We start from the raw sequence: 57,671 nt of genomic DNA on the forward strand, positions 1-57,671 counted from the left end.
CCCCAGGCCGCCTGACCTCCACCCCTGTCGGCGCCCGTCTTCGCTCTTCCCGCGCCGCCTCGCGCTCCCCCGCGCCGCTCACGCTCCTCCCGAGCCGCACCGCGCTCCTCCCGAGCCGCACCGCGCTCCTCCCGAGCCGCACCGCGCTCCTCCTGAGCCCGTCGTTCCCGCGCCGGGCCATTCCTGCGCCGCTACGCCTCCCTGTACCGCACACCTTCCGCGCCGCGCCCCTTCTGCCCTCTTGCCGCCGCGCCGCGCTTGTCTGCGCCCTGTCCGCGCCTCTTCACGCCACCACGCCGCGCGCGGCCGCCCCTTCCAGCCCCGCCACGCCCGACAGCCCAACCGTCCGCCGCTCGTGATCAAGGAGTTGGTGTCTCCCGCGGTCGTCCAGGCGGACACAAACTCCTTGATCACCGCCCGGTGACCGGGAGGTGGTGGTGCTCCCGGATCCAGCGCCGGTGATCAAGGGGTTTGTGTCACCGACGGTGCGCGAAATCGCCCCAAACTCCTTGATCAACGGAGCAGGGCGGGCGCCGGGAGCGGATCGGACTGCGGTTTCCGTCGACCGGGCCACGGCGCGCGGCAAGTCAGGCGGTGATCATGAGGTTGGCGGGGACGAAAAGGACCGCCGGTGCCGTCAACTTCATGATCGACGCAGGAAGCGTGCAGGGGGCGGCGCGCGGGGACGGCGCGCGGGGCACGGCGCGCGGGGCAGCCGGGAGGGGGAAAGCGGCAGGCCCGCTACCCCGGGAGGGGGTGCGGGCCTGCGACGGTGCTTCGGGTCAGTGCTCGGCGGTGCGGCGGGTGCCCGAGTAGTACTCGAACAGCAGCCCGCAGGTGGCGAGGACGACCGCCACCAGGCCCAGTCCCAGCAGCCAGAACTGCCAGAACACCAGGCCGAGACCGGCGATCGCGGCGGCCAGCGCCAGCCCGAACGGCCAGTAGCTACCCGGGCTGAAGAAGCCGACCTCACCGGCGCCGTCGGCGATCTCGCCGTCCGGCCGATCCTCGGGGCGCAGGTCGATACGGCGGGAGACGAACCAGAAGAAGCCGCCGCACATGGCGCAGAGCAGGAACGACAGCAGCAGCGCCACCGTGCCGATCCACTCGACGTGGCCGCCGCTGTCGGCATACGTCCAGGCGCCGTAGAGGATCGTCGCGCCGAGGAGGAACGTGGCGATGGTCAGGAAGATCTTCCACTCGGTCTTCATGCCGAACCCCTCAGCTTCCCGCGCCGGCCGACGCGTCGGACGGGTTGAAGTTGTTCACGTCGCGCCGGGTGTCGAACGGCTTCGTCTCGGTGGCGTACTCTTCCTCACCGATCGCGCCGAGCGCCTCCTGGGTCGACTTGCCGGCCTTCTTGGCCGCCAGGAACTGGTCGTACTTCTCCGGCGAGACGACCCGCAGCTCGAAGTTCATGAAGGCGTGGTAGCTGCCGCACAGCTCGGCGCAGCGGCCGACGAACGCGCCCTCCTGGTCGATGCTGGAGACCTCGAACGTGTTGCGCACGTTGCCCGGCATGACGTCCCGCTTGAACAGCAGCTCCGGCACCCAGAACGAGTGGATGACGTCGCGGCTGGTCTCCTCGAAGCGGATCGAGCGGCCGCTGGGCAGCACCAGGATCGGGATGACCTCGCTGGTGCCGAGCACCGAGGCGACGGTGTTGGCCTCGGGGCCCTGGCCGTCGCGGTAGTTGAACTGCCAGTTCCACTTGAACGCGACGACCTCGACGGTGACGTCCGGGTTCTTCGACTGCTTGTTCACGTCGGTCTGCACGACCGCCGTGTAGTAGAAGAGCACGGAGACCACGAGGATCGGCGCGATGGTGTAGAGGAACTCCATCGGCAGGTTGTAGCGGGTCTGCACCGGCAGCTCGTTGCCGCGCTTGCGGTAGCGGACCACGCACCAGAAGATCAGGCCCCACACGAACACGCCGACGGCGAGCGCCGCGATGCAGGACGCGATCCACAGGTCGTACATACGGTGCGACTCGGGCGTGATGCCGCCCTGCGGCCAGCCGAACCCGCCGAACGTCTTGCCGACGTCACAGCCGGTGAGCGAGACCAGCAGCGCCGCCGCGCCGAGACCGAGCCCGGCGATTCGACCAGCACCACGCCGCCGGCGTCCACCGGCCCCCGGGGAAGCGCTGTGCCGTACGGCCGAGCGCCGTACCTCCGAACTCCTTGCGACCACCTGGTCCTGCCTCCCTAGCGCGCCGCGGCGGTTGTTCTCCTTGACACCGACGGCAAAGGCGTCACCGACGGTCGCAGATTACTCGACCATGACCGGCCAGGCCGTCTTGGGGTCGCTGTCCACCCCCATCGGGGGGATCTTGGGCGTAACCGGGCGATAGCGTGGAACCCCATGAGCGCCTCCCCGGTCTACCTGGACGCCGCGACCGCGGCGCCGCTGCATCCGGTCGCGCGGCAGGCGATGCTGGCCGCCCTGGACGACGGCTGGGCCGACCCGGCCCGGCTCTACTCGGCGGCCCGCCGGGCCCGCCGGCTCCTCGACGCCGCGCGGGAGGCCACCGCGCAGACGCTCGGCGTCCGCGCCGACGAGCTGTCCTTCACCCCCAGCGGTACGACGGCAGCGCACGCCGCCGTACTCGGAGGCCTGGCCGGGCGGCGGCGGGCCGGGGCGACGCTTGTGCACTCGGCGATCGAACACTCGGCGGTGCTGCACGCCGCCCAGCGGCACACCGCGGCCGGCGGCGCGGCGGTGTCCGTACCCGTGGACCGGTCGGGCCGGCTGGACCTGGACGCGTGGGCGGCGGCGGTGGCCGCGCCCGGCGTGGCCCTCGCCGCGCTGATCGGGGCCAGTCACGAGGTGGGCACGGTGCAGCCGGTGCCCGCGGCGGCGGAGTCGTGCGCCGAGGCGGGCGTGCCGCTGTACGTGGACGCGGCGCAGCTGGCCGGCCGGGCGCCGCTGCCGGCGGGCTGGTCGGTGCTGAGCGCCAGCGCGCACAAGTGGGGCGGGCCGCCCGGCGTCGGGCTGCTCGTGGTGCGCAAGGGCACCCGGTGGGAGTCGCCCTACCCGGCCGACGAGCGGGAGTCGGGGCGTACCCCCGGGGTGGTGAACCTGCCGGCGGTGGTGGCGGCGGCGGCGAGCCTGCGCGCGGCGGCGGCCGACGCGGCGGCCGAGGCGGCCCGGCTGGGTCCGCTTGTCGACCGGATCCGGGCGCGGGTGGCGGCCGAGGTGCCGGACGTGGAGGTGGTCGGCGACCCGGTGGACCGGTTGCCGCACCTGGTGACGTTCTCCTGCCTGTACGTGGACGGCGAGGCGTTGCTGCACGCGCTGGACCGGCGCGGGTTCGCGGTTTCCTCCGGCTCGTCGTGCACGTCGTCGACGGTGCGCCCGTCACATGTGCTGGAGGCGATGGGGGTGCTGTCGCACGGCAACGTGCGGGTGTCGCTGCACCGGGGGACGACCGAGGCGGACGTGGAGCGGTTCCTGGCCGAGCTGCCCGGGATCGTGGCGGACCTGCGGGCGGAGGCGGGGGTGACGGACCTGTGAGCGCGAGGAGTGAGCCGGACGAGGTGCTGGACTGCCGGGGGCAGCGCTGCCCGCTACCAGTGATCAATCTCGCCCGGCTGGTGCCCGGCCTGCCGGCCGGCGCGGTGGTGCGGGTGCTGGCCGACGACCCGGCGGCGGCCGTCGACATCCCGGCGTGGTGCCGGATGCGCGGCCACGAGTTCCTCGCCGCGCACGAGGGCCCCGCCTACGACGTCCGGGTGTAAGGAAGGGCCCCTTCTTAACGCCTCAGGTAGAGGAAGGGGCCCTTGTTAACGCCCGACGACCGGCAGTCAGCGCAGGTACGCGAGGATGCCCGGCAGCGGGTCGGCGGCCACGGCGGTGTCGACCACCAGGCGCGGGCCGATCAGCGGCTCGTACTCGGCCCGGCGGCGCAGCGTCTGCTCCCAGGTGCCGTGCTCCTCGGGCGGGCGGGCCTCGACGCGGCGGCGGTGCTCCTCCTCGTCGCCGCAGTGCACCTCGATCACCCACAGTGGCACACCGGCCCGTTCGGCCACGTCGTGCCAGAGCCCCCGGGCGCTGGCGACCGGGTTCACCGCGTCGACCACCACGCTGAGCCCCAGGCCGAGCTGCACCTCGGCCAGCCCGGCGACCGCGCCGTAGGCGGCCATCCCGGATACGTCGCCGGTGAGGCCGTACCGGTGCAGGGCCCGCTCGACCGGGTCGACCGGCAGGACCGGGGCGCGCAGGGCGGTGCCGACCCGGGCGGCCAGGGTGGTCTTGCCCACACCCGGCAGCCCGGCGAACGCGACGAGGACCGGGCCGCCCGTGCCGGGGCGGACCTCCGGGTCCACCCCGCCGGCCGGGCCGGTCACAGCAGGTGCGGCCGGACGTCCTCGGCGGCCGCGTCACCGTACGACTCGGCGAGTCGCTTCACGAACAGGTCGCGGCGGACCTCGTACTCCTGGCCGCCGAAGTTCTCCAGCACGAGCGTGGCCAGCAGGCAGCCGACCTGGGCCGCGCGCTCCAGGCCGACGCCCCAGTCGAGCGCGGCGAAGAAACCGGCCCGGAAGCCGTCGCCGACACCGGTCGGGTCGACCGCCTGGATCTCCCGCGCGATCGGCACCCGGATCGTGCCGATCTCCCGGCCGGCGATCTCCACGCCCTGCTTGCCCAGCGTGGTGACCCGCACCTTGACCCGGTCCAGCAGCTGCTCGTCGGTCAGGCCGGCCTTGCTCTGCAGCAGCGACTTCTCGTACTCGTTCGTCATCAGGTAGTCGGCGCCCTCGACCAGGCCGAGCACGTCCGCGCCGTCCATCCGGGCGAGCTGCTGCGACGGGTCGGCGACGAAGGCGTAGCCGCGCTCCCGGCACTCGCCGGAGTGCCGGATCATCGCGGCCGGGTCGTTGGCGCTGACCAGCACCAGGTCCAGCCCGCCGAGGCGCTGCGCCACCGGGGCCAGCTCGATGTTGCGGGCCTCGCTCATCGCCCCGGCGTAGAAGGAGGCGATCTGGCACATGTCGGTGTCGGTGGTGCAGACGAAGCGTGCCGTGTGCGCGATCTCGCTGACGTGCACCGAGTCGCAGTCGACGCCGTGGCGCTCCAGCCAGGAGCGGTAGTCGGCGAAGTCGGCGCCGACCGCGCCGAGCAGCACCGGGCGCAGACCGAGCTGGGCCATGCCGAAGGCGATGTTCGCCGCGGTGCCGCCACGCCGGAGCACCAGTTCGTCGACGAGGAAGGACAGCGAGACCTTGTCGAGCTGGTCGGCGATGAGCTGGTCGGCGAAGCGGCCGGGGAAGCTCATCAGGTGGTCGGTCGCGATCGAGCCGGTCACGGCGATCTTCATGTCAACCCTCGGGGTCGGGAGCACGGCGCGGTCAGCCTACCGGCCCCCGGACCGGACGGACGGCGGTCGGTCACCAACCGGTCGATCAGCGCACATCCGGACGTCACGGCGAAGGGGTACGACGAAGCGGCGGGCCGCCCAGAGTGGGGTGGCCCGCCGCTTCCGGTCGGTCCGTCGGCTCAGCTGAAGGAGTCGCCGCAGGCGCAGGAGCTGCCCGCGTTCGGGTTGTCGATGGTGAAGCCCTGGGCGTCGATCCGGTCGGCGAAGTCGATGGTGGCGCCGGCCAGGTAGGGGGCGCTCATCCGGTCGACGACGACCTCGACACCGTCGAAGTCGGTGACGACGTCACCGTCGAGCGAGCGCTCGTCGAAGAACAGCTGGTACCGCAGGCCGGAGCAGCCACCCGGCTGCACGGCGACCCGGAGCCGCAGGTCGTCGCGGCCCTCCTGCTCGATCAGGGCCTTGACCTTCTGCGCCGCGACGTCGGTGAGGACGACGGTGCTGGGGGCCTTGGCCTCGGTCGACTCGGTCTGCGCTGGCGTGGTCACGTGGAAGTCTCCCTGCGCGGTATGAGGTCCGGACGTCCTGGCCAACGCCGCACGTCCGCCAGTGATTCCCGGTGTGGTCCGTCTTTCGATCGTACGCCGCCTCCGGCGCCGCCACCCGGCGGCGTGACCAGCGGAACCGGTCAGCGGCTCCACTGCCGGGCAAGGCGGGCGCCGAGCGCGCGCAGCCCTTCGGCCGGGCGGGTCATCGCCGCGTCCACTCCCCCGTGCTCCTCGCCGCCGAAGTGCTCGACCAGGCTGTACGCCTCGGTCACGCCGGCCGCCGCGGCCTCCCGTCGTCCGGTGCTCACCCGTCCCGCCAGCACCACGCAGGGCACGCCCCGGTCCCGGGCGGCCCCGGCCACCCCGGCGACCACCTTGCCGCGCAGCGACTGGTGGTCGAACGAGCCCTCACCGGTGATCACCAGGTCGGCGTCGTCGAGCGCGGCGTCCAGCCCCACCGCGCGGGTGACCAGGCCGATGCCCGATTCGCACCGGCCGCCGAGCGCCAGCACCGCCGCGCCGAGGCCGCCCGCGGCGCCGCCGCCGGGCAGCGCGCCCAGCCCGGACGGGCAGCCGGGCAGCCGTTCGGTCAGCACCTCCGCCCAGCGGGTCAGCGCGGCGTCGAGCAGCAGCACGTCGGCCCGGTCGGCGCCCTTCTGCGGGCCGAAGACGCTGCTCGCGCCGTGCAGCCCGAGCAGCGGGTTGTCGACGTCGGTGGCGGCGACGAGCGTGGCGCCGCGCAGCCGGGGCTCCCCGTCGAGCGCGGCCACCTCGGCCAGCGCCGCGCCGCCGTACGGCAGGGCCCGGCCGGCGCCGTCCAGCGGTGTGACGCCCAGCGGGACGAGCATCCCGGCGCCGCCGTCGTTCGTGGCCGAGCCGCCCAGCCCCACCACCACCGTGCGCGCGCCCGCCTCGACCGCGGCGGCGACGAGCAGCCCCAGCCCGTACGAGGTGGTGGCCTTGGGGTCGCGTTCGGCGGCGGTGAGCAGGTGCAGTCCGCAGGCCTGCGCGCTCTCCAGGTACGCCGTGCCGTCGCCGGTGAGCAGGATCTCACCCGCGGCCGGGCGGCCCAGCGGGTCGACGGTGGGCACCGGCACCCGGCGCCCGCCGAGCGCTCCGGCGAGCACGTCGACGAACCCCGGCCCGCCGTCGGCGAGTGGCCGGGCCAGCAGGTCGTCGCCGGGGGCGACGTCACGCCAGCCGTCGGCCACGGCGGCGGCCACGTCGGGGGCCGGCAGCGTGCCGGCGAACTTGTCCGGGCAGAGCAGCACGCGCATGCGCAGCAGTGTGGCAGGCCACATCCGAGGCGGCTGCGTCGCGGGCTCGCTGTGGGACCATGGGGTCGTGACTTCGACCTGGGTTGAGCCGTCCAACACCGCCACGGCGCTGCTGCTCCTCGGCCGCGGCAGCGACCCCGCCACCGAACGTGGCGTGGAGTGTCCGGGTGATCTCCCCGCGCCGAGCGACCCCGACCTGGTGGCCCGCGCCGCCGCCGCGAAGGCCGCGCTCGGCACGAAGGTGTTCGTCCTGGGCCACCACTACCAGCGCGACGAGGTGATCCAGTTCGCCGACGTGACGGGCGACTCGTTCAAGCTGGCCCGGGAGGCCGCCGCCCGCCCGGACGCGGAGTACATCGTCTTCTGCGGCGTGCACTTCATGGCCGAGAGCGCGGACATCCTCACCTCGGACGCGCAGAAGGTGATCCTGCCCGACCTCGCCGCCGGCTGCTCGATGGCCGACATGGCGGTGCTGTCGCAGGTCGAGGCCGCGTGGGACACGCTCACCGACCTGGGCATCGCGGCTGAGACCGTGCCGGTGACGTACATGAACTCCTCGGCGGACATCAAGGGCTTCGTCGGCCGCAACGGCGGCGTGGTCTGCACCTCGTCGAACGCCAAGCGGGCCCTGGACTGGGCCTTCGAGCAGGGCCGCAAGGTGCTGTTCCTGCCTGACCAGCACCTCGGCCGCAACACCGCGGTGCTGGAGATGGGCTTCTCGCTCGACGACTGCGTGCTCTACGACCCGCACAAGCGCAACGGCGGGCTGACCCCGGAGCAGCTGCGGGACGCGAAGATGATCCTGTGGCGCGGCCACTGCTCGGTGCACGGCCGGTTCACGCTCGACAGCGTCAACGACGTCCGCGAGCGGGTGCCGGGCGTGAACGTGCTGGTGCACCCGGAGTGCCGCCACGAGGTGGTGAACGCCGCCGATCTGGTCGGCTCGACCGAGTTCATCATCAGGACCATCGAGGCGGCCCCGGCCGGCTCGGCGTGGGCGGTCGGCACCGAGCTGAACCTGGTGCGCCGGCTCGCGCTGGCCCACCCGGACAAGCAGATCATGTTCCTCGACCGGGCGGTCTGCTACTGCTCGACGATGAACCGGATCGACCTGCCGCACCTGGTCTGGGCGCTGGAGGAGCTGGTCGCCGGGCGTGTGGTCAACCAGATCACGGTGGACCCGGAGACCGCCCGACACGCCCGGTCGGCGCTGGACCAGATGCTCGCCCTTCCGGGAGCCTGATCACCGTCGGTGACACCGCTGGCACGGAAACGCACCGGACACCCCGGTTCGTGCCCTCGCTGGCGATGTGACCGATTCCATTCCCGTCACGGAGGGCTATGCTGCCGGGGCGACGACACACGCGGCCCGTTTTCCCATGACCGCGTTCCGGGTAGCGATGAACTTCGTGCACCCATCACTAGACACGGCAGCACCCAACGCGCTGGAGGTTGCGTTGACCGACGACGTCCTGGTCGTACACGGAGGCACTCCGCTTGAAGGGCGGATCCGCGTGCGCGGCGCGAAGAACCTGGTGTCCAAGGCGATGGTGGCCGCCCTGCTGGGCGACACACCCAGCCGGCTGTTCGACGTGCCGCGTATCCGTGACGTCGAGGTGGTCCGCGGTCTGCTCGGCCTGCACGGCGTCAAGGTCAGCGACGGCGTGGAGGAGGGCGAACTCGTCTTCGACCCCTCGAACGTCGAGAGCGCCAGCACCGACCAGATCAACGTGCACGCCGGGTCCAGCCGGATCCCGATCCTGTTCTGCGGCCCGCTGCTGCACCGGCTCGGCCACGCCTTCATCCCCGACCTGGGCGGCTGCCACATCGGCCCGCGCCCGATCGACTTCCACCTCCAGGCGCTGCGCGAGTTCGGCGCCACGGTCGAGAAGACGCCGGAGGGCCTGCACCTGTCCGCGCCCAACGGGCTGCACGGCACGAAGTTCGCCCTGCCGTACCCGAGCGTGGGCGCCACCGAGCAGGTGCTGCTCACCGCGGTGATGGCCGAGGGCGTCACCGAGCTGCGCAACGCGGCGGTCGAGCCGGAGATCATCGACCTCATCTGCGTGCTGCAGAAGATGGGCGCGATCATCAAGGTCCACACCGACCGGGTGATCGAGATCCAGGGCGTCAAGAAGCTGCACGGCTACACGCACCGGCCGATCCCGGACCGGATCGAGGCGGCCAGCTGGGCGGCGGCGGCACTCGCCACCCGCGGTCACGTCGAGGTGCTGGGCGCCCAGCAGGCCGACATGATGACCTTCCTGAACATCTTCCGGTCGGTCGGCGGCGAGTACGAGGTCACCGACCTGCGCCCGCCGCGCGGCGGCAGCCCGGGCCAGGAGGGCGGCATCCGGTTCTGGCACCCGGGCGGCGAGCTGAACGCGGTGGCGCTGGAGACCGACGTGCACCCCGGTTTCATGACCGACTGGCAGCAGCCGCTGGTGGTCGCGCTCACCCAGGCCCGGGGCCTGTCGATCGTCCACGAGACGGTCTACGAGCAGCGGCTCGGCTACACCGAGGCACTGAACACGATGGGCGCCAACATCCAGGTCTACCGGGACTGCCTCGGCGGCACCCCGTGCCGTTTCGGCCGGCGCAACTTCAAGCACTCCGCGGTCATCGCCGGGCCGAGCAAGCTGCACGCCGCCGACCTGGTCATCCCGGACCTGCGTGCCGGGTTCAGCCACCTGATCGCGGCGCTGGCCGCCGAGGGCACCTCCCGGGTGTACGGCGTGGACCTGATCAACCGCGGCTACGAGGACTTCGAGGCCAAGCTGGCCGACCTCGGCGCACACGTCGAGCGTCCCTGACCGTCCCGTTCACTCGTCCGGCCGCGCCCGGTGCACCCGTGATGTGCACCGGGCGCGGCCGGTTGGCTACCCTTGCCGCGTGCCGTCGCTGTTTCGCCGCAAGCCCGCCGACCTCGTCGAGGAGTCCGTCACCACGGTGACGACCGACGAGGAGTCCGCCGCCCGCCCCCGGGGCTACACGCCCAGCAAGAAGGAACTCGGGCAGGTCACGCCGAAGCGCCCGGTCGCCGGTCGCCGGCCGACCGCGCCGGCGAAGCCGCTGACCAAGGAGGAGGCCCGCGCGCAGCGCCGCGCCGCCCGCGCCGAGGCCGCCGCCGAGTTCCGCCGCGAGGGCGGGCCGCGTGACCGGGGTCCGGAGCGGCTGCTGGCCCGCAACGTGGTCGACTCCCGCCGTACGATCGGCACCTGGTTCTTCGGCGGCGCGCTGATCGTGCTGTTCGGCTCCAACCAGGCCATGCCGCCGATCGTGCGGCTGCTGTCGAACGTGCTGTGGGGCGCGCTGGCGCTCGGTGTGCTGATCGACTCGGTGCTGATCTCCCGGAAGATCAAGCGGCTGGTCCGCGAGCGCTTCCCGAAGAGCACCGAGAAGCTCGGCTCGCTCTACTTCTACGCGATCATGCGGTCGATCACGTTCCGCCGGATGCGCGCGCCCGCGCCCCGGGTGAACATCGGCGACAAGGTCTGACCCGGCGTCAGGCCACGCCGAGCAGGCGCAGCACCGCTGTGGTGGCCGCCGCCGCGACCACGACCAGCACGAACGGCGCCCGGCGCCAGGCGAGCAGCAGGCCGACGAGCACCCCGGCGGGCCGGGCGAAGCCGGCGAAGCCGCCGGCCTCGGTGAGCGCCGCGGTGGCGGCGAGCGCGGCGAGCAGCGTGGCGGCGCCGACCGGCAGCAGGTGACGGGACCACTCCGGCAGGTCGAGCCGGTCCCGCAGCAGCACCCCGGCGACCCGGAACCCGTAGGTGCCGGCGGCCAGCGCGAGGATCACGGCGATCAGCACGAGACCTCCCCGGCCCGTACGCTCCGGCCATCAGCCGCTTCGTCAGCGGTCGCGTCCGGCGCGGCGTCCGGGTCGGGCGACGCGGCGGTCACATCGGACGGCGCGGCGGGTAGCCGGCGGCGGGCCAGCAGCGGCAGGGCCAGCGCGGCGAGCGCGAGCAGCACCGGCAGCCCGGCCGGCAGCAGCGGGGTGGCCAGCACGGCGAGGCCGGCGCCGAGGAGCGCCACCCGGCGGGTCTCCCGGTCGCGCAGGCTGGGCAGCAGCAGCGCGGCCAGTCCCGCGGGGAACGCGGCGTCGAGTCCCAGCGTTGCCGGGTCACCTGCCGCACCGCCGGCGAGCACGCCGAGCGCGGTGCCGGCGTTCCAGGCCAGGAACAGCAGCACCCCGGCGAGCCAGAACGCCCGGCGCCGCTGCGGCCCGGCCGGGCGGGCCAGCGCGAACGCCGTCGCCTCGTCGGTCATCAGGTGGCTGCCGAGCAGCCGCTGCGCGCGGCGGGTGCCGAGCGCACCACCGAGGGCCAGGCCGAACGGCAGGTGCCGGGCGTTGAGGAGCAGGCCGGCGAGGACCGCCGCGAGCGGGCTGCCGGCTGCGACGAGGCCCACTGCCATGAACTGGGCGCCACCGGCGTAGACGACCGCGGACATGGCGAGCGTGGCCCACACGGGCAGGCCGGCGGCCACCGCCACGGCACCGAACGAGGCGCCCACGGCGAGCATCGCCGCGCCGATCGCGGCGACGTCGCGCAGCACCCGGGCATCGCCCGTTCGGTTTGCCGTACGCACGTCCATTATCCTGAACGGGAGCACGCTGGTTCGTCAAACCGAACAGACCGACCGATGGAGCGAACATATGGCGATCGACCCCGCTCCCCCGCTCGCCACCATCGCCGCCGCGCTGCGCCGCGAGCGCGAACGGGCGGGCCTGTCGCTCACCGAGCTGGCCCGCCGCGCCGGGATCGCCAAGTCCACCCTGTCCCAGCTGGAGTCCGGGTCCGGCAATCCCAGCGTGGAGACGCTCTGGGCGCTCGGCGTGGCGCTGGACGTACCGTTCAGCCGCCTGGTCGAACCGCCCACCGCCGCCGTCCGGGTGGTCCGGGCCGGGCAGGGGCCCCGGATCCGGTCCGAGCACGCCGACTTCTCGGCCACCCTGCTCGCCGCCGGGGCGCCGCACGCCCGGCGCGACGTCTACGTGATGGAGCTGGAACCCGGCGCGGTCCGGATCGCCGAGGCGCACACCCCGCGCAGCGTCGAACACGTCGTGGTGGCCGCCGGACGGATGCGCGTCGGCCCCGAGACCGACCTGGTCGAGCTGGAGCCGGGCGACTACGCCACCTTCCCCGGTGACACCCCGCACCGGTACGAGGCGCTGGCCCCCGGCACCTTCGCCGTACTCGTCATGGAGCACCCGTGACCGCGGACGGCGCCCGGTAGAGCCGGGTCACCACCTCCTCGATGTCCGGCTCCACGATCGAGATGTCCCGCAGCGTGGTCAGGCCGGCCAGCCCGGCCACCACCTCGGCGACGCTCGCCCGTTCCAGCGCGAAGACCAGCCGCCGCCCGTCCGCCTCCACCCGCTGCACCGGCGCGCCGGGCAGCACCGGCGGCTCGGGCAGCGCCGTGTCCAGCTCGGCGATTACCATCCGGCGCGAGCCGTACCGGCGGTGCAGCTCCGCGATCGACCCGTCGTGCACCACCCGCCCGTGGTCGATCACCACGAGCCGCCGGCACAGCCGCTCGATGTCGGCCAGGTCGTGCGTGGTCAGCACGAGCGTGGTGTCCCCGGCCCGGCCCAGCTCGGCCAGGAAGCCGCGTACCGCCTGCTTGCTGACCACGTCCAGGCCGATCGTCGGCTCGTCCAGGAACAGCACCTCCGGGCCGTGCAGCAGCGCCGCGGTCAGCTCGCCGCGCATCCGCTGACCCAGCGAGAGCTGCCGGACCGGGATGTCCAGGAACCCGTCCAGGTCGAGCAGCTCCCGGCAGCGGGCCAGCCGGGCCGCGTGCTCGCCGGCCGGCACCCGGTAGACGTGCCGCAGCAGGTCGAACGAGTCCCGCAGCGGTAGATCCCACCAGAGCTGCGAGCGCTGCCCGAACACCACCCCGATGCGCAGCGCCAGCCGGGTCCGGTCGGCCACCGGGCGCAGCCCGCACACCCGGGCCCGCCCGGACGACGGCGTCAGCACACCGGTGAGCATCTTCAGCGTGGTCGACTTCCCGGCACCGTTCGGGCCGATGTAGCCGAGCATCTCGCCGCGCTCCACCCGCAGGTCGACCCCGTCGACGGCGGTCACCGTCCGCTTCTCGCGCCGCAGCGGACCGGCCTTCACCCGGACCGTGAACTCCTTGCGCAGACCGTCCATCTCGATGACGCTCATGACCCCGTACTCCGGTAGTGACGGACCCCGACGCGCCAGGCCAGGGCGGCCAGCGCCGCGGCGACCACCGCGACGCCCGGCGCGGCCCAGCCCGTCCAGCGCGGCAGGCCGAGCGGGTCGGCGCGGCCCAGCAGCGCCAGCGCCGGGTGGTAACTGACGAAGGCGAACCCCATTCCGTACGCGAACAGCGCGCGGAACCACCCGCCGTACACGGTGATCGGGTACGAGGTGAAGTCGCGTCCGCCGTAGGTGACCGCGTTCGCCAGCTCGCCCGAGTCGACCCAGTAGAACGACACGGTCGCGGTCAGCACGAAGACCGAGCCGAAGAAGACCACCGCGGCCGGCGGCGCGACCACCGCCAGCGCGACCCGGCCGGGCGTCCAGTCGATGCCGGCCGAGACGAGCGCGAACAGCAGCACGGCGAGCCCGAACACGGCCCGGGACAGCTTGCGCAGCGGCAGGTCCATCAGCAGCAGTTGCGGCAGCGCCCCGAGCGGGCGGACCAGCACGGCGTCGAAGAGGCCGGTGCGCACGTACCGGGGAAGCCGTTCGATGTTGCCGACCAGCAGGTCGGCGGTGGCGAAGCCGCACGACGACAGGCCGACCACGACGAGCGTCTCACGCAGCGTGAAGCCGCCCAGCTCCCGCGTCACGCCGAAGATCACCAGGACGGTGACCACGTCGAACACGGTGGCGCCCACGTTGCCGACCAGGTCCACCACGAACGACGTGCGGTACGCGGCCTGCGAGCGCGCCTGCGCACCGAGCAGCGCCCGGTACGCGCGCAGCTCAGCCAGGTCAGCCACCCTGGGCGCGCTGCCGCGCTCAGCCACCCTGGGCGCGCTGCCGCGCTCAGCCACCCTGGACCACCAGGCGGCGCTCGGCGCGGCGCTGCACCAGCCGGCACAGCGCCAGCAGCAGCACCGCCCAGCCGGCCTGCACGCCGACCAGGGTGAGACCGGTGGCCATCGGCTCCCGCTCGACGAGCACGTCCAGCGGCACCTGGAGGATGCTGGGGAACGGGGTGGCGTACCGCAGGACCGCCTCCAGCGGGCCGGGCAGGAACCCGAGTGGGAAGTAGAGCCCCGCCAGCACGCCCGAACCGAGCGTCCACAGGATCATCGGACCCCGGACGTCCTGCAGCCAGTACGCGGTCGCGTTGACCAGGTAGCGGCAGCCGAAGCAGACCACCACCGCGAGCAGCGCGGAGAGCAGGAACAGCGGCACCGTGGCCCAGTGCCGGGGCACGTACACCGCGAAGAAGAGCGGGCCGACCACCAGCGGCGGCACCAGCCGGGCCAGCGACGCGAACCCGGCCCGGCCCAGGTCGGTGGCGAGATAGCTGGTCACCGGATGCACCGGCCGCAGCAGGTCGGCGGCGACCTCGCCGGTACGGATCCGGTCGGCCAGATCGGTCCAGCCCCAGACGGCGATCACCGCCAGCAGCCCCTGGCCGGCCCAGACGAACGTGGCGAGTTGCGCCCTGTCGTAGCCGGCCACGGTGCCCGCCGCACCCGTCGCCGCGAGGAAGATGTAGCACCGCAGGAAGCCGAACACGGTGTTGGTGCACAACCCCGCCACGGCGGCCTGACGGTAGGTCGCGTGCCGCCGGAACCCGGCCGCCGCGATCGCGCCGAATGTCCGAAACCATGGGGTAACGTGTGCGCCGGTGGGTGGTGCCACAGTGGCGGTGACCGAGCCCACGCCGTTACCCTCCTTCCGCAGCCACGACGTGCTGGACCGGGCGACTGTACCGGCACGTCCGGCGCCCCAGCGCGAGATTTTCCGATGAGGTGACACCGCCGTGAGCGAGCGACGCGAGCCGGCCCCGGGGCCGTCCCGCGCGAGCGGCCGGAGGGGTTGCCGATGAGCGGCTGGGGTAGCTGGCGCGAGCCGGCCGAACCGGCCTGGGCCGCCGAGCCCACCCACGAGTGGCAGCCGCAGTTCCCCGGGCAGCGCTACCCGGGTGACATCGGCATCGAGAACCTGACGCCGCGTCCGCGCGCCGTGGTCGGCCGGGCCGAGGTACGCCCGGTCAGTCCCGCGCCGGACGAGGACACGTACCCGGTGAGCCCCGCCGGTCCCCGGCCCGCGGGGCACGAGGGCGGGCGCCCGGTGAGTCCGGCCGGTGGTCATCCGGTCAGCCCGGCCGGCCCGCGCGGCGCATACCCCGTCGGTGCCGGTCCGCGCGATGCGTCTCCGACCGGTTCCGCTCGTCCACGGTGGGCGGACCCGGTCAGCCCGGCCGGCCCGCGCGACGCGCACCGCGCGGTCCCGGACGCCTACCCGGTCAGCCCGGCCGGTCCGCACGGCGCGTACCCGACCAGCCCGGCGGCGCCGCGCGAGGCGTACCCGATCAGTCCCGCGGTCCCGCCCGGCGTGCACCCGACCAGCCCCGCCGGTCCACGCGGCGCGCACCCGGACGGACCGGCAGGACCACGCGGCGGGCGCCCGGACAGTCCGGTAGAGCCGCGCGGCGGGCACTCGGACGGGGCGGCGAGACCACGTGGCACGTACCTGGACGGGCCGGGTGCCTCGCGCGGGGCGTACCCGATGGGTTCCGGCGGTCCCGGCGGACAGCGCCCCGCCGGGCCGGACGAGCGGCGCGGGTATCCGGACGGCCCCGGCGCGGACGGCCGCCGGCCCCACCGGCCCGGTCCGCCGCCGGAGCGGCTCGACCAACGCTGGGTACACCCCGACGGCCCACCCCGTCGGGCCGCCCAGCCGGGCTGGATGCCGGAGCCGAACGAGGCTCCGCACCGGGCCGATCGCCCGGCGGACGGCAGGCGCGCCCCGGCCGACGGCCGTCCGGCGGCTTCCGGCGAACGATGGGGCGAGGCACCCGACGCCCGTCGTGACCACTCCCCCGCCGCGCGTGGCGGTCCCCTGCCCGACGGACGTCGCGGCCCCTTCCCGGAGCCGTCCCAGATCGACCCCGCCCGTGGTCGGCGCGGTCCCGGCGTCGACGGGCGCGACGAGGCCGCGCCGCAGTCGGAGCGGAGTGCGGCCGGTCGGGTCGAGCCGGGCCGGCGTGAGCCAGGCTGGGCCGATCCGGCTCGCGACGGCCGGCGCGAAGCAGGCTGGAGCGAGCCGGGCCACGGCGGCCCCGGCTGGGGCGGTTCGGGCCACGAGGGCCGGCGTGAGCCCGTTCGTGACGGCTGGCGCGAGCCCGGCCCACGTCCCCCGGCGGACCGGCGCGACCCGGCCGATGGCCGGTGGGACGATCGTGCGCCGGGCCGCGAGGCCGCCGCGTACCCCGAGACCCAGCGCCGGGCACCCGAGAACGGGCGGCCCGCGCCGCAGAGTGAGCCCGACCGGTACGGCGCGCAGGGACACCGTCCGGCTGACCCGCAAGCGTCCGCCCCGGCGCGGCCGGGCGCCGACCAGCGTTGGCAGCGCCCGCCAGCCGATCGCCCCCGCCCGCACCAGGGCGAGTGGCCCGTCATCGAGCCCCGCCCCCGGCCGGAGCCCGACGCGTACCGGCCGGACGAGCGGCACCGCCCACCCGCGGATCGGCCGGTACCGCCCCGGCACCCAATGCCGCCCGCCGACGGTCCACGCCCCGACGCGCGCCGTCCCGAGCAGGACGGTCCCGTCCGTCCGGACCCCCGCGACGCTCGGCCTGCCGGCACGGGCGGGCAGCCCGACGGCAGCGGTCCGCGCACCCACGCCCCCCGGACGCCCACCGCCCCGATGCGCCCCGAGACCGGCCGGCCGCAGCCGGAGCAGGACCGTCGCCGGCCGGACGAGGTCGCCGCGCGTCCCGAGTCCCGGCCGCAGCAGTGGCCGGTACGGCCCGACGAGCGCCGTCCGGACACCCCGGACCAGGCGGCCGCGCGCCCCGACGACCGTGCCCGCCCTGCCTCGGCGGTGCCGGATCCGCTGTCGGCACCGCGCACACCCACGCGCCCCGGCGACGGCTCGCCGTCGACCGGCCAGGCCCGGCTGCGGCCCGTGCCACCAGCCGGTACGGACGAGCAGCACCGGACGCCGGCGCCGGGCCGGTACGAGGCGACCCGTCCGCCGGTCTCCGAGCCCGACCGGCGCGTGGCCGACGGCGGTTCCGCACCGGCCGTTCCTGTCCGCGACGAGCCCTCGCCCGCCGCGCCCTCGGGCCCCAGGTCGGACGCGCCCTCAGCCCCGGCGTCGGAGAGGCCTTCCGGTCCCGCGCCCCGCGTGCCGGCTAGCCCCACACCCGGCGCGCCCGCTTCTGCGGATCCGGGGTCGAGCGCACCGGTATCCGGCGGGGTCGCTCCCGCCGCGCCGGTTGTCGGCACGCCCAGCGGAGATGCGCAGGCACCTACCGGTACCGGACGAGCGGAGGCAGCCCGCCCCGCGCCGACGCCGGGCCGGACCGAGGAACGTCAGAGTCCTCCTCCGGCTGGCCCCGTCCAGCCGACCCGGGCCGCGCCGGCTCGTCCCGCACCGCCCACCTATCCGGGCCCTGCCCCGGCCCGGCCGACCGCGCCACCACCGGTCGTCCCGGCGACGCGCCCCGCCGACCCGGCGCCGCGCCCCGCCGAACCGGAGGCACAGGCGGCTCGGCCCACTGCAGGCACGAGCGCGGTCCCCGACATGGGGGCCGATCGCCCGGTAGCCGACCCGCGTACCCGAACCACGCCCGGCACCCCGACAACGCCTGGCACAGATACCGGCAGTCGAGCGGTCGACGTGGACGTCGAGACGACGCCGCCCCGGACGGTCACCCCGGCCACGCCGACCGCCGGCACCGGTCGGCCCGAGACCGATGTGCACGTCCCCGTCGAGGACGGCAACCGGGGAGCCGGCGCCGGCACGCGGCCCGAGTCCCGCTCGGACGGAGGCCGGCCCGATGCCGAAATGGACGTGAAAGCCACGTCCACTACGGACACCGTCTCTTCGGAAGCCGACGCGGACACCCGGCCCCCACAGGGCGCGGACCACCTGGGAGCCGACGCGTCCTCCGACCGGAACGACAAGCCGTCGGAGAACGGCCGACCGCCGGAGCCGTCCCCCGGCGCCGAGGCATGGTTCCGCCCGAACCAGGCCGCCGAAGCCCCGAAACCGCCGGAGATCTTGGACGATTTCGACCCCTCTGAGGGCCCTTTCGTACCAAGATCTCTACCCGGCCAGGACTCGATCGCGCCGTCGGGTGGCGAGCGCGGTGGGGGGCCGTCCGTCGGGACGCCGGCGGCATCGCTCGGCGCGCCCACGCCGGCCACGCACCCGAACGGCGACGACGGGCCTCCAGCGGTGGTGGAGGCCTCGCAAGCGGCGGCGAAGGGGCCGGAAGCCGCACCCGCACCCGCACCCGCACCCGCACCCGCACCCGCACCGATCGTCACGGCTTCCGCCGTGGACGCGTCGACCGTCGGCGCATCGGTCGATGCCGCAACGACCACCGGCTCACCGGCCGTACCCGTGCACGCGTCGATCACCCCGCCTCCGGCCGAGCCGACGACGGCGGACACCAGCGTTCCCGTACCCGACGGTCCGCGCGCGGAGCCCGAGCCGCACGGCGCGATGGCTGCCGCACCCGAGCGGCTCAGCCCTGCGCCGGAGCGCACTCCGAACGATGTCGCCGCCTCCGGCACCATCGAGAACCGGCAGGACGACGCGGCACCGGAGAGCACTGCCGACGAGACGACGCGCGAGACCATCGCCGACGGCACAGCCCAGGAACCAGCGGCGGCCGACGGCACCGGCCACTCCGCACCCACACCGTCCACCCCGGAGCCGGTCGGCACGGCCGCTGATGCGGACGCCACCGCTGCCGCGCCCGAGCAACAGGCGCAAGCACAGGCCGAAGACACCGAACCGACCCCGGCCGGCACGGAGCACGACGCCGAACACGCCGGCAGCGCCGACCACACCAACAGCACCGACGACACCGACGACGAAGACGACGCGCAGGATCGGCGTACCCCCGAAGCCGGAACCGACGACGGCGCCGAGCCGGCGACGGACATCGAACCTGCGGCGGACGCCGAACCGCCGCCTCCCGTCGACCCGGAGCAGGCCCTCGCCGCAGTCGGCTGGGAACTGGATCCGCTGACGCTGCGCGAGCGGGCCCCCGACCCGGCGCAGCTGCGGGTGATCCGGGACGGGCTGACCGGCAAGCTGGACACCACGCTCGACAACCGCAGCCGGGCCCGGCTGCTGAGCCTGCGGGCGGTGGCGTCGCGGATCCTCGGTGACCTGGACGACGCGCTCGGGGACGCGCGGCTGGCCGTCACGTACGCGGAGGCCACCGGCGAGTTCCGGCGGACCGCGCTGGCCCGCGCGCGCCTGGCGGAGGCGCTGCGGTGGCGGGGTGACCACGCGGAGGCGGACCGGCTCTTCGCCGAGGCGAACTCGCCGGAGCTGCCGGACCGGCTGCGCGCGCTGCTGCACGAGCACGCCGGGCGGTGCTGCTTCGACCAGGGCCGGCTGACCGAGGCGTGCCTGCACTTCGAGCGGGCGCTGGACCTGCGTCACGGCGAGGACGCGCAGCTCAACGCCCGGGTCGAGGTCGCGCTGGACGCGGTCGCGGAGCGGGCCGCCGCCGACGGCTTCGGGCCCGCGCCGCGCCGGCCCGAGGAGGTGCTCGGCACGCCGTGTCCGCCGGTGGCGACGTTCGACGAGGAGCAGCAGCTCTGGGGGTACGCGGACGCCGGCGGCGAGATGGTCATCGCGCACCGGTACGCCGAGGCGCAGCCGTTCCACGAGGGACTGGCCTGGGTACGGCGGCCGGAGGCGTCCCGGTGGGCGCTGATCGACACGTCCGGCGCGGCGCTGATCGAGGCGAACAACGGCTACCGGGCGGTGGTGCCCTTCTCGGACGGGCTGTCCTGGGTGTCGATGGACGGCAAGAGCCGGTGGATGGCCGTCGACCGGATGAACATCGTGAAGATCCCGCCCGGGTACGAGGAGGCCAGGCCGTTCCGCAACGGCCTGGCGGCGGTACGGCAGAACGGCGGCTGGGGCGCGGTGGACCTCACCGGCGAGGTGGTGGTGCCGACCCGGTACCACCGTCTCGGCACGCCGCTCGCGGACGGGCGTGAGGTCGACGGGTTCACCGCCGACGGGCTGGCGGTGGTCGAGCTGGCGGGCCGCCGGGGCGTGGTGGACCGGGCCGGCCGGGTGGTGGTGCCGCCGGCGTACCCGACTGTGGTGGTGCACCCGGTGGCGTTCCTGGTCGCCGCCGAGTCGGGCCGGTGGGGCGCGCTGGACCGGCGCGGCGAGCCGCTCATCGACCCGGTGCACCCGGGCCGGGCGGCGGTGGTCGCGGAGATCGACCGGCTGCTCGCCGACGCCAGCCCGGTGCTCTGACCCGCGCCCGGCACGCCACCCGGAGCGGCGGCGACCCGGCCCGCCGGAACCGGCACTCCTCGGGCCGGCCGCTCACGCCGTCGTCGGGGGGCCGAGCAGCTCGATGCCGTTACGGGCGGCGGCGTGCCCGAGCGCGGCCGGGTCGACCGGCGCCGGGTCGGGCAGCCGGCGGTGCGGCGCGGGCACGCCTGCTTCCGCGGCGAACCGCTCGAACCCGGCCGGGGTGGTGATCTGGAGCGCGCGCAACGGCTCGTCCGGGCCGACCACGAAGGTGTGCGCCAGGCCCACCGGCAGCAGGACGAAGTCACCGGGACCGGCGGTGAGCGTATCGCCGTCGCAGTGGAACCGGGCGGTGCCGGAGAGCAGGTAGAACATCTCGTCCTCGACCTGGTGGCGGTGCAGTGGCGGGGCGAAGCCGGGCGGGTTCACGAACTCGGCGACGGTGAGGCGGTCCCGGGTGTGCCGGCCGCCGGCCTTGAGCGTGCACAGGTTGCCGAGGAACCAGTACGCCTCGCCGTCGTCGGGGCCGAGCAGGTAGGGGCGGACGGACATGGGGCGGCCTCCGATTTCAGTGAATGCGAGAATATTCGATAGCCCGCAGTCTAGTGAATAGATTGTTAGTATCGCGAGGTCATGGCTGGAGTCAAGGACGGCAAGCCGACGCGCCCCTACCGCTCGGCGGTGCGCGAGGAGAGCGCCCGGCGTACCCGGCAGGCGGTGGTGCGGGCGGCGACCGACCTGTTCGTCACGCGCGGCTACGCGGCGACGTCGCTGGCCGACGTGGCCGTCGAGGCGGGCGTCGCCCGGCCCACCGTGTTCGCCGTGTTCGGCTCCAAGGGCGCCCTGCTGCGCCAGGTGCTCGACGAGGCGCTCGCCGGTGACGACGAGCCGGTGCCGGTGGCGCGCCGCCCCTGGTTCCAGCCGGTCTGGGAGGCGACCGACCAGGGCGCGGTGCTCGACGCGTACGCCGGGGTCTGCACGCTGATCGGCCACCGCGCGGCCGGCGCCTTCGAGACGGTGCGCCGCGCCGCGGACGATGCGCCCGAGGTGGCCGAGCTGTGGGAGACGCTGCTGCGCAACCGCCGCGCGGGGGCCGCCATGGTGGTCGACCGGCTGCTCACCCTGGACGGCCCGCTCCGGCCGGACGCGGGCACCGGACGCGCGGTCGACGCGCTGTGGTTCTACAACGACCCGGCGCACTACGCGGCACTGGTGCAGCGGTGCGGGTGGACGGAGGAGGGTTTCCGGCAGTGGCTCGCCGCCCGGATGCGCGACGCGCTGCTGGGGGCGTGAGCGCCGGACGGCGTCCGGGACCGGGCAGGTCTAGGGTCGGGAGCATGGAATTCCGTCACCTGGGCCGTTCCGGCCTGATGGTCAGCGAGATCTCGTACGGCAACTGGATCACCCACGGCTCGCAGGTCGAGGAGGACGCGGCGGTCGCGTGCGTCCGCGCCGCGATCGACAGCGGCATCACCACCTTCGACACCGCCGACGTGTACGCGGGCACCCGCGCCGAGTCGGTGCTCGGCCGCGCGCTCAAGGGCGAGCGTCGCGAAGGGCTGGAGATCTTCACCAAGGTCTACTGGCCGACCGGTCCCGGCCGCAACGACAGGGGTCTGTCCCGCAAGCACATCATGGAGTCGATCGACGGCTCGCTGCGCCGCCTCCAGACCGACCACGTGGACCTCTACCAGGCTCACCGCTACGACTACAGCGCCCCGCTGGAGGAGACGATGGAGGCCTTCGCCGACGTCGTACGCTCCGGCAAGGCGCACTACATCGGCGTCTCCGAGTGGAAGGCGTCCCAGCTGCGTGAGGCGCACGCGCTGGCCCGCGAGCTGCGCATCCCGCTGATCTCGAACCAGCCGCAGTACTCGATGCTGTGGCGGGTCATCGAGACCGAGGTGGTCCCCACCAGTGAGGAGCTGGGCATCGGCCAGATCGTCTGGTCGCCGATGGCCCAGGGCGTGCTGTCCGGCAAGTACCTGCCGGGCCGGCCGCCGCCCGCCGGCTCCCGCGCCACCGACGAGAAGTCCGGCGCCGGGTTCATCGCCCGGTTCATGACCGACGACGTGCTCACCCGCGTGCAGCGGCTCAAGCCGCTGGCCGAGCAGGCCGGGCTGACCATGCCGCAGCTCGCCGTCGCCTGGGTGCTGCAGAACCCGAACGTCTCCTCGGCGATCATCGGCGCGTCCCGGCCGGAACAGGTGCACGACAACGTGAAGGCGGCGGGCGTGAAGCTCGACGCCGACCTGCTCAAGGCGATCGACGAGATCGTCGAGCCGGTCACCGAGCGGGACCCGGCGAAGACCGAGAGCCCGGCTCAGCGCCCGTGACCTCGCGTCGTTCCCGGGCCGGCTCGCACCGGCCCGGGAACGACCGGGCCGGCTACTCCCAGAAGCGGATCAGGGCGTAACCGATCTGGTACAGCTCGCGCGGCAGGCCGAGCGCGTCGCCGACGGCGAAGACCGCGCCGAAGAACACCCGGTTGATCTGCGGGCTCCACAGCAGCGCGAACAGCAGAATGAAGCCGTACGGGGCGAACAGGTCGTACATCCGCCGGTAGGCGGGACTGAGCCAGGGCTGGAGCATGTTGCCGCCGTCCAGACCGGGCACCGGCAGCAGGTTGAGCACGCTGGCGGTGAGCTGGAGGAACGCGAGCAGCCCGACGCCGGCCCAGAACTCCAGCGGCCCGCCCAGTTCCGGCCCCCACGCCACCGCCGCGACCAGCACCAGCGTGAACAGCACGTTGGTGGCCGGACCGGCCAGGCTGACCAGCGTGTGCCGCAGCCGGCCGGGGATCGCGTGCCGGTCCACCCAGACCGCGCCGCCGGGCAGCCCGATGCCGCCGAGCAGCACCACGACCACCGGCAGCACGATCGACAGCAGCGGGCTGGTGTACTTCAGCGGGTTGAGCGTGAGGTAGCCGCGGTGCGCGATGTCCCGGTCACCGGACCGGTACGCGACCACGGCGTGCGCGTACTCGTGCAGGCACAGCGAGACCAGCCAGCCGGACACCACGAAGAGGAACACGTCGAAGCCGACGTTGCCGTACCGGTTCCAGGTCATCACCCCGGAGGCGACGAACAGCGCCACCAGGGCCAGGAAGATCGGGCTGGGCCGGAACGCCGCCCGGGGCACGCCGAGGATCAGCGGCTCGCCCGGGCGGTCGTAGCCCGTCATTCGGCCGGGGGTTGCAGGCTCATCCGGTAGTCCACCCGGTCGTCCTCGACCAGCACGACCGTGGTGACGCCGGATGCCGCGAGCTCCCGCCAGGTCTGGCCGATCCACGACTCGGCGTCCGCCTGGCTCGTGAACGACTCGGCCGGCCCGTCGGCCGCGTCGCCGTTCGTGCCCTCGTACCGCCAGCTCCACGCCATGCCGCGTCTCCCCTCGCCGCCGTCGTCCCGTGGGACGCCAAACCTCCGCAAGCCTAGTCGGCCCCGCCGACGACGGCCCGCCACCACATCGATCATGCCGACCGGCCCCGCCCACCGCACCGTCGATCTTGCGGTTGATGCCCCGACAGAGCGGTCATTCCCGGCATCCCGGGGGCCGCACGTGCAAGATCGGCGGCGGGGAGAGGGTGGGGCACGGGCGGGACGGGGGTGGGGAGGGGCGAGCTGCCCGGAACGCGGGCGGGCGAACTAAGGTACGGGCATGTCCGTTGACGGGTGGCACACCCTCCTGGTGCTCGGCGGTATCCGCTCCGGCAAGTCCGAGTTCGCCGAGTCACTGGTCGCCGACGCGCCCACGGTCCGCTACGTGGCCACCGCCCCGGCCGGCGATCCGGAGGACATTGAGTGGGCGACCCGCCTCGCGGCGCACCGCGCCCGCCGCCCGGGGAGCTGGAGCACCGAGGAGACCGCTGCGGACCCGGGCCGGCTGGTCGAGGTGATCGCCGCCGCCGGACCGAACGAGACGCTGCTCGTGGACGACCTGGGCGGCTGGGTGACGGTGCTGCTCGACCCGGCCCACCAGCCCGCTGACGACACCGCGACGATCGCCGAGCTGGCCGCGGCGGTGCGGTCCAGCACGGCCCGGCTGGTGCTGGTCAGCCCCGAGGTGGGACTGTCACTGGTGCCCACCACGCCGCTCGGCCGGGCGTTCACCGACGCGCTCGGCGCCACGAACCGCGCGGTCGCCGACGCCTGCGACGCGGTCGCGCTCGTCGTCGCCGGTCAGGCCGCCTGGCTGAAGCCGGCCACCCCGGCCCTCGCGCACGCCGTGCCGCCCGCCGCCACGTCGCCCGAGGCCGAGCCCGGCCGCGCCGCAGCGCCGCAGCACGCGGCGGCCCCGACCGCGGCACCCCGGACCGCGCCGGCCCAGGCCGTACCGGCCGATCTCGGCATCGGGGACGTGATGCTGCCCGAGGTGCTCACCCCGGCCGCCGCCCCGGTGCCCGCCCCGGCCACGTCCGACGAGCCCGGTACGGGCGACTGGGCCGCACCCACGATGGCGCTGCCGATGATCGCCACCGGCCTGGTCATCCAGCCGGGCATGGAACTGCCGATGCCCGACGACTACACCGGGCCGCAGGCGGTCGACCGGCTCGCCACCCTCGACCTCCCCGGCGCCGGTCTCGGCGTACTGGAACAGGTGGTCGGCTTCGCCGCCGCCACCCAGGGCACCTCGACGCCGCGTCCGTGGGACTCGGTGCGCGTCCTGCTGATCCAGGGCGACCACGAGGGCGGCGCGTCGGCCGGCGCGACGCCCGGCGAGTCGGCCCGCCGCGCCCGGCAGGCCCGGGCCGGCCGGGGCGCGCTGGCCCGGCTCGCCGCCGAGACCCGGGCCGGTCTGCAGATCGTCGAGGCGCCCGTCTCGGCGCCGATGGAGGACGGTCCGGCCCTGCCCGCCGACGAGGTCGAGGCGGCGCTGCGCTACGGCTGGCGGCTCGCCGAGCAGGCCGCCGACGCCGGGGTGCAGCTGCTGGTGCTCGCCGCGTGCGGCGCGGGCGCCGAGGCCGCCGCCGCGGCGGTGCTCGCGGCCACCGCCGGTGCGGAGCCGCCGACGGTGCTCGGCCGGGTGATCACCGAGCAGGGCGAGATCGACGACACCGCCTGGATGGTCCGCTGCGCGGCGGTGCGGGACGCGCTGCACCGCACCCGTCGCTCCGCCCGGGAGGCCAAGGACGTGCTGGCCGAGCTGGGCGGCGGCGACATCGCGCTGGCCACCGGCGTGCTGCTGGGCGCCACCGCCCGCAAGGTGCCGGTGCTGCTGGACGGGCCGGTCGGCACCGCCGCCGCCATGGTCAGCCGCGACCTGGCCGGGCAGGCCCGGCACTGGTGCCTGCTGCCCGACCACGGCGGCCGTCCGGGCGTGCGGCTCGCCGCCGACGTGCTCGGCCTGACGCCGCTGGTGGACCTGCGGCTCGACCTGGGCGAGGGGGCGACCGCGCTGGCCGCGCTGCCGCTGCTGCGCTCCGCGCTGACGCTCGCCGCCACGCTGCCGGTGCACCCGTCACTGGGCGGCCCCGACGACGACCGCGACACCGGCGACGGCACCGGCGACGACGGCAGCGACGCCGGCCGGACCGACGACGAGCCGGACTTCACCGAGCCGGAGCCGGCCGGTCCGGGACCGACCACGGTCGGTGCCGACGAGCCGGTCTCCCCCGGCCGACGTGCCGACTGAGGCACGGCTCGCCGACGGCATCCGGCTGGCGCTCACCACGTTCACCACCCTCCCGGTACGCGCCGGGCGGGTCGACCGGGCCGCCGCCGGTACCGCGATGGCCCTCGCGCCGCTGGTCGGCGCGCTGCTCGGCGCCGTACTCGGCGGGGTGCTGCTGCTCACCGGCGCGCTCGCGCCACCGCTCGTCGCCGCGGTGGTCACCGTGGGGCTGGGTGCGCTGCTCACCCGGGGTCTGCACCTGGACGGGCTGGCCGACACCGTGGACGCGCTCGGCTCGTACCGGCGTGGTCCGGCCGCGCTGGAGATCATGAAGCAGCCGGACGTCGGCCCGTTCGGGGTGGTCGCGCTCGTGGTCGTACTCCTGCTTCAGAGCGCGGTGCTCGCGGAGCTGGCCGGCCGGGACGCGCTCGCCGCGTTCGCCGCGGTGGTCGCGGTGGTCGCGGCCGGGCGGCTCGCCGTCGGCCTGGCCTGCCGGCGGGGCGTGCCGGCGGCCCGGCCGGAGGGCCTGGGCGCGCTCGTCGCCGGCACCGTCGGGTGGGGCGCGCCGGCGCTCGGCGCGGTCGCCGTCGCGCTGGCGGCGGTGCCCGCGGTGCCGGACCGTCCGTGGCAGGGGCCGCTCGCCGTGCTCGGCGCGCTCGCCGTCGCGGCCGGGCTGCTGCGGCACCTGGTACGCCGCTTCGGCGGCATCACCGGCGACGTGCTCGGGGCGCTCGTGGAGATCGTCACCACGCTGTCCTACCTGGGACTGGTGCTGACCGGCTGAGCGCCACCGGTCCGGGCGGGTAGCGTTCGGGGCGAGTGCACCGGCGCGGTCGAGGGGGACGGCATGCTCATCACGGACGACTTCCTGCCGGTACCGGTGCCCGAGTCGCTCGACGCGACGTACCTGGTACCGATCACCGGGCTGCCCAAGGTGAGCCCGAAGAAAGCAGTGGAGGGGCTGGCCGGCCGGCTCGCCGAACCGCTCCACGGGCTGGCCCGGCAGATGCTCGACAGCCCGCTGATGACGGTGGACACCCGCACCGTCGACGAGTTCCCCGAGCTGCCGCCGGACCTGCTCACCGCGTTCGGCGCCACCGAGGAGCAGCTGGCCCGGCTGGCCGCCGCCACCCACCTCGTGGTGGTGCAGGCCGAGTACCGGCCGGGCTGGCCGCCCGCGCACGAGTGGGCCGCCCGCGCGGTGGCCGCCGCGGTCGCCGAGACGGTCGGCGGGGACGTGGTGGACGTCTTCGGGCTCCAGTTCCTCGACCCGGCGGCGGCGCTGCGCTCGCTGCCCGACGAGCAGGGCCGGATCCGGCTCGTCGACTGGGTGCTGGTCCCCTACTCCTCGGACTCCGACGGGCTCTGGTTCACCACGAAGGGGCTGCGCCGGTTCGGGCTGCTGGAGTTGCAGGCCCAGGGCGTACCGGACCACCTGACCCGGGCGTGGGGCGCGGTGATGACCGGCGCGGCCCGGCGGCTGCTGCGGGACTGGACCGACGGGCTCGCCGGCGAGGAGGTGCCGGCGTTCGTGCAGCTGCCGGTGCTGGCCACGGTGACCGGGCACGACATCGCCGTGGCGTACGGCAATCCGGAGCAGCACGGCGCGACCGCGCCGGTGCTGCTGCGGCTGGAGCTGGACCCGGCCACCGACCCGGACGCCGACTCGTTCCTGAGTCTCAACCCGCCGCCCGGGCATCCGGGTCCGCCCGGCCGCTACTTCGCCGCCGCCTGCGCCACGCTGTTCAACGGCATCCAGCCGGACGTGCGCTACACCCGCACCGGGGACGCGATGAGCCGCGCGGTGGAGACCGCCCGGGAGGCGCTCGGCGACATCCGGGCCCGGTTCCTGGCCGGGCGGCTGCCCGAGGAGAGCCAGCTCGTGGTCAAGTACGGCCTGCCCGGCGACGACGGCCCCGAGTACGTCTGGGCCGGGGTGACCTCGTGGGACACCCCGGAACGGATCGTCGGCGCCAGCGCCAGCGACGCCAACACCGACCCGAGCGTGCGGATCGGCTCACCGGTGGTGGTGGAGGCGTCGGACGTCGTCGACTGGGCCGTCCTGGACGGCACCGGCGTGCTGGAGGGCGGCTGGACGCAGGCAGTCCTCGACGCCGGGGAGCGCGGCGAGGACTGACCCGCGCGGCTCAGCGCACCGAGGGCGGGTCCGCCTCCGGGCTCAGCGCACCGAGGGCTCGACGAACGGCGGCCGGGTCAGGCGCATCCGGGCGCGGCGGCCCCGGATGTCCACCTCCAGCTCGTCGCCGTCGGCCGGCTTCGGGTCGGTGTCGACCAGCGCCAGCGCGATGCCGTGCTTGAGCGTCGGGCTGAACGTGCCGCTGGTGACGGTGCCGACCCGGCGGTCGCCCGCGTACACGGCCATGCCGGGGCGCGGGATGGCCCGGTCGACGGCGGTGAGGCCGCGCAGCGTACGGGCCGGGCCGGCGGCCTTCTCGGCGCGCAGCGCGTCGCGGCCCCAGAACGCCGGCTTGTCCCAGCCCACCGCCCAGCCGGAGCGGCCCTGCACCGGGGTGATCTCCGGGGACAGGTCCTGCCCGTGCAGCGGGTAGCCCATCTCGGTGCGCAGCGTGTCCCGGGCCGCCAGGCCGCAGGCGCGTACGTCGTCGTCGGCGGCGAAGAGCGCGTCCCAGACGGCGACCGCATGCTCGGCCGGGACGACCAGCTCGTAGCCCAGCTCGCCGGTGTACCCGGTGCGGCACACGGTCAGCTCCACCCCGTCGAGCGTGGCGGTGGAGAAGCTCATGTAGTCGTGCCCGGTGGGCAGGCCGAGCGCGCCCAGCAGGTCCGCCGAGCGCGGTCCCTGGACGGCGAGCACCGCGTACGCCTCGTGCTCGTCGGTGACGGTGACGCCGGCGGGCGCGGCGGCGCGCAGCCGGCGGGCCACCTCGGCGCTGTTCGCGGCGTTCGGGATCAGGAAGACGTGGTCGTCGGCGTGCAGGTAGGCGATGATGTCGTCCACCACGCCGCCGGTGGCCTCGTCGCAGCAGAGCGTGTACTGCGCCTGGCCGGGGGCGATCCGGCCGAGGTCGTTGGTGAGGCAGGCGTTGACGAAGCCCGCCGCGCCCGGCCCGGTGACCCGGATCTTGCCCAGGTGCGAGACGTCGAACACGCCGACGCCCTCGCGGACGGCCGTGTGCTCCTTGAGCACGCCGCCACCGGCGTACTCCAGCGGCATCTGCCAGCCCCCGAAGGGGGCGAACTTCGCGCCGAGCGCGGTGTGCCGCTCGTGCAGCGGGGAGCGGCGCAGCCGGGTCTCGGCGGCGTCGGAGGTCACCTCGGTCATGGGTGGCAACTTACCGGCCCGGACCGCTGTGGTTAGCATCGGCGGGATCCCGTCGGCACGCATCGGCGGGACAGCCACGCCTCCCGGCGGGTAGGTTGCCGCCGGAGACACCTTCATCGCCGGTACGCGACGACGCGGCCGGCCCGGCCCGCCCGGAGTAGCTTTCGTGACATCGCCCCGCACCACCCTCAGCCTGGTCGACACCGACCCCGCCGAACTCGCCGTCGACGCGATCGTGATCGGCGTGCACAGCCAGACCACCGAGCCGGGCAGCGGCGCATCCGCCCACGCCCTGCTGCTGGCCACCGGCGGGGAGAGCATCGCCGCCGCGTTCGACGGAAAGCTGACCGAGACGCTGGCCCTGCTCGGCGCGACAGGTGGCCCGGGCGAGGTGATCAAGCTGGCCACGCTGGGCACCGTGACCGCCCCGCTGGTCGTGGCCGTCGGCCTCGGCCCGGAGCCCTCGGGCGCCGCTCCGGCCCCGGAGTCGCTGCGCCGGGCCGCCGGTGCCGCGGTGCGGGCGCTGGCCGGCGCCCCGCGCGTCGCGCTGGCCCTGCCGCTGCCCGACGACGCCGACGCCCCGGCCGCGCTGCGCGCGGTCGCCGAGGGCGCGCTGCTGGGCGGCTACCGGTTCGCCGGCTACAAGACCAAGCCGCAGCCGGCCCGGCGTGAACCGGTGGCCGAGGTGCTGGTGGCGGTGCCGGACGCGGCCGACGCGACCGCCCAGGCCGAGATCGCGCGGGCGCAGGCCGTGGCCGGCGCGGTGCGGACCAGCCGGGACTGGGTCAACACCGCGCCGAACGAGCTGCGTCCCCCGGCGTTCGCCGACGTCGTCTCCGCCGCCGCCCGCGAGGCGGGGCTGGAGGTCGAGGTGCTGGACGAGGGGGCGCTGAAGGCCGGCGGCTACGGCGGCATCCTCGCCGTCGGGCAGGGCTCCGAGGCCCCGCCGCGGCTGGTGAAGCTCACCTACACGCCCGCCGGCGGCGGCAACGGCAAGCGGGTCGCGCTTGTCGGCAAGGGCATCACGTTCGACACCGGCGGCATCTCGATCAAGCCGGCGCAGGGCATGTGGGAGATGAAGTCGGACATGGCCGGCGCGGCGGCGGTCGGCGCGGCCATGCTGGCGGTCGCGGCGCTCAAGCCGTCGGTCACCGTCACCGGCTACCTGCCGATGGCGGAGAACATGCCGTCGGGCACCAGCTACCGGCCGGGCGACGTGATCAGCATGTTCAACGGCAAGAAGGTGGAGGTGCTCAACACCGACGCCGAGGGCCGGATGGTGCTGGCCGACGCGATGGCGCGGGCCTGCGCGGACGGCGCGGACTACCTGTTCGAGACCTCGACGCTGACCGGCGGTCAGGTGATCGCGCTGGGCAAGCGGATCGCCGGTGTGATGGGCACCCCGGAGCTGTGCGAGCGGGTGCGGGTAGCAGGTGACGCGACCGGTGAGCCGGCCTGGCCGATGCCGCTGCCGGACGACGTGCGCAAGGGCATGGAGTCGGACGTCGCGGACATCTCGCAGGTGAACGCCGGGATGGACCGGGCCGGGCACATGCTGCAGGGCGGGGTGTTCCTGCGCGAGTTCGTCACCGACGACGTGGCGTGGGCGCACATCGACATCGCGGGTCCGGGCTACCACTCGGGCGAGGCGACCGGCTACTGGACCAAGGGCGGCACCGGCGTGCCGGTGCGTACGCTCGTGCACCTGGTCGAGGACGTCGCCACGAACGGCTGACGAGTAAGGAAGGGCCCCTTTTTAGTGAGCGTTTGAGAAGTGGTGGGGTTGGGCGGCGTGTCGTGTTGGAGGTGAGGGAAGGCCCTCGGTAGGTCCGGTGGTGTCGAGCCAACCGTTTCCGTGCCGAGGGCCTTCTGATGTCGTTGTACCCGATCGTCGATGCGAAGCGGACTGCGCATCGACGATCGGGTACAACGACATCAGAAGGCCCTCGGCACGGAAACGGTTGGCTCGACACCACCGGACCTACCCTTCCTGATTGTCCTGTTGTATTCGTGCACCGGTACGGACCSCAACACCGCCGTCACCGCCGACCAGGTCGCCGCCTGCCCGCCCGCCGTAGCCGACGTGATCACCGCTGTCGTCGCCGAGTACGAGGCCGGCGAAACCCTGGAAGCCATCGTGGCCCGCGACGCGGACAAGTTGGAGTGCCTCGTCCAAGCGGTCGAGTACCGGCATCAGGGTATCGCGGACGTGCAGCGCTGGATCGACAGCTCACGAGCTGCGCTCAAGACATCGTCTGCCCATCGTCTCGCCGACGTCGCCCTCACCGGCGCTCCAATGGCATGGTTGAATCCGCCCGCCAGCCCGCCCGTGACGTAGACGTCAGAGGACACCACGGCCCTGTGCGGTGACACCCTGCCCGCACGATGGAACCTGACGTCCGGCTGACGGCGTCCGGCACCAAGTCGGCGAAGAGGCTCTGTCGGTGCCAAGCAGGTTCCCCTGACTACCGCTTGATGCCGGTATCGCCAGGCTGGAGCGCTGCGGCGACGAGGCGGAGTTGTTCCGGCGACAGTTCACCTCCGTGACGGCGGTAGGTAGCCGATCCGAGGCCGACGAGGACGTCGTCCACGTACGTCCATCGGCACGGCCCCCAGTACCTGGGGCTGGTGAGCAGTTCTTCACTGAGCTGACGCACACCGGACCGGGCGCCGAGGGTGGTCAGCGCTTCCGCTGTCATGTCGACCGCCGTGTCCGGGCGGCTGCTGTCGGCACAGGCCGGAACGAGCAGGAGCAACCGCTCGGCCGGCGTGTGGTCCGGATCCGGCTGCCGCGCTGCGGCGACCACCTCCTGCCAGGCGAACGCCGGCCCTCGGAAATGTCCCTCCATCGCGGCGAGGGGGATCGACCCGTCGCCGGGGTCGAGCACGTAGTCGACGCCCCCGTCGCCCTCGTAGTTGCGCAGGACGACGTGCAGGCGACAGCCCTCGGCGAGCGGTAGCGAGAACACCGGCCATCGGTCCGGGTCGAGGAATGCGTCGACGATCGGTTCCAGATCGGCTGGATCGACGCCGAAGGCGTCCGGTGCCGACGCGGCTCCGCCGACGGTGGCGAGGAAGGCGGGCCAGAACGTCGCCTGCGCCATCAGGTCTGACCCGTCGACCAGCGGCGACCGCGGGATCGGCGGTTCGTAGCCGTCCAGGTATCCGGGGATGATCACCTCGCCATCATGGCGGCGCGGTAGCCGCCTGGTGGACCGGTGCCGTTTGTCGCACCGCCCCGGCCGCTGGTGAAGCGGTAGTGGAAGTGCACCGCCGGACCTCGCTCGGGCGCCCGCGGGTGAACGGTGGTCTTCCAGGCGGTCACCTCGGCGGTCACCGCGTAGGTCCGCTCTCCTCGGACGACAGTGACCTCTCGGGCTGCCGCCCCCGGTTCCGGAGTGAAGGGGCGGTGGTCAGTGCCGCACGCTACGACGGCAGTCGTGACGAGGATGCCGACGCGGCCAAGGCGGGACCACGAAGCCATGCGTGACATCGTCGACGGGCAGGCCGTCGGGCTCCGGCCGGTAACGGTCAGCCAGGCAGTCGGGACCGGGCTTCCGCCTCCGCGGCCGACACGATCTGTTCCGCGAGACGCGTCGTCTTCACCGTCTCCGGATGCTCCTGCCCGAGCACCTCGACCCGTTTCCTCACCGTCTCCCGGCAAAGGGTCAGAGCTTCATCGGTGCGACCGGCGGCAAGCAGATCGATCACCACGTCGTGGGCCGAGAGCAGCGTATGGGGATGGTCGTCGCCGAGCACCCCTCGTCGACGCACGTAGGTTTGCTGGTTCAGGGCCAGGCTCTCCTCGTTCAGGCCGAGGGCCCGAAGGTCCAGAGCCAGGTTGTGCGCGGTACCCAGCGTCTCCAGGTGCTCCTCACCGAAGATCCTCGTCTTCCGGCTCAAGGTGTCCTCGTGCAGGGCACGCGCTTCTCGTGGCTTTCCGAGTTCACGAAGGGTGGATGCAAAGACATCCGCTGCGTTCAGGGTGAGCAGGTGGTCCTCACCGAAGACTCGAAGGCTCCGCCTATGAACCTCGACAGCCACCTCCTGACACTCCGCGTACCGTGCCTGCCGCCAGAGGGCGCTGCCCAGGGTGTGGCAGGCGGAGAGAGTCTGCTGATCGTCAGGCCCGAGGGAGACCCGCCAGTGCTCGTAGAGCGTGGTGGCGAGCTCCCGACCGCGGTCCAGCTCGCCACGCTCGGTCAGATACCAGGCCGCCGCATGAGCGGCGGATCGCAGAGATGTTGACGGGGTTGCGACGAGGTCGCTCGCCAGCAGGTGCGGCATCAGCCGGTCCCAGAGTTCCCACGACGACGTGCTCTTGCTGTCGGCCGGGCAGAGGTTCCCGAGGACGTCATCGGCCCTTCGGCGGATCTCAGGGCGGCGTTCCGCGTCGATGCTCCCGCTGATCACCAGTTGCACGAGCCGGTGCAGCAGAATCGACTTCCCGTCGACCCGCGCCAGGCCGTAGCGCGAGATCCAGCCGAGCGTCCGGCGCATCCCCAGCGTCGTCTGCAACTGCGCCGCCAGCGGCTCCTCCAGGACGGCGGCCGCCTCCGGGCTGAACAACTCCACGGGGATCGGCTCGGCCGCCATCATCGAACAGATCTCGAGAAGCTCTACGGCCGCCGGGGATTCCTCCTCCATCCGCCGGAGAGCAGTCACCACCACCTGCGTCAGCGGCGTGGGGTAGGTGGGCAGACGCCCGTCCTCCAGTAGGTCCCTACCGTTGCGGTCCAACTCTTTGAGGTACTCCGCCGCGGACATGCCTGTCTCGTTCATGAGGGAGCACGCCTGGGCGACCGCCAGGGGCAGGTCTTCCAGACGACCGGCGATGTCGTTCGCCTCAGCGCTGCTCAACGTGGGCGACAGACGCCGCATGAGAGCCACCGATTCGGCCCGCGAGAACGGGTCCACCGCAACCGGATCTCCCATCAGCTCCCAGGCGGGATTCCGGGACGTGATGATGACGTGCCCCGGCCCCTGGGGCACCCACTGCGCCAGTGCGGCCGGATCCTCCGCATTGTCGAAGATGAGCAGCCATCGATCGGTGCGGGAGAACTGGAGCCTCACCTCGCGGAGAGCCGACGGGATGTCGGCCGCTGTCTTCACCCATCCGGCCGCGACGCCCAGCGACGTCAGCTGGCCACCGATCATCGACGGCCTCTCCGCGTCGATCCACCAGACGAGGTCGTAGCGCTCCAGTCGACGATAGGCGTATTCGGTGCTCAGCGTGGTCTTTCCGACTCCGCCGATTCCATGGAGCACCCGAACGACAGGCGACGTCCGCTCCTCGATGCCGTTCTCGAAAGCCGCGAGTTGAAAGTCTCGTCCCACGAAGGACGGGTTACGTGGCGGGAGGTTGTAGACGACCTCACGACGTCCATTCGACGGGTCGGAGGCGGCCACCGCGTTCTGCTCTCCCGAATGGCCGGCCCACGCAGCCAGGGCCGCACCGATGACCGGACATACGAGTGCCGCCACGGTTGCCGAAGTCTGTACGTCCAAGCCGGCCCACACCTGACACGCGAGCCAGGTCGCTGCCACCAGCAGTGCGCTGGCACCGGTGGCTACCAGCCACCGCGCGATTCCTCTCAACCGTTACCCCGCTTTCGAGGAGCGCGCCAACGGTGAACCGTGGAGTTGAGACTTTACACCTCGTCTATGGCTGTGCCGAGCCGAGGATTTCCTTTCACGACGCGAACGTCGTCCATTCCCGAGTCGGGATGCAGCCTTCGCTCACGTCCCAGCAGCCCTCGGCCCATGCTGTCGCCACCATCACCGGGCGGCTCAGCACCACATCACCGGCCCGTTGTGCCCGCAGCACCAACCCGAGCTGCGACGAACACGGATCGGCGTGCTGCGAATACCTCAGTTCGAGGCCGTGCGCCGAGAGGTGCTCGGTGAAGTCGTCCTCCAGCCGTGAGGGCCGCTGTCCCACCAGCCGCAATCCGTCCATTGTCACCTGCGGCCCGCGCAGGGCGTCGACGGCGACACCGGCCAAGCCGTCCGACTCGTCGTAGTAGGTGGTGACCGCAGGTCCGGCCGGCGCCGCGCCCGCACTTCGCTCAAGCCAGAAATCCGCCCAACCGTCGGAGCAAGCGACACCGAGGACGCCGTGCGCAGCAGCCCGCACCTGCTCGTGCGTCATTCCGAATACCAGCGGGCCGACGTGCGCGAACGGCGTGAACGTCCAGCGCAGTCGCTGTTCATCGGTCAGAACCGCCCAGACGTCGGCTGACAATCCTCAGAACCAGCTCTCCCGCATGTCCAGCGTCGTCCGGTCCAGCCCTTCCAGCAGGTCGAACTGCGCCCCCACCTTCGGCAACTCCCACCGGTAGAAGTACCGCGCCGCCTGCCTCTTCCCCGCCAGGAACTCCCCCTCGGCCCCGTCCGGCGACCCCAGCGCCTCCACCGCCAGCACCTGCTCCAGCCACATCCACGCGATCACCACGTGCCCGACCGCCTCCAGGTACACCGAGGCGTTCGCCAGCGCCAGCTCCGGATCACCAGGGGCCCACAACCGCCGCGTCACCACGGCGATCCGGTCCACCGCCGCGCCGAGCTGACCGGCCAGCTCGGAGGCCAACCCGTCGGCCTTCCACGCCCGGGTGACGGTGCCGCGGATGGTCTCCAGCAGCAGTTCCAGCGCGGCGCCGTCGCGCATGGTGACCTTGCGGCCGAGCAGGTCCAGGGCCTGGATGCCGTGGGTGCCCTCGTGGATGGCGTTGAGCCGGTTGTCGCGCCAGTGCTGCTCGACGTCGTAGTCGCGGGTGTAGCCGTACCCGCCGTGCACCTGGATGGCCAGGTCGTTGGCGGCCAGGCACCACTGCGCCGGCCAGCTCTTGGTGATCGGGGTGAGCAGGTCCAGCAGCAGTCGTGCCCGTTCGCGGTCGGCCTCGGCGGGCGCGGTCTTCTGCTCGTCGAGCAGCCGTCCGCAGTAGAGCACCAGCGCGAGCGCGCCCTCCACGTAGCTCTTCTGGGCCAGCAGCATCCGGCGTACGTCGGGGTGGGCGACGATCGGCACCTGCGGCGTGGTGGGATCCTTGTCGGCGACCGGCCGGCCCTGCGGGCGCTGCCGGGCGTACGCGACGGACTTCAGGTACGCGGTGTAGCCGAGCGCCGTGGCACCGGCCCCGATACCGATGCGCGCCTCGTTCATCATGTGGAACATGACCGCGAGCCCCTGGTGCGGCTGCCCCACCAGGTAGCCGACCGCCCCGGCCCGCCCGTACGGCCGGTGCACGCCCTCGCCGAAGTTCAGCAGCGTGTTCGTGGTGCCGCGGTAGCCGAGCTTGTGGTTGAGGCCGACCAGCACCACGTCGTTGCGCGGTCCGAGATTGCCGTCGTCGTCGAGCAGCACCTTCGGCACGATGAACAGCGACAGGCCCTTGACGCCGGGCGGTGCGCCGGGGATGCGGGCGAGGACCAGGTGGACGATGTTCTCGGCCAGTTCGTGGTCGCCGCCGGAGATCCACATCTTGGTGCCGACGATCCGGTACGTGCCGTCGTCCTGCGGCTCGGCCCGCGTGGTGAGGTCGGTCAGGGAGCTGCCGGCCTGTGGCTCGGACAGGCACATGGTGCCGAAGAACCGGCCCTCGACCATCGGCCGGACCCAGGTGTCGATCTGCTCGGCGCTGCCGTGGGCGAGCAGCAGGTTGGCGTTGCCGAGGGTGAGCATCGGGTACGCCGACGTGCCCACGTTCGCGGCTTGGAACCAGGCGAACGCGGCGGCGGCCACCGTGTGCGGCAGTTGCAGGCCGCCGACCGACTCGTCCATGGTGGCGGCGAGCAGCCCGGTCTCGGCGAACGCCGCCAGGGCGGCCTTCACCTGCGGGATGGTCCGCACCCGCTGCCCGTCGAACGTGGGCTCGCCGGTGTCGGCGGCCCGGTTGTGCGGGGCGAAGCGTTCGGCGGCGACCCGGGCGGCGAGGTCCAGCACCTCGTCGACGGTCTCGCGGGTGTGCTCGGCGTAGCGGGGCCGCTCGGTCAGCCGCGCCACGTCCAGCCAGTCGTGCAGCAGGAACGCGAGGTCACGGCGGGACAGCAGCAGATCGGACGAGGACAACGTGGACTCCTTCCGGTCAGCCGCGGCGCAACCCGGCGACGGCCTCCCGCAGGTCATCCTGACCGATCGGAGCCGGTGGCGCACCCTCCGCCGCCTCCCGGAGTGCCTTGGCGAGTTGCACCCGGCGCAGCGCCTCCCGGAGGTCCGCGCCGGTCAGCCCGGCCGTGTCGGCGGCGAGCGCGGCCGGGTCGAGGTCGTCGGCGAACATCCGGAAACCCGGCCGTTCGTACCGCTCGATCAGCTCGCGGATCATCTTGGTGAGGATCTCCGCGCGTCCGGTCTCGTCCGGCGCCGGAATGGCGATCTTCAGGTCGAAGCGGCCGGAGCGGATCAGCGAGGCGTCGACGCGCTGCGGGAAGTTGGTGGTGGCGACCACGATGACGTCGGGGTTCTCCTCGAACAGCGTGTTCATCTCCTGCTTGAAGATGCCCGCGACGGCGTTGACGGCCTGGCTGGCCGCGTCGCCGCCGGCCCCGGCGTAGCTGATGATCGAGTCGAACTCGTCGAACAGCATGACGGTGGGCCGCCGGTAGCGGCGTGCCTCCCGGAAGATGCGCTTGATGTTGCGTTCCGAGCCGCCGAGGTACTTGTCCAGGATCTCCGGGGTGCGGATCTCCACGAAGTCCGCGCCGACCTCGTTGGCCAGCGCCCGGGCCAGCATGGTCTTGCCGGTGCCGGGTGGCCCGTACATCAGGATGCCCTGCGGCCGGCGCGCACCCCAGCGGGCCATCGCCGCCGGGTGCCGGAACGACACCGCCACCTCGCGGAACCGCGCGACCACGTCGGGCAGGCCGCCGACCTGGTCGAGGGTCACCGACGCGCTGCGCGGCCCGGCCGCCGCGACCGGTCGCCGCCCCACGACGTACGTCCGGCCGCGCAGCACCGTCGGCTCGTCGCTGTCGCCGGACAGCTCGCGTACGGCCTGGAGCAGCAGGCCGAGCATCGCCCGCAGGTGCGCCGGTCCCACCTCGGCGCTGGGCACGTCGGCGCGGATGCGTACCGTGCCGTTGTCCTGGTCGACGCGGGGCCGCAGCCCGGCTTCCCGGGCCACGCGCAGCACCTCCCGGCCGGCCTCGTCGCCCGGCGGTGCGGCGAGCGTGGCGACCGGTCGCGGCCAGATCCGCCGCCCGGCCTCCGCGGCGATCCGGCCCACCGCGGCGGCCGGGCCGTCGCCGCCGCGCGCGGCCAGCCGCTCGGCGAGCAGCACGCCGACCGGCCCGGCCAGACCGAGGGCGATCAGGCCCGCCGGTGCGGCCTCCACCCGCAGGTACGCCTCGAAGCGGTACACCGGCGGTTCGGCTGCGGTGTCGGCGCGCACGGTGCAGCGGACCTCCCGCACCGGGGCCGGGAAGTCGCCGTCGACGAGCAGCTCCACCGGCCCGTCGACGGCGGCGGCGAGCAACCCGGCCGCGTCGGCGATGCGCACCTCGGCGCCGAACAGCGGCACCGTCTCCTCGTCCGGCCGTACCTCGGTCATCGGCAGCCCTCTCCTCGCGGCGGCGTCCGCATCCCTCGCGTGGCGTCCGCCTCCGAGTCTGGCACCGGCCCGGCCGGGCGGCCAACGCTCAGCTCGCCTCGGCGAGCAGGCCGTCGACCAGGTCGCGGGGCAGCCCGTGGGTGTCGTGCAGCCAGTGGTAGTCCCGTTCGGTCAGCGGCCCGCGCGCCCGTACCCGGTCCACGATCGGCCGTCCGCGTCGCAGCAGTCCATGGAAGCGGCGTTCCTCGTCCACCAGCGTCGGGTGCAGCGAGCCGACCTCGACCGACTGACGGAAGCGGCGCAGCGTGTCCGCGTACACCTCGGGTGGCAGATCGTTCAGGGTGCGCGCCGGATCGTCGCGCCACAGCACCGTGAGCGCGCGGCGCAGCAGCCGCCGCAGCACGTACCCGCGGCCGGTGTTGCCGGGGCGTACCCCGTCACCGAGCACGACCACCGCGGACCGCAGGTGGTCGGAGACCACGCGCAGGTCCGCACCGCGCAGGCCCCACCGCTCCCCCACCGCGTCCACCCACGGCCGCAGCCCGTCACCGGTGAACACGGACCGGTCGCCGCGCAGCACCATCTCCAGCCGTTCCAGGCCCATGCCGGTGTCGATGCTGGAGTGCGGCAGCGGCGTGAGCCGGCCGTCGGGGTGTCTGTGGTAGCGCATCTGCACGTGGTTCCACACCTCCACCCACCGCGCGTCGGTGCTCGGTGTGCCGGTGGGCGGACCGTCGTCGGTCCACACGAAGATCTCCGAGTCCGGTCCGCAGGGGCCGGTCGGGCCGTTGGACCACCAGTTGTCCTCGCCCAGCGCCTCCACCGGCACGCCGAGCCCGGTCCAGGTGTCGCGCGCGGTGTCGTCCGGCCCTTCACCGTTGCCGCCGCCGAAGACCGTGGCGTGCAGCCTCCCCGCCGGGATGCCGAACCCGTCGGTGAGCAGCTCGAAGCCCCAGCGCAGGCTGGTCACGATGTCGTAGTCGCCGAGCGACCACGAGCCGAGCATCTGGAACACGGTCAGGTGGGTGCTGTCGCCCACCTCGTCCAGGTCCGTGGTGCGCAGGCACCGCTGCACGTTCGCCAGCCGCCGTCCGCCGGGGTGCGGACGCCCCAGCAGGTACGGCGTGAGCGGATGCATGCCGGACGTGGTGAACAGCACCGGGTCGCCGGGCGGCGGAACGAGCGAGCTCTCCGGCGCACGCTGATGGTCGTACCGGTGGTAGTGGTCGAGGAACGTCCGGGTGATGTCGTCGGGTGTCATGGCGGGGCGCCTTCCGGGTACGGGTGACCGGACGGCCCGCCGCGCGCGTTGGCGTCGACACGACGACGCCGGCGGACCGTTTCCGGTCGCCGGCGTGGGTGTGGGGCAGGTCAGGCGGCGGCAACCGGCGAGCGGGAAGCTCGCGCGGCCGCGGCGGTCATGCTGCGCCTGTTCTGCATACCCCGACGTTAGCCCGGCCCGCACCGTCCCGCCCAGCTCTTTTCCGCGTGCCCCGCGCGCCCCCGCACCCCGGCCCCGCGCCAGATCGACACCACTCCCCCGAAATGGCGGGGTCACCGGCACTCGGATGCCACCACCTCGCCGAACTGGAGTTGACCATGGCCCCCGGAGGCGCGGGCGTCAGCGGGTGGGAGTGAGCAGGCGGCGGTAGAGGGCGTCCAGGCGTGCGGCCTGCGCCTCCCACGTCCACCCGGGCAGCGGCGAGTCCGGGCCCTCGTACGCGGCGCGGTAGCGGGCCGGGTCCGCGAGCACCGCCCGCACGGCACGGGCCAGGTCGGCGGCGTCGCGGGCGCGGAACACCTCGCCCTGCCCGGTGGCCCGGACGGTGTCGGCCATGGTGCGGACGTCGCTGACCACGATCGGCAGCCGCGCGTGCGCGTACTCGAAGAACTTGGTGATCAGCGCGATCTCGTGATTGGGCCAGTGGTGCAGCGGGATCAGCCCGATGTCGGCGGTGGCGAGGAACGCGACGAGCCGGCGGTGCGGCACGTACGGCAGCACGTGCACCCGGTCGCCCACCTGATGCCGGGCGGCGCGGGCGACGACCTGGCGGACGTAGGCGGCGTCCGGGTCGGCGACGACGAGCGCCAGGTGTACGCCGGGCAGCAGCGGCAACGCCTCGACCACCGTGTCCACGCCGCGCTGGACGGCCATCGCCCCGCTGTAGACGAGCAGCGGCGTGCCCGGGGACAGGCCGCAGCGCTCCCGCAGGTCAGAAGCGGGCAGGTCGGCGGACCCGGAGGCGGTCGGCTCGGAGGCGGCGGCGACCGGGGCGTTCAGGATCACGGTCGGGCGCTCGGGCAGGGCGTGGTCGCGTACCAGCAGGTCGGCGAGCGTGTCGGAGACGGTGACCACCGCGTCGGCGTGACCGACGTACTCGCGGACGTAGCCGAGGTGCGCGGGCAGCCAGCGGGCGTTGTCGCGGCGAGGTCGCGCGCCGGGCAGCCACTCGTGCGCGTCCCAGACCAGCTTCACCTCGCGCCCCTGCTCGCGGGCGCGGTCCACGGCGCGGGCGGCCACGCCGAGCATCCGGAAGTCGTGCGCGTGGATCAGGTCGGGGCGCAGCTCGTCAACGACCGGTCCGGCGACCCGCTCGTAGTCCCAGAGGCACGGCTCCAGCCGCCGCCACGCCCCGTCGCGCAACCGGGCCCGCCAGTAGCGAACCTCGGCGTGCTCGACGGGCCGGCGGGCCAGCCGCGCCGCGCGCAACGGCAGTCCGCCCCGGGCCACCAGCCGAGCCCGCAGCCCGGACACGCCGCGCAGGCCGGAGCCATCGCGCGAACCAGCCCGGCCCGAAGCGGAGGCAGCGGAGACGCCGGAGCCCTCGACGCGGGGGACGGCGGAGACGACGCCCCCGGGGCCGGAGACGCCGGCTGGTGCCGTGGCGGGTGGGCGGGCGGGAGCGGCGGCGAGCGGCAGGACGCGGACCTCGGCGTCGCCGAGCCGCCACCGGCGTTCGGCGTCGACGTGGGCACAGCCGATCAGCGTGACGTCCCAGCCGGCGTCGGCGGCCGAGCGGGCCGCCTTCTGCACCCGCGAGTCACCCTCGACCGCGTTGTCGACGAGCATGACCACGCGCCGCATCGGCGTTCCACCCTTCACCCGTACGCCCGGACGGGCGCGAGTGTACGGGGACGCGGGACCGTCCCGACGGCCGCGAAACGGGCTCTGAGCTGCGGTGGCGCCGACTGTGCAGGCGATGGTCGGGTGCCGGCCGGTGGAAGTTCACCGGCCGTGCACCGAACGGGCGGGTCAGGCCGTGCCGGAGGAGACCAGCGGGGCCGGGGCGATCGGCTGCCGGCTGTCCTTGCGGTTGGGCAGCGACAGGCGGATGACCTTCCACCACGCGGAGGCGACCTGCTTGGGCAGCGGGCCGGTGGTGTAGTGCAGGCCGTACCTGTCGAACAGCGCCCGCACCTGCGGGGCGATCTCCTGGTAGCGGTTGCTGGGCAGGTCGGGGAAGAGGTGGTGCTCGATCTGGTACGACAGGTTGCCGGTCATGATGTGCAGCAGCCGGCTGCCGCTGATGTTGGCCGAGCCGAGCATCTGGCGCAGGTACCACTCGCCGCGGGTCTCGCCGTCGATGGAGGTCTTCTCGAACGTCTCCACGCCGTTGGGGAAGTGCCCGCACATGATCACCGAGTGGCTCCACACGTTGCGCAGCAGGTTCGCGGTGAACGTGGCGGCGAGCGTGGACAGGAACGACGGGCCGGACAGCAGCGGGTGCACCACGTAGTCCTTGAGCACCTGGCGGCGGATCTTGCGCCCGACGGCCTTCGCCTTGGCCCGGAACTTGGGGTCCTTCAGCTTGCGCTGCTTGAGGTGGTCGCCGAGCTCCATGTCGTACGCGGCGATGCCGTACTCGAAGAACATGGCGTTGAGCAGGTTCCACAGCGGCTGCCCGAGGTGCATCGGGTGCCACGGCTGGTCCTCGTCGACGCGCATGATGCCGTAGCCGAGGTCGTTGTCCTTGCCGACCACGTTGGTGTACCGGTGGTGCAGCTCGTTGTGCGACTGCTTCCACTGGTCGGCCGGGGAGACGTGGTCCCACTCCCAGGTGGTGGAGTGGATCTTCGGGTCGCGCATCCAGTCCCACTGGCCGTGCAGGACGTTGTGCCCGATCTCCATGTTCTCCAGGATCTTGGCGACCGTGAGCCCGGCCGTGCCGACGATCCAGGCCGGCGGGAACAGCGAGAACAGCAGCACCGCACGGCTGCTCATCTCCAGTGTCCGCTGGGTCTTGACCACCTTGCGGATGTAGCGGGCGTCCCGCTCCCCCCGGTCGGCGAGGACCCGGTCCCGGATCGCGTCCAGTTCCTTGCCGATGATCTCGATGTCCTCGGCGCTCAGGTGGGCGATCGGGTTGACGGCCTTCTTCTGGATGACGGTCACGTGGGTGGCTCCTGTCAGAGATCGATGTCGCAGGTACCGGCGGCGGCCGACACGCACGTCTGGACCAGCACGCCGTCCCCCGGTACGGCAGTGGTGACGTCGCCGTTGCGCAGGTCACGGACAGCGCCCTGGCGCAGCGGTACGACGCAGCCGAAGCAGATGCCCATCCGGCACCCGGAAGGCATCAGCACTCCGGCGTTCTCCCCCGCGTCGAGCAGTGTGGTGGCGCCGTCGGACTCGACTGTCACGCCCGCCCCGGTGAAGGTCACCGTGCCTCCCTCGCCCGGCGTGATCACCGTCGGGCGGAACCGCTCGGTGTGCAACCGCTCGACGAGACCGTTCGAGGACCAGTAGCCCTCGACCGCGTCGAGCATGCCGATCGGCCCGCACGCCCAGGTCTCCCGGTCGAGGTGGTCGGGCACCAGGCCGGCCAGTTCGGCGACGTCGAGCAGCCCGTCGGTGTCGGTGTGCCGCTCGACCAGACGCAGCGCGCCGCGCTCGGCGAGCGCGCGTAGTTCCGTACCGAAGATGACGTCGTCGCGGGTGGGCGCGGAGTGCACGAGCACCACGTCGGCCCGGTCGGCCAGCCCGGAGCGCAGCATCCCCATGACCGGGGTGATGCCGCTGCCGGCGGTGAGGAACAGGACGCGCTCGGGCGTCGCGGCGGGCAGCACGAACTCACCCTGGGCCTGGTCGAGGTGCACGATCGTGCCGGGCCGGAGCCGGCGTACGAGGTGGTTGCTGACCTTGCCGCCGGGGATCGCCTTCACGGTGACGGAGATCCGGCCGTCGGCGGCGTCCGGCGGCGAGGTGAGCGAGTACGCGCGCCACTGGCGCACCCCGTCGACGTCCACGCCGAGGCGGATGTACTGCCCGGGCGTGTGGCCCTGCCAGGCGCGGCCGGGCTGGATCACCAGCGTGGCCGCGTCGCGGGTCTGCGGGCGGATCGCGACGATCCGGCCGCGCAGTGGGGCGCCCGCGCGCAGGGGCGCGAACAGGTCGAGATAGTCGTCGGGCAGCACCGGCGTGGTGACCGTTCCGGCCAGCCGCAGCAGCCTGTCCCGGAAGGAGACCTTCTGGGGGCGGCGGGGGGCAGTTGTGGTCATATGACCAGCGTGACCGCCCGATCGCATAACATCTTGACCGGCAAAGGTGAAACAGCCGCAGGTTTTTGTTCGGAGGGAACAATATGACGTCGGAGGGCGGCACGGGGCAGCGCGCCGCGCACCTCAACCTCGACGCCGGGGTGGCGGAGACGCTGCGCGCCCGGCTGCCGATGGTGGCCGAGCGGACGGTCTCCGCGATCACCGCCGAGGTGCCTGACTACTCCGGCGCGCTCACCGGGGCCATGCGGGCGAAGATCGAGAACGCGGTACGCATCGCGCTCGGCACGTTCCTCCAGCTCATCGAGGGTACCCAGGCGTTCGACCCGAGCACTCCCCTGGCCCCGGCGCTGGAGGCCGCGTACGCGCTGGGCAGCGGCGAGGCCCGCTCGGGGCGCAGCATGGACGCGCTGCTGGCCGCGTACCGGGTGGGCGCCCGGGTGGCCTGGCGCGAGGTGTCGACCACGACGGTACGCAGCGGACTGGCCGCCGAGACGGTGGCCGAGTTCGCCGAGCTGATGTTCGCCTACATCGACGAGCTGTCCGCGGCGAGCGTGGCCGGGCACGCCGACGAGCTGGCCAGCGCCGGCCGGATGCGCCGCCGCAGCCTGGAGCGGCTCACCCAGCAGTTGCTGGCGGGCGAGCCGGAGGAGTCGTTGCGGCGCAGCGCGGAGCGCGCCGACTGGCCGCCGCCGCAGACCCTCACGGTGGTTCTGCTGCCGCGCCGGCACCTGCGCGCGGTGCTGGCGCTGCTCAGCCCGTACACCCTGGAGAGCGGCGAGGACCTGCCCGGCGTGAATTCGGTCGAGGAGCTGGCCGTACTGCTGGTGCCGGACATGCACGGCGGGCGGCGCCGCCAGCTCACCCGGCTGCTGCACGGGCACCGGGCGGTGCTCGGCCCGGCCCGGCCCTGGCACCGGGTCGCCGCGTCGTACCAGCGGGCCACCCGGGCGCTCGCGCTCGGCCTCGGCGAGGTGGACGCCGGACCTGTCGACACCGAGCGCCACCTGGCGACGCTGCTGCTCAGCATGGACCCGGAGGCCCTGGCCGACCTGCGCGCGCAGGCGCTCGCGCCGCTGGCCGCGCTGCCCCCGGCCACCGCGCAGCGGCTGGCCGAGACGCTGCGGTCGTGGCTGCTGCACCAGGGCCGGCGCGACGACGTGGCGGCCGACCTGTTCGTGCACCCGCAGACCGTCCGCTACCGGATGGGCAAGCTGCGGGAGCTGTTCGGCGACCGGCTGCACGACCCGGCCACGGTCCTCGACCTGACCATCGCTCTGGCCGTACCCCTGGAGCCGGAGGAGGCCTGACGCCGCGCCGGGGCGCACGGCCCGGTGCGGCCGGGACCTCCGGCCCTGTCCGCCCGCGACGGCGGCGAGCAGGGTCGGAAGGGGACGAGCAACCAGGAGGGCCGCCATGAACAGCTCATCGACCCGCACCGAGCAGAACCCGAGGGTACGGGTGCTGGAGGCGGCCGCCCGGCAGTCACTGCACGCCCCGTCGGTGTTCAACACCCAGCCCTGGCGCTGGCGGGTCACCGGCGACGCGCTGGAGCTGCGCGCAGACGCGGACCGGCAGCTCGCCCACACCGACCCGGACGGCCGGCTGCTGATACTGAGCTGCGGCGCCGCCCTGCACCACGCGCGTGTGTCGCTGACGGCGGTCGGCTGGGCGGTCACCGTGGAGCGGCTGCCCGACCCGGCCGACCCGTCGTTGCTGGCCCGGGTGCGTACCACCGGCCCGGCCGACCTGGACGTGCCGGCGGGCCGCCTGGTCGACGCCATTCCGCGCCGCCGCACCGACCGGCGGGCGTACGGGGACCGGCCGGTGCCGGAGGCGGTGCTGGCCCGGCTCGGGGACGCCGTGGAGGCCGAGGGCGCGCACCTGCACGTGGTCCGGCCGGACCAGATGCCGATGCTCGCCGTCTCCACCGGTCGCGCCGCCGACGCGGAGCTGGCCGACCCCGCGTACCGGGAGGAGCTGCACCGCTGGACCCACCGCCCGGAGGGCAGCGGCGACGGGGTGCCCGCCGCCACCGCCGTGCGGCCGTCCCCGCGCCGGGTGCCGCTGCGCGACTATGCCCCCGGCGGGGCGGCCGGGCTCAGCGCGGGCGCGGACTTCGACCGGGGCGCGGCGTACCTGATCCTGTTCGGCGAGTCCGACGAGCCGGCGGCCTGGCTGCGTGGCGGCGAGGCACTGTCGGCGCTGCTGCTCACCGCCACCGCCGAGGGGCTGGCCAGCGCGCCGCTCAGCGACGCCGTGGAGCTGGCCTGGCCACGCCGGATGATGCGCGACCTGCTGGCGGGCATCGGTGACCCGTACCTGGTGGTGCGCGTCGGCTGGGGCCCGGACGCGGAGCTGCCGCCGGCGCCGCGCCGCGCGCCGGCCGACGTCATCGAGGTGGTGGACCAGCCGCGGTGACCCGGCACGGTCCGGTGGGCCGCCGCCGGCGCGACGGTCGTCGTAGCCTCGACGGGTGGAGAACCTCGACCCGGCCGACGCGTTCGTGGTCTTCGGCGACCAGGACTCCGGGTGCGTCTCCTACGGCGTGGAGTCGGCGGGCCGGCGCTGGTTCGTGAAGCGGGCCGGGACGCCCGGGGCGCGTGAGTCGCTGACCCGCGCGCTGGGCCTGCACGCCGCGGTCCGGCACCCGGCAGTGGTCCGGCCCGAGCTGGTCCGCGACGGCACCGACGGCCCGACACTGGTGTACCCGTGGTGCGACGGCGTCGTGCTCAACCACGCCACCACCGGCGGCGGCAGCGACCGGAGCGGGCTGGCCCGCTTCCAGCGGCTGCCGGTCGCCGAGGTACGCGCCGCGCTGGACATCATCCTCGACGCCCACCTGACCGTGAGCGCAGCCGGGTACGTCGCAGTCGACCTGTACGACGGATGCTTCCTCTACGACTTCGACGCGCACCTGATGCGGCTGATCGACCTGGACGAGTACCGCCCGGGGCCGTTCGTGCTCGACTCCGACCGGCTGCCCGGCTCCCGTCGTTACCTGTCGCCCGAGGAGCTGACCCGGGGCGCGACGATCGACGAGCGCACCACGGTCCACGCGCTGGGTCGTACGCTGCACCACCTGCTCGACGCCCCGTCCGGCTGGCGGGGCACGGCCGCCGAGCGCGCGGTGGCCGACCGGGCCGGCCGGTCCGATCCGGCGCAGCGGTACGCCACTGTGGCCGCGCTGGTCCACGATTGGCGGGGCACCTGACCCGCCGACCCCGTCAGGCCGGGTTTCGACGACGCGCGCTCGCCCCTTGCGCGTAACTTTCCGTGACAGCAGCCCGATGTCGGTAGCGAATCACGGAGGGTGACGGCAGTTGCCGGGGCCGAATGGTCGAATTGTCCGCAGCATGCTCCTGAGCAGCGACGATGCGCGGCGAGCCGAGAGCTGGACGCATACCCCTTCGCGCCCTTTGCTCTGCATCCACATAAGCGGCAGTGGCCGTGAGTCACCGATGCGCCGATGGCTGCAGAGCAAAGGGCGCGGGGGGAGTTCTGCCGGGGAGCCGCGGACGCTACTTGCCGTGACGGCAAGTCCGACGGCGGCCAGGCTTCGGGGCGACCGGACCCCGCACGATCGGGCGCGGTGCAGTCAGGCCCGGACGACCGGGCCCGGCGCGATCAGGCCCGGCGTCATCAGGGGCCGCCCGACGCGCCGGGCGGCCCCTGGGCGGCGGATCAGCGGGCCGGCAGCGACAATTCCGCATAGTCCACTGTCGGCACGGCCCGGCACCGAACATATTCACGTCTGTCTGTTGACGCGTACGGGATCGACGACAATCATTACTCTCGCTGGATCGACGTACCATGAATGTCGGATCTGGTGGCATTTCTTACCCCTCGACGGGATCGCGCCGGGACTGCGATTCCGCCGGGCGACCATGCCCGGCGCCGCACCCCGGCCAATCCTACCGAGCAAATAGGAATTGTCGCCGCTCGCCCGAGGAGTCCGCCGGTGGACGGGAACAACGACGCTCCCGCACCGAGCCCGTCGAGGCCGGTGCAGAACGGCTCTGAGCTGCCCGAACAGCTCGCCTTGCAGGGCGGGCAGCCGGTGCGGCGTACGCCCTGGCCGACGTACGACAAGGGCGCGGTGTTCGTGCACAGCGAGGACGAGGACGCGGCTATTCGCGCCGTCCGCAGTCACCTCTACTTCCGATATGACCACCGGCCACCTCATGAAACCGAATGCGGGCGGTTCGAGGACGAACTGTGTCGTTATTTCGGCACCCGGCACGCGCTGGCCGTTTCCAGCGGTACCGCCGCACTGGCGCTTGCCCTGATGGGCGCCGGAGTGCCACCGGGCTCATTGGTGGCCTGCCCCGGATTCACTTTCGTCGCCACCCCGAGCGCCATTGTGCTGGCCGGCTGCCGGCCATTCCTGGTCGAGGTGGACGACGACCTGCGGATGGACCTCGACGACCTGCGCCGCCGGTGGCGGCCCGAGATCCGCGCCGTGATGGTCGTCCACATGCGCGGCTTCGCCGCCGACGTCGAGGCGCTGTCCGCGTTCGCCGCCGAGATGGGCGTGCCGCTCATCGAGGACGCGGTGCCGGCGCTCGGCGCCGAACTCAACGGGCGCAAGCTCGGCACGTTCGGGGCCGCCGGGGCGTTCAGCACCCAGTCCGACAAGGCGCTCAACTGCGGTGAGGGCGGCTTCCTCATCACCGACGACAGCACGCTGTTCGCGCGGGCGGTGGCGCTGTCCGGGGCGTACGAGGGGCGGCTGCGGCGGCACTTCCCGCACGGCGAGCCGCCGCTGACCGGCCTGGACCTGCCGCTGCTGAGCCTGCGGATGGACGAGATCCGGGCGGCCCTGCTGCGCGCCGAGCTGACCCGGCTGCCGCAGCGGCTTGCACTGTTCCACCGCAACTACGCGCACGTCAGCGCCGCCCTGGCCGGACTGCCCGGGATCGCGGTGCGGCGGCCGGTCGCGCCCGGGGCGTACCTCGGGGAGGCGTTCGTGTTCCGCGTGCCCGGCGGCGACGCGGGCTGGGGCGACGCGGGCTGGTTCGCCCGCGCGCTGCGGGCGGAGGGGATCGACGCCCGCAACATCGGCGCGGACGACGACCTCAACGTGCGGGCGTTCTGGAACTGGCGGTTCCTGTACGACAGCGCCGACCCGGGCGAGATCCGCGCGACGCTGCCGCGCACCGCACGGCTGCTGACCGAGACCGTCGATGTGCCGCTGTCGTCGAACCTCACGCCCGAGGACTGCGACGACCTGGTCCGCGCGGTCCGCAAGGTGGCCGCCGCCCGTGAGACCGCGCTGGTCGGCTCGTGACCGGCGCGCACACCCCGGCCCGGCCGCTGCCCCGGCTCGCGCTCGCCGGGCTGCTCGGTGGGCTGTTCACCGGCTACCTCGGACTGACAGCGGTGATCCCGGTGCTGCCCGGCTTCCTGCGCGAACGGCACGACGCCGGTGACCTGACAGTCGGCGTGGTGGTCACGGTGACAGCGGTGACCGCGCTGCTGGTCCGGCCGGTCGCGGGCGCGCTCGCCGACCGGCACGGCCACCGCACGGTGATGCTGGCCGGGGCGCTCGTGGTGGCCGGTGGCGGCCTGCTCTACCTGGCCCCGCTGACCGTGCCCGCGCTGGTCGCGGTCCGGCTGCTGCTCGGCGCCGGTGAGGCCGCGCTGTTCACCGCCGGTGCGGTGTGGATCGTCCAGCTCGCCCCGCACGAGCGGCGCGGTCAGCTCATCGGCCTGTACGGGGTGAGCATGTGGGGCGGCATCTCCGCCGGCACGTTCCTCGGCGCCACCGTGCAGCAGGCCGGCTATCCGGCGGTGTGGCTGCTCAGCGCAGTCGCTCCGGCGGTCGGCGCGGCGCTCGTCGCGCTGGTGCCCGCGCCGGCGCGGACCGCACCGGCGGCGAAGGGTGCCGGGCTGCTGCTGCGACCGGCGCTGCTGCCCGGCGTCGCGCTCACCTTCGGCGCCGCCGGGTACGCGGGCCTGGCCGCGTTCGTCGTGCTGCACCTGGACGCCCGGGGCATCGGCCACGGCGTGGTGGTGCTGAGCGTCTTCAGCGCCGTGTACGCCGGCACCCGCCTGGTCATCGGGCACCTACCGGACCGGCTCGGCCCGCGCCGGGTGGCCACCTGGTGCGGGGTGGGCGAGGCGGTCGGGCTGCTGGTCATCGCGGTCGCGCCGAACCTGCCGGTGGCGGTGGCCGGCAGTGTGGTGATGGGCGTCGGGTTCTCCCTGCTGCACCCGTCGCTGGCGCTGATGGTGATGAACCGCACCGACCCGGCGCGGCAGGGCGCGGCGATCGGGGCGTACACCTCGTTCTGGGATCTGGGTCTTGCGGTGTGGGGGCCGGCGACCGGCCTGGTCGCCGCCGGTCTCGGTTATCCGGCGGTGTTCGTCGCGGGCGCGGCCGGCGCGGCCGTCGCCGCCGCGATGGCGCTGCGCATCGGCCGGGTCGCGCCCGCGCCGGCTCCGGCGGAGGTACGCGCGGCATGAGCGCACCGGTGACCGTCCTGAGTGTCAACGGCTGGTGCCGCAACGGCAGCACCATCATCGGCAACGTCCTCGGCGAGGCGCCCGGTGTGGTGCACGTCGGTGAGCTGCACTTCCTGTGGAAGAACTCGACCGGGCGCGGAGTGAACGACAGGTGCGGCTGCGGCGCCGCGCTGACCGCGTGTCCGCTGTGGTCGGCGGTGCTGCCGCTGGGCCGTCCGGCCGGGACGCCGGCGGACGCGCACGCCGCCGAGGTGATCCGCCGGCAACGCGCCCGGCTGCGGACCCGGCACACGTGGCGGGTGCTGCGCCGGGGCGCGTACGACGCGGACACCCGGGCGCACGCCGAGCTGCTCGGCGCGGTCTACCGGGAGGTGGCCGCGCGCACCGCTGCCCGCGTCATCGTGGACAGCACCAAGATCCCCGGCGAGTCGGCGTTGCTGCCGCACGTGCCGGGCGTCGAGGCGTACTGGCTGCACCTGGTGCGCGACCCGCGTGCGGTGGCGCACTCGTGGCGGGAGCCGAAGGAGTACGTCTACGCGATGTCGGCGGCGCGCAGCACCGCGTACTGGCACGGGTTCAACCTCGCGTCGGCGGCCATAAACAGGCGCTACCCGGACCGGTCGGCGTTCCTGCGCTACGAGGACTTCACCGCCGACCCCGCCGGCACGATCGGCGACCTGCTGCGGCTGGTGGGCGTGGACCCGGCGGCCAACCCGGTGCGGGAGCGGACCGTCGAGCTGCGCGGCAACCACACGGTCACCGGCAACCCGGACCGGTTCCGGACCGGCCCGACCGTGATCCGGGACCGCGACGACGGGTGGCGGCGCACGCTGACCGGCCGGCAGCGGCTCGCCGTGGCGGCGCTGGCCTGGCCGCTGTCCACCCGATACGGCTACCGGTCCGGCGGGCCGGACGGCGACCCGGCGTACCCCGGCGCGGCGGCCCGCGTCGGCGAGACGGAGAGGTGAGGACGTGGATCTGGGGCTCAAGGGCCGGGTGGCGCTCGTCGCCGGCGGCACCAGCGGCATCGGGCTGGCCTGCGCGAAGGAGTTCGCCGCGGAGGGCGCGCACGTGGCGGTCTGCGGGCGTGACCCGCAGCGGCTGGCCGCCGCCGAGCGGGAGCTGACGGCGGTGGCCTCCGGCCGGGTCAGCGCGACCGGCGTGGACCTCACCGACACCGAGGCCGCCGCCCGCTGGGTGGACCGGGTCGCCGCCGAGCTGGGCGGCGTGGACGTGCTGCTGGTCAGCGGCGGCAGCCCGCCGGTGGGCACCGCCACCGGCTTCGGCACCGACGACTACCGGGCGGCCGTCGACCGGGTGCTGCTGCCGGCGGTAGCGGTGTCGCTCGCCGCGCTGCCGCACATGCGCGCCGCCGGCTGGGGCCGGCTGCTGCTGGTGGCCTCCGAGACCGCCTGCGTGCCGATCGGCCCGCTCGTGCTGTCCGGGGTGACCCGGGCGGCGCTGGTCCGCTTCGCCCAGGGCCTCGCCGTCGACGTGGGCCGCGACGGCGTCACCGTGAACGTGCTCGCGCCCGGCGGGGTGCGGACGCCGCCGATGGAACGCGCCGCGGCCCGGCTCGCCGGCGCGGACGGCGACGTCGAGGCGCGGCTGGCCGCGATGGGCCACCACAGCGCCGTCGGCCGGCTGGCCCGGCCCGAGGAGGTCGCCGCGGTGGCCGCGTTCCTGGCCGGCGAACGCGCGTCGTACGTGACCGCCGGGGTGCACCTGATCGACGGCGGCGCCGCCGCCACCGGCCCCGACCTGCCCCACCTCACCGGCGTCCGCAAGGACACCTACGCCTGACCCACCGACCGCCGCACAAGGGAGTGCCCATGTCCACGACCAGCCGGTTCACCGAGCGGGACGTCTCCGAGTTCTTCGACCAGACCACGCAGACGTACCTCAGCTTCTGGGACAGCGAGGGCGTGCTGCACACCGGCTACTTCACCGGGGAGGACGACTCCGACTATCACGCGGCGGCCGACCGGACCTCCGACATCCTCGCCGCCGACGCCGGGATCGACGCCTCGGCGAACGTGCTCGACGTGGGCTGCGGCTGCGGCAACTTCCTGCTGCGCCTGGCAGAGCGCACCGGATGCCGGGGTGAGGGGCTGGACCTGAGCATCGAGCGGGTGCGCTTCGCCGAGCAGCGGCGCGCCGAGCGGGGCGCCTCGCTCCCGGTGTCGTTCCGGCACGGCTCGGCCACCGCCCTGCCGTACGACGACGGCACGTTCACGCACGTGGTCAGTCAGGACGCGCTGTTCCTGGTGCCGGACAAGCCGCGCAGCCACGCCGAGATGTTCCGGGTGCTCGCCCCCGGCGGGGTGCTCGCGGTGTCCGACTTCCTCCAGCCCACCGAGCGGATCGGCGAGGCGGCCCGCCGGCACGTCTACGACCGGGTGCGCTGGAACGACGGCTACTCGCTCGACGGCTACCGCCGGGCGCTGACCGAGGCCGGGTTCGTGGACGTGGTCGCGCGCAGTCTCGACGCGCACATCAGGCAGACGTACCGGGTGCTGGGCCGCACCGCCCGGGAGCGCGCGGAGACGACGGCGGACGAGGCGGCGCGGACCTGGATCCTCGGCTTCGCCGACTCGTGCGACGAGATCCAGGCGGCGATCGACAGGGGCGAGTTCGGCTGGGGCATGTTCGTCGCCCGCAAGCCGGCCTGAGGGAGGGACAGCAGATGTCACAGCGCACCGACACCGTGAAGCGGACGATCGCCGAGGTGGTCGCCGAGCGGAAGACGCAGATGTCGCCCGGCGCGACGTTCGTCGAGGCGTTCGCCAAGGACGGCTTCGACACCAGCGTCGACTACGACGTGACGATCACCGACTCGCTGACCAGTTCCCGGCGCAAGCCCCGCTACCCGTCGCGGAACATGCTCAAGGTGGTGGACCTGTCCCGGGATCCGCAGGACTACTACTGGCACGAGAGCCCGCCCCGCCCGGACGATCCGGCGGTGGACGGCGCGGAACTGCGCCGGGAGGCGGCCAACCACTTCCACCGCTCCCCCATCCCGCCGCTGCTCACCACCACCGCGTGGGTGCAGGTGCCGGACACGCTGTGGGAGGATCCGGTCAGCTTCGCGCAGTTCATCGACTACCGGCTGGTGGTGCGGCTGGCGACGGCCGAGAACCACACCATCCTGCGCGGCGAGGGCGGGCTGCTGACCATGCCGGACCTGGGCCGGCTCACCGACCCGGGGCCGTTCGCGTCCACCGTCCTGGCCGCGTGCAACGAGGTCGAGCAGATGGGCAGCACCGCCGACGGGCTGATCATCAACCCGGCCGACTACTACCGGCTGCTGGGCAGCGGCTCGCTGATGCGGGACGTGGAGGACAACGGCGTGTTCATCGTGCGTACCCGGCTGGTCGACCCGGGCACCGCGATCGTCGGCGACTTCGGCCACGGCGCGCTGCTGTTCGACGCCGGCCGGTCCACCATCGGGTTCGCGGAGCCGCCGCCGGGCACGTTCGCCGAACCCGGGGTGGCGCTGCGCGCCGAGATCTGGGAGCGGGTCGTGGTGAACCTGCCCACCTGCTTCTTCGTCGTGACGCTCTGACCGGCGGCGACTGATGACGACGCCGGGCCGTACCGACCCCGACGTGCTGGTCGTCGGCGCGGGCGTGGTGGGCCTGTGCTGCGCCTGGTTCCTGCGCCGCGCCGGGCTCAGCGTGACGGTGGTGGACCGGGGTGAGGTCGGTGACCCGGCGGCCTGCTCGGCCGGGAACACCGGTTTCGTCGGCACCCAGGGCTCGGCGCCGCTGGCCGAGCCGGGGGTGCCGGCGACCGGGATCCGCTGGCTGTTCAGCCCGCAGAGCCCGTTCGCGGTGCGGCCCCGGCTGGACGGCGCGCTGCTGGCCTGGCTGTGGCACTTCCGCCGGCACTGCACCGAACGGCACGCCCGCGCCGGCTTCGAGACGCTGCTCGCGCTCAAGCAGCGCAGCCTCGCGCTGCTGCGCGAGATCTGCGCCGAGGACGAGCTGGCCGGGACGCTCACCGAACGTGGCATGATCCTCGCCTGCCACACCGAGCAGGGGTACGCGAAGGCGCGCCGGACGATCCCGGCGGCGACCGCGCGTGGCGTGCCGCTGCGCGAGCTGGACCGGGCCGAGCTGGCCCGGCTGGAACCCGGCGTCGACTTCGCGGTGGCCGGGACGCTGCTCAACGAGGAGGGCGCCGCGCTGCGCATCCCGGCGTTCCTGGTGGCGTTCGCGGCGGCGCTGCGGGCGCGGGGCGTGGACGTCGTCACCGGGGCGGAGGTACGCGGCTTCGAGGTGACCGGGCGGCGGGTACGCGCGGTGCGCACCAGCAGGGGCGAGCTGCGCCCGGCCGAGGTGGTGATCGCCGCCGGGGTGTGGTCGGCGGTGTGTGCCCGGATGCTCGGCGTCGCGCTGACGCTGCAACCGGCGAAGGGCTACACCGTCACGCTGCCCGCCGGGCCGGGCACGCCCACCCGCCCGGTGCTGCTCAGCGAGGGCAAGGTCGCGGTGATGCCGCTGGGTGACCGGGTACGCGTCGGCGGCACGCTGGAACTGTCCGGCCTGGACACGTCGATCTCGCCGCGCCGCGTCGACGGGATCCTGCACACCGCGCGGCGGTACCTGCCGGCGCTGGACACCGGCCGGCGCCTGGACGTGTGGAGCGGGCTGCGGCCGTGTACCCCGGACAGCCTGCCGCTGATCGGGCGGGCCGGCGGCTACGACAACGTCAGCGTGGCCACCGGGCACGGGCACATCGGGATGGGACTGGCACCGGCCGGTGGGCAACTGCTCGCCCAGCTCGTCTCCGGCGCCGAGCCGGACCTGCCGCTGGAGACGTTCGCGGTGGACCGCTTCCAGAGGGGGATCTCGTGAGCGACCGGCCGGAGATCGGCGTGCTCTGCCTCGACACCAGCTTCGACAAGATCCCCGGGCACATCCGCAACCCGGACACGTTCGACTTCCCGGTGCGCTACCGGGTGGTGGAGGGCGCCACACCGCAGCGGCTGGTCCGCGAGGCCGACCCGACGCTGCTGCGACCGTTCGTCGACGCGGCCCGTGACCTGGAGGCGGCCGGGGTCGCCGGGATCACCGGGGCGTGCGGGTTCCTCGTGCTGTTCCAGGCCGAACTCGCCGCCGCGGTGCGCGTGCCGCTGTGGTCGTCGAGCCTGGTGCAACTGCCGATGGTGCACCGGATGGTCGGGCGTCCGGTCGGGCTGCTGGTCGCCGACGAGGCCGCGCTGACCCCGCGTCATCTGGCCGCGATCGGCGCCGCCGACGTGCCGGTGGCGGTCACCGGGATGGCCGGGCAGCCGGAGTTCCGCGAGGTGATGCTGGAGGGGCGGCGCGACGCCCTGGACGTCGAGCGGCTGGCGGCCGAGGTGGACGAACGGGTCGACGCGCTGGCCGGCGCGCACCCGGATCTGGGGGCGCTGGTCGTCGAGTGCACGGACCTGGTGCCGTTCGCCCATCGGATCCAGGCGCGGCTGGGTGTGCCGGTCTTCGACATCGTCACGCTGACCACGATGGCGTACGCGAGCCTCACCCGGCGGCCGTACCACCGGAAACGGCGCGGACCGCAATGAGGAGCTGCCGGAGAACTGCGCCGGAAACCGCCGGTTTCGTACCGTCCGGGCGCAACGACAACGGACGCGCCGCTGACGTGCGGGACTTCCGCCGATTGGTCAATAATTGCGGCCGGAAGAAGTGGGCAAATGCCTGGAAAAACTGTTCCGTGGGTACGCTCCCGGGCTCCCGAAACGACGCAGGGTGAGCCGGTGGTGGCAGTTTCGGTGAACGGTCGCCGCGGTCAGCCGCACCAGTCGTAACCGGGTGCCCGGCGGGTGCGGTGCGCCCGCAACGGGACGCCGGAGGTGACGGCGAGCACCGCCCGCCGCGCGGTCGCCTCGATCCGCCGGCTGTCCGCCCCGGTGAGGCCGATCTGGTTGAGCAGACACCGCAGCGGGGTGGTCAGCTCGTCCGGGCCGCCGGCCACCGGGACGATCCCCGACCGGCGCAGCACCCCGGTCCACCGCGCCACCCAGCCGCGCCCCTCGGCGAGCAGCCCGGCCACGCCGCGCAGCCGCGCCGGCACCCCGGGTGGTGGCGACCGCAACCACTCCACGCAGTGTGGACAGGCGTCCGGCCCGGTCGGCTCGGCGGCTGCCGAGCCGGGGTACGCGGCGGCGATCCCGGCGCACAGGAACGTGGCGAGGGCGAGATCGCAGCCCGTCCGGATCCGCGCCGGGCGGGTGGCGGTCGCCGCGATGATCTCCAGGGCGAGCGCGCTGGACTGCTCCCGAAGGTCGGTGTGGCGTACCGGCAGCGCGCCGGGCTCGGGGCACACGGTCACCGGCCGGCCGGCGCTGCGGCCCGCGAGCACGAGACCGGCCAGCCGGGCCCGGACCACGCCGGGGTCGGTGCAGCGGCCATGCACGTGGACGTCGGCGGAACCGCGCCGGTCGTAATACCAGCCGGTAACCTCACCGCTTCGGTGCATACCCGAAAAGAGCGGACCGATACCCCTCGTCAGAAAGGAGTCGGCATGGGTCGAACGGCCCGGTAACGGACAGTGCAACAGCACCCAGTCACCGGTTTCCTGACCTCGTTTGCGCATGGGCGAACCCTTTCCGCGAAACACC

50 protein-coding genes and 1 pseudogene are annotated in these 57,671 nt (G+C 73.8%); 25 read left to right on the forward strand and 26 right to left on the reverse strand.

What is annotated here, in order from left to right:
* Positions 1–782 precede the first annotated feature (782 nt).
* Both NMK34_RS21940 and coxB read right to left on the reverse strand, forming a co-directional pair.
* Positions 783–1,211, reverse strand: a complete 429-nt coding sequence (locus tag NMK34_RS21940) for a cytochrome c oxidase subunit 4 (RefSeq protein ID WP_013287699.1) — start codon at positions 1,209–1,211, stop codon at positions 783–785.
* A gap of 10 nt (positions 1,212–1,221) precedes the next feature.
* Positions 1,222–2,193, reverse strand: a complete 972-nt coding sequence (gene coxB / locus NMK34_RS21945) for a cytochrome c oxidase subunit II (RefSeq protein WP_318334994.1) — start codon at positions 2,191–2,193, stop codon at positions 1,222–1,224.
* A gap of 171 nt (positions 2,194–2,364) precedes the next feature.
* Here coxB and NMK34_RS21950 point away from each other — a divergent pair, with 171 nt between their 5' ends.
* Together NMK34_RS21950 and NMK34_RS21955 are read left to right on the forward strand one after the other, a co-directional pair.
* Positions 2,365–3,516, forward strand: coding sequence for a cysteine desulfurase family protein (locus NMK34_RS21950; RefSeq protein ID WP_318334995.1), 1,152 nt, complete (start codon positions 2,365–2,367; stop codon positions 3,514–3,516).
* Entirely contained in the window at positions 3,513–3,740 is a 228-nt protein-coding gene (locus NMK34_RS21955) for a sulfurtransferase TusA family protein (RefSeq protein ID WP_318334996.1), read from the forward strand. The genes NMK34_RS21950 and NMK34_RS21955 overlap by 4 nt, the downstream gene beginning before the upstream one ends.
* A gap of 66 nt (positions 3,741–3,806) precedes the next feature.
* On the opposite strand, the gene NMK34_RS21960 is transcribed toward NMK34_RS21955, so the two are convergent.
* From NMK34_RS21960 to NMK34_RS21975, 4 genes are all read right to left on the reverse strand, one after another.
* The gene (locus NMK34_RS21960; protein WP_318334997.1) at positions 3,807–4,349 is read right to left on the reverse strand and encodes an ATP-binding protein; all 543 of its coding nucleotides are present in this window, start codon (positions 4,347–4,349) and stop codon (positions 3,807–3,809) included.
* A complete protein-coding gene (locus NMK34_RS21965; protein WP_318334998.1) occupies positions 4,346–5,320 on the reverse strand; it encodes a carbohydrate kinase family protein in 975 nt (324 codons plus the stop codon). The genes NMK34_RS21960 and NMK34_RS21965 overlap by 4 nt, the downstream gene beginning before the upstream one ends.
* Positions 5,321–5,499: 179 nt before the next feature.
* A complete protein-coding gene (gene erpA, locus NMK34_RS21970; protein ID WP_091421072.1) occupies positions 5,500–5,868 on the reverse strand; it encodes an iron-sulfur cluster insertion protein ErpA in 369 nt (122 codons plus the stop codon).
* A 140-nt stretch (positions 5,869–6,008) separates the two neighbouring features.
* Positions 6,009–7,169, reverse strand: a complete 1,161-nt coding sequence (locus NMK34_RS21975; protein ID WP_318334999.1) for a glycerate kinase — start codon at positions 7,167–7,169, stop codon at positions 6,009–6,011.
* A 43-nt stretch (positions 7,170–7,212) separates the two neighbouring features.
* Between NMK34_RS21975 and nadA the strand changes: the two genes are divergently transcribed.
* From nadA to NMK34_RS21990, 3 genes are all read left to right on the forward strand, one after another.
* Positions 7,213–8,388, forward strand: coding sequence for a quinolinate synthase NadA (gene nadA, locus NMK34_RS21980; RefSeq protein ID WP_318335000.1), 1,176 nt, complete (start codon positions 7,213–7,215; stop codon positions 8,386–8,388).
* A 214-nt stretch (positions 8,389–8,602) separates the two neighbouring features.
* Positions 8,603–9,958 (forward strand): UDP-N-acetylglucosamine 1-carboxyvinyltransferase, encoded by a 1,356-nt coding sequence (gene murA, locus NMK34_RS21985; RefSeq protein ID WP_135241354.1) that lies wholly within the window; start codon positions 8,603–8,605, stop codon positions 9,956–9,958.
* 79 nt (positions 9,959–10,037) lie between these two features.
* Positions 10,038–10,643 carry a DUF3043 domain-containing protein gene (locus NMK34_RS21990; RefSeq protein WP_318335001.1) on the forward strand — a complete coding sequence of 202 codons (606 nt, stop codon included), beginning with the start codon at positions 10,038–10,040 and terminating at the stop codon, positions 10,641–10,643.
* 7 nt (positions 10,644–10,650) lie between these two features.
* Here the strand turns inward: NMK34_RS21990 and NMK34_RS21995 are convergent, their stop codons facing one another.
* On the reverse strand, positions 10,651–10,959 hold the full coding sequence (locus tag NMK34_RS21995; protein ID WP_318335002.1) for an AzlD domain-containing protein: 309 nt from the start codon (positions 10,957–10,959) through the stop codon (positions 10,651–10,653).
* Positions 10,953–11,741: an AzlC family ABC transporter permease gene (locus tag NMK34_RS22000; RefSeq protein WP_318335003.1), complete on the reverse strand. Its 789-nt coding sequence runs from the start codon at positions 11,739–11,741 to the stop codon at positions 10,953–10,955. Before NMK34_RS22000 ends, NMK34_RS21995 begins: the two co-directional genes overlap by 7 nt.
* A 67-nt stretch (positions 11,742–11,808) precedes the next feature.
* Between NMK34_RS22000 and NMK34_RS22005 the strand changes: the two genes are divergently transcribed.
* Complete coding sequence (locus tag NMK34_RS22005; RefSeq protein ID WP_318335004.1) at positions 11,809–12,369, forward strand: XRE family transcriptional regulator; 561 nt, start codon at positions 11,809–11,811, stop codon at positions 12,367–12,369.
* Here NMK34_RS22005 and NMK34_RS22010 read toward each other — a convergent pair.
* From NMK34_RS22010 to NMK34_RS22020, 3 genes are read right to left on the reverse strand one after another with little or no spacing between them, the layout of a single operon-like run.
* Complete coding sequence (locus tag NMK34_RS22010) at positions 12,353–13,330, reverse strand: ATP-binding cassette domain-containing protein (protein WP_318335005.1); 978 nt, start codon at positions 13,328–13,330, stop codon at positions 12,353–12,355. The genes NMK34_RS22005 and NMK34_RS22010 overlap by 17 nt on opposite strands.
* The gene (locus NMK34_RS22015) at positions 13,327–14,127 is read right to left on the reverse strand and encodes an ABC transporter permease (RefSeq protein WP_318336399.1); all 801 of its coding nucleotides are present in this window, start codon (positions 14,125–14,127) and stop codon (positions 13,327–13,329) included. Before NMK34_RS22015 ends, NMK34_RS22010 begins: the two co-directional genes overlap by 4 nt.
* 55 nt (positions 14,128–14,182) lie before the next feature.
* On the reverse strand, positions 14,183–15,034 hold the full coding sequence (locus NMK34_RS22020; protein WP_318335006.1) for an ABC transporter permease: 852 nt from the start codon (positions 15,032–15,034) through the stop codon (positions 14,183–14,185).
* Positions 15,035–18,664: 3,630 nt separating this feature from the next.
* Between NMK34_RS22020 and NMK34_RS22025 the strand changes: the two genes are divergently transcribed.
* The gene (locus tag NMK34_RS22025) at positions 18,665–20,620 is read left to right on the forward strand and encodes a WG repeat-containing protein (RefSeq protein ID WP_412098908.1); all 1,956 of its coding nucleotides are present in this window, start codon (positions 18,665–18,667) and stop codon (positions 20,618–20,620) included.
* Between the two features lie 72 nt (positions 20,621–20,692).
* Here the strand turns inward: NMK34_RS22025 and NMK34_RS22030 are convergent, their stop codons facing one another.
* Positions 20,693–21,172: a cupin domain-containing protein gene (locus NMK34_RS22030; protein WP_318335007.1), complete on the reverse strand. Its 480-nt coding sequence runs from the start codon at positions 21,170–21,172 to the stop codon at positions 20,693–20,695.
* 81 nt (positions 21,173–21,253) lie between these two features.
* Between NMK34_RS22030 and NMK34_RS22035 the strand changes: the two genes are divergently transcribed.
* Together NMK34_RS22035 and NMK34_RS22040 are read left to right on the forward strand one after the other, a co-directional pair.
* Positions 21,254–21,913, forward strand: a complete 660-nt coding sequence (locus NMK34_RS22035) for a helix-turn-helix domain-containing protein (protein ID WP_318335008.1) — start codon at positions 21,254–21,256, stop codon at positions 21,911–21,913.
* A 44-nt stretch (positions 21,914–21,957) separates the two neighbouring features.
* Positions 21,958–22,956: an aldo/keto reductase family protein gene (locus tag NMK34_RS22040; protein ID WP_318335009.1), complete on the forward strand. Its 999-nt coding sequence runs from the start codon at positions 21,958–21,960 to the stop codon at positions 22,954–22,956.
* A gap of 52 nt (positions 22,957–23,008) precedes the next feature.
* Here NMK34_RS22040 and NMK34_RS22045 read toward each other — a convergent pair whose 3' ends face one another.
* Together NMK34_RS22045 and NMK34_RS22050 are read right to left on the reverse strand one after the other, a co-directional pair.
* A complete protein-coding gene (locus tag NMK34_RS22045; protein WP_013475714.1) occupies positions 23,009–23,803 on the reverse strand; it encodes a site-2 protease family protein in 795 nt (264 codons plus the stop codon).
* Entirely contained in the window at positions 23,800–24,000 is a 201-nt protein-coding gene (locus NMK34_RS22050; RefSeq protein ID WP_194801142.1) for a hypothetical protein, read from the reverse strand. Before NMK34_RS22050 ends, NMK34_RS22045 begins: the two co-directional genes overlap by 4 nt.
* A gap of 280 nt (positions 24,001–24,280) precedes the next feature.
* Here NMK34_RS22050 and NMK34_RS22055 point away from each other — a divergent pair, with 280 nt between their 5' ends.
* From NMK34_RS22055 to NMK34_RS22065, 3 genes are all read left to right on the forward strand, one after another.
* Entirely contained in the window at positions 24,281–26,254 is a 1,974-nt protein-coding gene (locus tag NMK34_RS22055; RefSeq protein WP_318335010.1) for a bifunctional adenosylcobinamide kinase/adenosylcobinamide-phosphate guanylyltransferase, read from the forward strand.
* Positions 26,244–27,017, forward strand: a complete 774-nt coding sequence (gene cobS, locus NMK34_RS22060) for an adenosylcobinamide-GDP ribazoletransferase (protein ID WP_318335011.1) — start codon at positions 26,244–26,246, stop codon at positions 27,015–27,017. The genes NMK34_RS22055 and cobS overlap by 11 nt, the downstream gene beginning before the upstream one ends.
* Positions 27,018–27,080: 63 nt before the next feature.
* Positions 27,081–28,370 carry a DUF2314 domain-containing protein gene (locus tag NMK34_RS22065; RefSeq protein WP_318335012.1) on the forward strand — a complete coding sequence of 430 codons (1,290 nt, stop codon included), beginning with the start codon at positions 27,081–27,083 and terminating at the stop codon, positions 28,368–28,370.
* Between the two features lie 42 nt (positions 28,371–28,412).
* Here the strand turns inward: NMK34_RS22065 and gcvT are convergent, their stop codons facing one another.
* Positions 28,413–29,537, reverse strand: coding sequence for a glycine cleavage system aminomethyltransferase GcvT (gcvT, locus tag NMK34_RS22070; protein WP_318335013.1), 1,125 nt, complete (start codon positions 29,535–29,537; stop codon positions 28,413–28,415).
* Positions 29,538–29,703: 166 nt separating this feature from the next.
* On the opposite strand from gcvT, the gene NMK34_RS22075 reads away from it, so the two are divergent.
* Entirely contained in the window at positions 29,704–31,272 is a 1,569-nt protein-coding gene (locus tag NMK34_RS22075; RefSeq protein WP_318335014.1) for a leucyl aminopeptidase, read from the forward strand.
* Between the two features lie 285 nt (positions 31,273–31,557).
* Positions 31,558–31,875: pseudogene (locus tag NMK34_RS22080) on the forward strand (HD domain-containing protein); the annotation flags it as partial.
* Positions 31,876–32,002: 127 nt separating this feature from the next.
* On the opposite strand, the gene NMK34_RS22085 reads toward NMK34_RS22080, so the two are convergent.
* The 10 genes from NMK34_RS22085 to NMK34_RS22130 form a co-directional block, all read right to left on the reverse strand.
* Positions 32,003–32,716: a hypothetical protein gene (locus tag NMK34_RS22085; RefSeq protein ID WP_318335015.1), complete on the reverse strand. Its 714-nt coding sequence runs from the start codon at positions 32,714–32,716 to the stop codon at positions 32,003–32,005.
* Entirely contained in the window at positions 32,713–32,874 is a 162-nt protein-coding gene (locus NMK34_RS22090; protein WP_318335016.1) for a hypothetical protein, read from the reverse strand. Before NMK34_RS22090 ends, NMK34_RS22085 begins: the two co-directional genes overlap by 4 nt.
* A gap of 194 nt (positions 32,875–33,068) precedes the next feature.
* A complete protein-coding gene (fxsT, locus tag NMK34_RS22095; RefSeq protein ID WP_318335017.1) occupies positions 33,069–34,946 on the reverse strand; it encodes an FxSxx-COOH system tetratricopeptide repeat protein in 1,878 nt (625 codons plus the stop codon).
* 283 nt (positions 34,947–35,229) lie between these two features.
* Complete coding sequence (locus NMK34_RS22100; protein WP_318335018.1) at positions 35,230–35,781, reverse strand: hypothetical protein; 552 nt, start codon at positions 35,779–35,781, stop codon at positions 35,230–35,232.
* 3 nt (positions 35,782–35,784) lie between these two features.
* Positions 35,785–37,605 (reverse strand): acyl-CoA dehydrogenase, encoded by a 1,821-nt coding sequence (locus tag NMK34_RS22105; RefSeq protein WP_318335019.1) that lies wholly within the window; start codon positions 37,603–37,605, stop codon positions 35,785–35,787.
* 16 nt (positions 37,606–37,621) lie between these two features.
* Positions 37,622–39,082, reverse strand: coding sequence for an ATP-binding protein (locus tag NMK34_RS22110; protein ID WP_318335020.1), 1,461 nt, complete (start codon positions 39,080–39,082; stop codon positions 37,622–37,624).
* Between the two features lie 88 nt (positions 39,083–39,170).
* Positions 39,171–40,343 (reverse strand): alanine--tRNA ligase-related protein, encoded by a 1,173-nt coding sequence (locus NMK34_RS22115; protein WP_318335021.1) that lies wholly within the window; start codon positions 40,341–40,343, stop codon positions 39,171–39,173.
* A 360-nt stretch (positions 40,344–40,703) separates the two neighbouring features.
* Positions 40,704–42,167, reverse strand: a complete 1,464-nt coding sequence (locus NMK34_RS22120) for a glycosyltransferase (protein WP_318335022.1) — start codon at positions 42,165–42,167, stop codon at positions 40,704–40,706.
* Between the two features lie 168 nt (positions 42,168–42,335).
* On the reverse strand, positions 42,336–43,475 hold the full coding sequence (locus NMK34_RS22125) for an acyl-CoA desaturase (protein WP_318335023.1): 1,140 nt from the start codon (positions 43,473–43,475) through the stop codon (positions 42,336–42,338).
* A 14-nt stretch (positions 43,476–43,489) separates the two neighbouring features.
* Positions 43,490–44,581, reverse strand: a complete 1,092-nt coding sequence (locus NMK34_RS22130) for a ferredoxin reductase (RefSeq protein ID WP_318335024.1) — start codon at positions 44,579–44,581, stop codon at positions 43,490–43,492.
* Positions 44,582–44,664: 83 nt separating this feature from the next.
* Here NMK34_RS22130 and NMK34_RS22135 point away from each other — a divergent pair, with 83 nt between their 5' ends.
* From NMK34_RS22135 to NMK34_RS22185, 11 genes are all read left to right on the forward strand, one after another.
* On the forward strand, positions 44,665–45,888 hold the full coding sequence (locus tag NMK34_RS22135) for a PucR family transcriptional regulator (protein WP_318335025.1): 1,224 nt from the start codon (positions 44,665–44,667) through the stop codon (positions 45,886–45,888).
* Positions 45,889–45,994: 106 nt separating this feature from the next.
* The gene (locus NMK34_RS22140) at positions 45,995–46,999 is read left to right on the forward strand and encodes an Acg family FMN-binding oxidoreductase (protein WP_318335026.1); all 1,005 of its coding nucleotides are present in this window, start codon (positions 45,995–45,997) and stop codon (positions 46,997–46,999) included.
* 55 nt (positions 47,000–47,054) lie between these two features.
* Entirely contained in the window at positions 47,055–47,792 is a 738-nt protein-coding gene (locus tag NMK34_RS22145; protein WP_318335027.1) for a serine/threonine protein kinase, read from the forward strand.
* A gap of 747 nt (positions 47,793–48,539) precedes the next feature.
* Positions 48,540–49,868 (forward strand): DegT/DnrJ/EryC1/StrS family aminotransferase, encoded by a 1,329-nt coding sequence (locus tag NMK34_RS22150; protein WP_318335028.1) that lies wholly within the window; start codon positions 48,540–48,542, stop codon positions 49,866–49,868.
* On the forward strand, positions 49,865–51,046 hold the full coding sequence (locus NMK34_RS22155; RefSeq protein ID WP_318335029.1) for an MFS transporter: 1,182 nt from the start codon (positions 49,865–49,867) through the stop codon (positions 51,044–51,046). Before NMK34_RS22150 ends, NMK34_RS22155 begins: the two co-directional genes overlap by 4 nt.
* The gene (locus tag NMK34_RS22160) at positions 51,043–52,014 is read left to right on the forward strand and encodes a sulfotransferase domain-containing protein (protein WP_318335030.1); all 972 of its coding nucleotides are present in this window, start codon (positions 51,043–51,045) and stop codon (positions 52,012–52,014) included. The genes NMK34_RS22155 and NMK34_RS22160 overlap by 4 nt, the downstream gene beginning before the upstream one ends.
* Before the next feature lie 4 nt (positions 52,015–52,018).
* Entirely contained in the window at positions 52,019–52,849 is an 831-nt protein-coding gene (locus NMK34_RS22165) for an SDR family NAD(P)-dependent oxidoreductase (RefSeq protein ID WP_318335031.1), read from the forward strand.
* Positions 52,850–52,878: 29 nt separating this feature from the next.
* A complete protein-coding gene (locus NMK34_RS22170) occupies positions 52,879–53,718 on the forward strand; it encodes a methyltransferase domain-containing protein (protein WP_318335032.1) in 840 nt (279 codons plus the stop codon).
* A gap of 14 nt (positions 53,719–53,732) precedes the next feature.
* Complete coding sequence (locus NMK34_RS22175; RefSeq protein WP_318335033.1) at positions 53,733–54,611, forward strand: family 3 encapsulin nanocompartment shell protein; 879 nt, start codon at positions 53,733–53,735, stop codon at positions 54,609–54,611.
* Between the two features lie 13 nt (positions 54,612–54,624).
* On the forward strand, positions 54,625–55,905 hold the full coding sequence (locus NMK34_RS22180) for an NAD(P)/FAD-dependent oxidoreductase (protein ID WP_318335034.1): 1,281 nt from the start codon (positions 54,625–54,627) through the stop codon (positions 55,903–55,905).
* On the forward strand, positions 55,902–56,615 hold the full coding sequence (locus NMK34_RS22185) for an aspartate/glutamate racemase family protein (RefSeq protein WP_135239741.1): 714 nt from the start codon (positions 55,902–55,904) through the stop codon (positions 56,613–56,615). The genes NMK34_RS22180 and NMK34_RS22185 overlap by 4 nt, the downstream gene beginning before the upstream one ends.
* Before the next feature lie 224 nt (positions 56,616–56,839).
* Here the strand turns inward: NMK34_RS22185 and NMK34_RS22190 are convergent, their stop codons facing one another.
* Positions 56,840–57,439, reverse strand: a complete 600-nt coding sequence (locus NMK34_RS22190) for a hypothetical protein (protein WP_318335035.1) — start codon at positions 57,437–57,439, stop codon at positions 56,840–56,842.
* Positions 57,440–57,671: the final 232 nt, after the last annotated feature.

Source organism: Micromonospora sp. BRA006-A, assembly GCF_033433935.1.
Taxonomy (GTDB): Bacteria; Actinomycetota; Actinomycetes; order Mycobacteriales; family Micromonosporaceae; genus Micromonospora; species Micromonospora aurantiaca.

Excerpts from the sequence above, each read along its gene's own strand:
- NMK34_RS22055 (WP_318335010.1), top strand. The coding sequence starts at position 24,281 with ATGTCCGTTGACGGGTGGCACACCCTCCTGGTGCTCGGCGGTATCCGC.
- NMK34_RS22140 (WP_318335026.1), top strand. The coding sequence starts at position 45,995 with ATGAACAGCTCATCGACCCGCACCGAGCAGAACCCGAGGGTACGGGTG.
- NMK34_RS22005 (WP_318335004.1), top strand. The coding sequence starts at position 11,809 with ATGGCGATCGACCCCGCTCCCCCGCTCGCCACCATCGCCGCCGCGCTG.
- NMK34_RS22035 (WP_318335008.1), top strand. The coding sequence starts at position 21,254 with ATGGCTGGAGTCAAGGACGGCAAGCCGACGCGCCCCTACCGCTCGGCG.
- NMK34_RS22180 (WP_318335034.1), top strand. The coding sequence starts at position 54,625 with ATGACGACGCCGGGCCGTACCGACCCCGACGTGCTGGTCGTCGGCGCG.
- NMK34_RS22030 (WP_318335007.1), bottom strand. The coding sequence starts at position 21,172 with ATGTCCGTCCGCCCCTACCTGCTCGGCCCCGACGACGGCGAGGCGTAC.
- NMK34_RS22170 (WP_318335032.1), top strand. The coding sequence starts at position 52,879 with ATGTCCACGACCAGCCGGTTCACCGAGCGGGACGTCTCCGAGTTCTTC.
- NMK34_RS22175 (WP_318335033.1), top strand. The coding sequence starts at position 53,733 with ATGTCACAGCGCACCGACACCGTGAAGCGGACGATCGCCGAGGTGGTC.
- gcvT (WP_318335013.1), bottom strand. The coding sequence starts at position 29,537 with ATGACCGAGGTGACCTCCGACGCCGCCGAGACCCGGCTGCGCCGCTCC.
- NMK34_RS22010 (WP_318335005.1), bottom strand. The coding sequence starts at position 13,330 with ATGAGCGTCATCGAGATGGACGGTCTGCGCAAGGAGTTCACGGTCCGG.
- NMK34_RS22065 (WP_318335012.1), top strand. The coding sequence starts at position 27,081 with ATGCTCATCACGGACGACTTCCTGCCGGTACCGGTGCCCGAGTCGCTC.
- NMK34_RS22115 (WP_318335021.1), bottom strand. The coding sequence starts at position 40,343 with ATGACACCCGACGACATCACCCGGACGTTCCTCGACCACTACCACCGG.
- NMK34_RS22045 (WP_013475714.1), bottom strand. The coding sequence starts at position 23,803 with ATGACGGGCTACGACCGCCCGGGCGAGCCGCTGATCCTCGGCGTGCCC.
- NMK34_RS22160 (WP_318335030.1), top strand. The coding sequence starts at position 51,043 with ATGAGCGCACCGGTGACCGTCCTGAGTGTCAACGGCTGGTGCCGCAAC.
- NMK34_RS21965 (WP_318334998.1), bottom strand. The coding sequence starts at position 5,320 with ATGAAGATCGCCGTGACCGGCTCGATCGCGACCGACCACCTGATGAGC.
- NMK34_RS21940 (WP_013287699.1), bottom strand. The coding sequence starts at position 1,211 with ATGAAGACCGAGTGGAAGATCTTCCTGACCATCGCCACGTTCCTCCTC.
- NMK34_RS22135 (WP_318335025.1), top strand. The coding sequence starts at position 44,665 with ATGACGTCGGAGGGCGGCACGGGGCAGCGCGCCGCGCACCTCAACCTC.
- NMK34_RS22120 (WP_318335022.1), bottom strand. The coding sequence starts at position 42,167 with ATGCGGCGCGTGGTCATGCTCGTCGACAACGCGGTCGAGGGTGACTCG.
- NMK34_RS22040 (WP_318335009.1), top strand. The coding sequence starts at position 21,958 with ATGGAATTCCGTCACCTGGGCCGTTCCGGCCTGATGGTCAGCGAGATC.
- NMK34_RS22110 (WP_318335020.1), bottom strand. The coding sequence starts at position 39,082 with ATGACCGAGGTACGGCCGGACGAGGAGACGGTGCCGCTGTTCGGCGCC.
- NMK34_RS21975 (WP_318334999.1), bottom strand. The coding sequence starts at position 7,169 with ATGTGGCCTGCCACACTGCTGCGCATGCGCGTGCTGCTCTGCCCGGAC.
- NMK34_RS22130 (WP_318335024.1), bottom strand. The coding sequence starts at position 44,581 with ATGACCACAACTGCCCCCCGCCGCCCCCAGAAGGTCTCCTTCCGGGAC.
- NMK34_RS22050 (WP_194801142.1), bottom strand. The coding sequence starts at position 24,000 with ATGGCGTGGAGCTGGCGGTACGAGGGCACGAACGGCGACGCGGCCGAC.
- NMK34_RS21950 (WP_318334995.1), top strand. The coding sequence starts at position 2,365 with ATGAGCGCCTCCCCGGTCTACCTGGACGCCGCGACCGCGGCGCCGCTG.